The following is a 57,671-nucleotide window of genomic DNA, read 5'->3' as shown; positions in this document are numbered from 1 at the left end:
TTACCGATGTCGCCGCCGCAGGTGTTATTCAGCTCAATGTTCGTTATTGGGTCAAAACCGCATCAACGATTCAAAACTCAGAATGCCGTTCTAAAATTATTGCTGCTGTTTTGAAGAAGTTGAAAGAAAATGAGTTTGTGCTTAAATAAGGTACAAAGGCTCAAAGTTGCAAAGTGACAAAGGTTTTCTTTCTAAATCAATTGTCATCTTGAGCGATCTTATATCCATCGAAAAGGCTCATAAAAACATAAAAAACGATTATCATCCTGAGCGGAGTCGAAGGCTTATGGAAACAAAAACCTCTTCTTTTGGAATTTGGACTCGAGCGATAGCGAACAGGCGAAGCAATTTAAAAATTGGAATTTAGGTAAGAAGCTATTTCCTGCTGTCCGCTCTATCTTTTGTGGTGAACCCCACCACAAAAGGATGCCGCTTCCATCAGGGCTAGGGCACTTGGTTTCATTAGAAGATTTATTGAATAAAAAAAGACTCTTCTACAACTCTATAACATTTAAAGACACATCCAAAAGCTTTTCCTTCAATTCTTTCGAGAGTTAGCCATTCTAAAATTCCTTTAATTATAAATTGATAAAGTTCAAATTCGATATAATCTTCACTATAATTTAATTTTTGATATTCGGGATGAGTTCTAATAAGTTCTGTGAGATCCCATTGCGTGAAAGTAATTTCGTTTATTGAAATATCATAAGTATAAATAACACCATCTTTTTTAGCAGTACAGCCACTTCCATGAAAATAATATTCAATTCCGTCAATCGATCCTATTCTTTCAAAAAAGGTTCGAGAAAACGAACATGGATTTATGTCTTGTTTGTATTTATCTTTTAATAAAGCTTCGAAACTTCTGATAAATTTAATGTAGTCTGTTAAGATTTTTTCGATCATAATTAAAAACAAATATCCAAAACTTTTTATATTTAGCCTGACATTCTTTTAAAATAATTCCAAATATACAATGGCAACAGACGGCGTAAAAATAATCGATGGTGATTTAGCTCGAGATACTTACGAATCAATAATGGATTTATATGACAGCGACGCAACTATAGAAACCATTAAAAAAGAAGTTCCTTTTATTATAGAAGATTACGGCGACAATACCGATTTCTATCACGAAATATTTGTAACCTCTTATGCACTTGCTTTTTGGGAAATTGGTGAATTAACCGAAGAAATTCTTGAAGAAGTAAAGCGAGTAATTGAACTAAAAATTGGCGTAAAAATCTGGACCGAGGAATGCGATGCCAATGAAGGTAAAAAAAGACAAAAAGAACTTGATAAACTTTTAAAGAAGATAAGTCTGCCAAATTTAAAAATTAGGAAAAGAAAAAAATACAGGATTATTAAAAATCTATATTTTCAGCCAAATGATTTGTTAACTTTCCAACTTTCAGACAATAATTATTATGCTGTAATTTGTGCAAAAGTTACACAACAAAGGGGACAGTGTACATATGATTTAGCTACGACAACATACAAGGGCAAAAACAAACCAACCGTTGAAGATTTAAAATCTTGTTTCATTTCTGGCAGAAAAATTCCCTCATCTTATGATTGGAAAACTATTTTAGAACAACAGCCGAATGTAGATGAAATTTGGGAATATGCTAATCAAGATAATTTCTTATTTGGACTTTCCTATCGTTTAGTAACACACAGAGATATTATTTCTTTTAAAGATAAATTTGAAGTTGTTGGTAAACTTAAAATTAAAGAAAGTTTCAAAAAAGATGGAAGCTATGGTTATGAATCTTCTTTTGACAGATTTGAAAACATATTTTCTGATCTTGATAATCATATGAAAATATTTCGCGAAGAAAAATATCCTGTAACTTTACTTTGTGAATTCTAAAAACGTAATCTTTTTCTTATTTTACAGTATTTTTTGATATCTTTACAGTCCTAAACACAAAGAATAAACTAATATAAACTTGTCCAAAGAAGTGAAATAAGTAAATAATTGCACTTCCTAGGGTTATTATTCTAAAATTTAGGAATATGATTAACAACACTCTTTCCAAAGAAACCGAAATCAAACTTTTGAATTTCTTCAACGACAGAATCGATCCTGTTGAAATGGCTAAAACATTAAGGCAAGTAAATTTTACACTCGCTTTATGTGTTTTGAGCGAACATGAAACATTTCAAAGTGAAATCATCAAATTAAGAGACAGCTTTTACTGGCTCAATGAATTAGCTGAAACTTTAAATCCTTATTTGGAGTTGGAGTAGAATTTAAAATGAAGAACCTCGAGGTTTTAACTCGAGGTTTTTGTTTTTTATTTAGTAATAAACTTTCAAATCACCATTATTTCGCATAAAAATAAAAAACACCACAATTAAAAGAACACAAAAAACAAGAGATCCTGCTTTTAAAAATTTATTCATCTTGTTTAGAATCTCAAAAGTAAGTGCAAACAAATACAGAACAAGTCCGATAAAAAACAAAACAAAAGTTGAGACACCCATAAAAACAATTCCTTCACCTACTGGAGACTGAGCAAGTTTAAAAATCTCTCCTATAATGTAAAAGAAAAAATACACAAACCAAACCCAATACAAAAATTGAAAGAGATAAGTTAAAGTTGCTTTCATAAATATCTTTGCTTTATTCAAATACATTCCAAAGGAATTATAAAATAAAAGGAAAAACAATACAAATTTTAAATTTTCCTTTCAAAAACAAAAATCTCACAATTTTCTAAATTTATATCTGAAATAATCCCATTTTAGCGTTATCAATAAATGACTTCTAAAAAATCTCATTTTAAATGAATAAAAATATAAAAGCTCTCTACGAAATTGCTCAAAAAGAGACTCGAAAAATATTAGGTTTAATGTCAGGAACTTCTCTTGATGGACTCGATTTGGCGCTTTGCGAAGTTTCGGGAGAAGGCGGAAATACAATTGTTAAAATCCAAGAATTTGAAACCGTTGATTACAACGACGATATTAAAACCGAAATAAGAAAGGTATTTGCTCAGAAAACAATCGATTTTCAGCATTTGGTTTTATTAAACGAATGGATTGCAAACCTGCACTCAGGAATGATAAACGATTGTCTTTCTAAATGGAATATTCCTGCAAGCGAAGTTGATTTGATTGCTTCGCACGGACAAACGGTTTTACACGCGCCAAAGTTTTTACATCAGCAGGAAAAATTTCCAAATGCCACTTTGCAAATTGGCGATGGCGATCATATTGCGGTAAAAACAGGAATTATCACATTGTCTGATTTCAGACAAAAACACGTTGCAGCTGGTGGCGAAGGCGCGCCTTTGGCGGTTTACGGAGATTATTTGTTATTCAGCAAAAAAGGCGAAAACCGAATTATGCTCAACATGGGCGGAATCGCCAATTTTACTTATTTACCCGCTTCTCAAAATGCTGAAGAAGTTTTTGTAACCGATACGGGAACAGCCAATACTTTAATCGATATTTTCACCAAACAATTTTTCCCTGAAAAAAGTTTCGATAAAGATGCTGAAATTGCTAAAAAGGGAACGGTAAATAATTCACTTTTAAGCGAACTAAAAAGCAATGCTTTTTTCAAACAAAGTTTTCCTAAAACCATTGGTCAGGAATTGTTTAATCATGAATTTGTGAATTCGGCTTTGGTAAAATTAGGATTACAGAATATTTCGGCACCAGATTTGCTGGCCACTTTAACACGCTTGAGCGCAGAAACAATTGCCGAAGCGGTTTTGTTTGTTGTAGAAAATACTAAAACGCCAATCGGAGAGTTTACAGTTTATATGTCTGGCGGTGGCGCGAGAAATCCGTTAATGGTGAAGTGGTTGCAGGAATTATTGTCTTGTAAATTTGAAAAAAGCGACGTTCTAGGAATTTCAGGCGATGCAAAAGAAGCAGTTTTGTTTGCCGTTTTGGCCAATGAAACTATTTCTGGAGGCAATTACAATTTCGGAAACAGCAAAGGAATTCCATCGGTAACAATGGGAAAGATTTCGTTTCCTGATTAAAAAAGATAGCCACGAATTCACGAATTTATTTATAATCAATGCGAAATAAGTACGGTTAATTACACGGATTATACTGATTGGATTATTTTCAATCATTTAAAAAAAATAATTTGTGACTCGAGCGACAGCGAACAGGCGAAGCAATGCTTAGCGGAAAAATACACAATTCTAAAAAAACAATTCGTGGCAGAAAAACACGCAATCATTAAAAAAAATAATTCGTGAATTCGTGGCGGAAAAAAACTATTTTTGGTTCTTGTTAAAATAAACATTTGAAATGCATAAAAATCAGCACTTACTATACTCTATCCTACTTTTATTTTTCTTTGGATTGAAATCATTTTCACAGGAAAAAATAACGCATCCTAAAAATGAATTTAGAGGAGTCTGGATTGCTACTGTAGTAAACATTGACTGGCCAAAAACAAGCACAGACAATGTAGAGAAAGAAAAAGCTGATTATCTTGAAATTTTAGAAGCTTACAAAAAACTAAATTATAATGCTGTAATCGTCCAAATTAGAAGCGTTGGAGATGCTATTTATCCTTCAGAATTTGCGCCTTGGTCAAGATTTCTGACAGGAAAAGAAGGTTTGGCTCCAAATCCGTATTACGATACTTTAGCTTGGATGATTGAGCAGGCTCACAACCGCGGATTCGAATTTCACGCTTGGCTAAATCCTTATCGCGCGACTTTCGATTTAAACAAAAATCTTTTAAGTCAAAATCATGATCTTTTTAAACATCCAGAATGGATGATTGAATATGGCGGAAAATATTATTATGATCCTGCTTTGCCAGAAGTTCAGGCGCATTTAACAAAAGTGGTAAAAGAAGTTGTTGACAAATATGATATCGACGCGATTCATTTTGATGACTATTTTTATCCGTATGCTGTTCCAGGAAAAGTTTTTAATGATGCGGCTTCATACAAAAAATATGGTGCAGGTTTAAGCCTTGCAGATTGGCGCCGTGCAAATGTGAGCAACTTTGTGCATTCAATTTCGGTAACTATAAAAGAAAGTAAACCGTGGGTTCAATTCGGAATTAGTCCGTTTGGAGTTTGGCGAAACAAATCTCAAGACCCAAAGGGTTCTGAAACACAATCTACTTCTAATTACGATGATTTATATGCAGATCCAATGTTGTGGATGGACCAAAACTGGATCGATTATATCTTGCCTCAATTATATTGGAGCATGAACAATACAAGAGCTTCTTATTCTAAGTTGGTAAAATGGTGGTCTGAAAACGCTAATCCAAATACTGCCATTTACATCGGCCATGCTTCATACAAAATTAGAGGCGACGGTGATAAAAGCTGGAATTATATGACCGAAATTCCAACTCAAATTGATTTCCTAAGAACCTTTAAAAATGTTTCTGGAAGTGCTTACTTCAGTTCAAAATGGTTTATGGGCAAAAACTTTGATGTGGTTCGCCATTTAGAAGAAAATCAATATAAATATCCTGCACTCCCTGCAGCGGTTCCAAATTTAAAACATGTTATTATCGATACTCCAAAAGTTTTGGAATATAGTAAAGACAGCATTAAATATAATTTCACATTCCAAAGTCCGCTAAATACAAAAGTTCGTTATATGGTGGTTTATGGAGGCGAACATATTTCGAAAATCGACATTAACGATGCGACAAAAATCATTGAAAAAGTTACCATAAAAGAAGTTGACGGCAAAATCAATTTTGCTATTGCCGCCGGCAAACTAAATCTTTACAAAGCCTGTGCGGTAACTTTTATTGATTATTATGCCAACGAAAGCACACCAACAGCTATAGACCTCAAAAAACCATTTAAAAACTATACACCAAATCAACCTAATGAAAACAGATAATAAACCTTGGTTCTGGATTCCGCTTCTTAATTTTGCATCTGGATTACCGTATGCCATAATTATTTCGGTTTCGGTAATTATGTACAAAAATCTAGGAATTTCAAATGAAGACATCGGAGTTTATACCAGTTTATTATATCTTCCCTGGGTTGTAAAACCGCTTTGGAGTCCGCTTATTGAATTGATCGGAACCAAAAGAAAATGGTTTTTATTGATGCAGTTAATAATTTCGATTTCCTTTTTGCTGGTCGGATTTGTAATTCCAACAAATGGATTTTTCATCATGTCTTTAGCCATATTTTGGGTTGCCGCTTTCGCTTCGGCATCTAACGATATTGCTACTGATGGCTTTTATTTATTGGTTTTGCCAGAAGACAAACAGTCTTTCTTTATCGGAATCAGAAGCACTTTCTACAGACTTTCAATGCTCGCAGGAAACGGATTGGTGGTTCTTTTTGCTGGATATTTAGAACATAAATTTGGAGACAATACAAAAGCTTGGTCGTATACCATGATTTGCGTTGGTTTATTGATGACATTTATTACCGCTTACAATTTTATTTTTACACCAAAAAATGAAATCAATGTTGTAGAGAGCAGTAAAGAAACATCACATCAAAACTTTGGAACCATATTTATCAATTTCTTCAAGAAAAAACAAATCGGATTAATTCTTGCCTTTGTTTTAGTTTTCAGATTAGGAGAATCGCAATTGCTAAAAATGTTAAGCCCTTTTTTATTAGATTCTAAAGAACTTGGAGGAATGGGATTAGACACCGAAGCCGTTGGAATTATTTACGGAACATTTGGAGTTGCCGCATTGACTCTGGGCGGAATTCTAGGAGGAATTGCCATTTCTAGACATGGCCTTACCAAATGGATGTTTCCAATGTTTTTAGCGATGCATTTGCCAATTATTGGTTTTATTCTATTAGCATTTTTTCACCCAACATCAATTTATTACATTTATATCGTCGTTATTTTAGAACAATTTGGTTATGGTTTTGGTTTTACGGCATTTATGATGTATTTAATCCATGTTGCCGAAGGAGAATCAAAAACGGCACATTATGCATTGGCAACAGGATTTATGGCAATGGGAATGATGCTGCCAGGAATGTTAAGTGGCTACATTCAAAAATATTTAGGCTACGGAAACTTCTTTATTTGGGTTTTAATAGCTACAATTCCAGGTCTTATTTTATCACGTTTTTTAATATTCCCAAAAGATTTTGGGAAGAAATCAGAAGAAGTTTAATCCCAAATCAAACTTTAACCTATGGAAATCAATGAGAATTTGCAGAACGAACGAAATCTAAAAGGATCAGAGTTCGAAAAAAACGGAAATCTTGAAAAAGCGATTGAGTTGTATGAAGAAAATGTTGCAGAAGGCTTTAAAGGAAATCATCCTTACGATCGATTAGCAACGATCTACAAAAACGAAAACGATCTGGACAATGAAATCCGGGTTTTAGAAAAAGCTATTGTGGTTTACGAAATCATCACAATTGAAGACCGATTGGAAGGATTGCCAAAACTTTTCCGTTTTAAAAACCGATTAGAAAAAGCTCTTGAAACTAAAAAACAATTGGCTAAACAAAAGAAAGCAAAGTTAAAATAATTTTTACCATTAAGACATTAAGTAATTTAAGCCAAGCTTTATGAACTTTCTTGTTGAAAAGAAGAAAATAAATTAAAACTAAAGTGCTAAGCTTAATTTTCTTTTATCTCGAATAGATTAAGCAATTAAGCCATAGCTTTTGAACTTAATGCCTTAATGGTAAAAACAAGATACCTAAATTTATTTGACATGGCTACTTTAAAACCTACGAATTCAGACGATATCGATTTTGTAAATCTGGTTGTTTTATTAGATCAAGATTTAGCAATTCGAGATGGCGAAGATCATGCGTTTTACAATCAGTTTAATAAAACCGATAAAATAAAACACACAATCGTGTATTATGAAAACGGAATTCCAGTTGGTTGTGGCGCTTTTCGCGAAAAAGAACCAGATACGACAGAAATTAAACGAATGTACGTTCATCCCGATCATAGAAAAAAAGGAATCGCTTCTGCCATTTTAGCAGCACTTGAAATCTGGGCAAAAGAAGTAGGTTATACTTATACTATTTTAGAAACGGGAAAAAATCAGCCAGAAGCGATTAACTTATATCAAAAATTAAATTATACCATAATTCCCAATTATCCGCCTTACGAAAAAATGGATAATAGTGTTTGCATGAAAAAGACTTTATAATAATGAAAATCACAGCCGAAGCATTACGACAAAAAATAGGACAATTTTTCTTTCCAGCAGTATTCATAAACGATACCGAAGAAAATATTCAAGAAACCGAACGCCTTATAAAAGAACATAATATTGGCGGACTGACCTTTTTTCACAGCCGTGCGAGCGCCGCAACGAATTACGAAAGCAAGAAAAAAGTAGTTTTTAACGATGACAGCTATGATAAAATCAAAGCTTTGATCGTGCGTTATCAAAAAGCTGCTTCTACTCCACTTTTAATCAGTATTGATGCAGAATGGGGATTGGCAATGCGCATTGAAAAAACACCGCAATATCCGTATGCTATTACCCTTGGCGCTTTGCCAGAAAACAAAGCCAATTTGGTTTACGAAACTGGAAAACAAATTGGATTGGATTTAAAAGCGGCAGGAATTCAGTACAATTTATCGCCTTTGGCAGACATCAACAATAATCCAAATAATCCTGTTATTGGATACCGTTCTTTTGGTGAAAACAAACAAAAAGTAGCCGATTTTGCTATCGAATATTTAAAAGGAATGTCAGAAGTTGGTGTTTTAGGCTGTTTGAAACATTTTCCAGGACACGGAAATACAAATGTTGATTCACATTTAGGATTGCCTGTTTTAAAAGAAACTTTGGAAGAATTATTGGATAACGAATTATATCCTTTCATAAAAGGAATTGAGAACAATGTTGATTCGATTATGATCGGACATTTAGCCGTTCCGAGTTTAAATGACGAAAAAGATACTTCTGCAACATTATCAAAAGCAGTTATTCAAGATCTTTTACGTGATAAATTAGGTTATGATGGTTTGGTAATTTCTGATGCTCTAAATATGCACAGCGTTTCTAAATTATACGAAACAAAAGGTCAATTAGAATGGGAAGCTTTTAACGCTGGAAACGATGTTTTATGTTTTGCCGAAAATGTTCCCGAAGGAATTGAAGCGATTTATAAAAACGCTTCGCCAGACCGCATCGAAGAAAGCTACAATCGAATTATGAAAGCCAAAGAAAAAGCTGGGATTCTTTCTGGAAACACAGCTGTTTCGGGCGAATTAGATTTTGGAAAAACATCTCAATTAAATCTTGAAATTGCTCAAAATGCCATTACTAATATTATAGACAACTCAAGTTCAGAACTGGCTTTTGAAGCTCAGAAAAACAACAAATTAGCCAAACTGAGTTTATATAAAAATACCGAAAATACATTCTTCAAAACTCTAAATTCAAAATTGCCTTCACCGGAATTTGCTTTTGAAAATTTAGAAGTTTCCGATATTTCATCTATTAAAAAAGAATTGGAAAATTTTGAAACGATCATCATTTCACTATTTGTTCCAAAAGCAAAACCGCTGAATAATTTCGAAATTGACAATGAAGTTTTAGACTTGCTTTCTGACTTGCTACAAACTAAAAAATGCATTGTTTACGTTTTCGGAAATCCGTATTCTTTACCATTAATTCCGAATCTTAAAAAGGCTTCAGGATTAATTGAGGCGTACCAAGATTTTGAAGAGTTTCAAAAAACAGCAGGAGTTCAATTTTTAGAAAAAAATATTTTCAATGGCGTTCTGCCAGTAAATATTGACATTCAATAAGTTAAAACATAAAATAACCAAAATTTATCAACTTATAAATTTTTATAATCACATCTTATTGTAAGAACCTGTACTTATGCCCTACTTTTGCAGCAAATAAATATTTAACGTAAAACGAAAATTATGTCTTTAGTAGGAAAAAAATTCCCAAGTATTGCAGTAGATGCTATCTCAGAAATGGGTGACAATTTAAAAATCAACATTTTTGAAGAAGCAGTAAACAACAATAAAAAAGTACTTTTATTTTGGTACCCAAAAGATTTTACTTTTGTATGTCCAACTGAATTACACGCCTTTCAAGCTGCATTACCAGAATTCGAAAAAAGAAATACTATCGTAATTGGTGCTTCTTGCGACACAAACGAAGTTCACTTTGCTTGGTTAAATACTCCAAAAAACAATGGTGGAATCGAAGGTGTTACTTACCCAATCTTGGCTGACACTAACCGTAACTTAGCTAACATTTTAGGTATTCTTGATATCGAATCTACAAGCTACAGTGAAGATACTGATTCAGTTATCATTGAAGGTTCAAACGTAACTTACAGAGCTACTTACCTAATTGACGAAACTGGAAAAATCTTCCACGAAAGTGTAAACGATATGCCATTAGGACGTAACGTAGGTGAATACTTAAGAATGGTTGACGCTTACACTCACATCCAAACTAAAGGTGAAGTTTGTCCTGCAAACTGGGAAGCTGGTAAAGAAGCTATGACTGCAGATAGATTAAGTACTGCTGAATACTTAAGCGCTAATTAAGCTGCTAAGATACTAAGGTTCTAAGTTGCTAAGTTTTTAAACTTAACTTTTGAATCTTAAATACAATTCTACAATAAAAGTCAAGAGATTCTAAGATCAAACTTAGATCTTAGAATCTCAATGACTTAAAAAAATCAAAATAAATCCACACAAAGTTATTCGGTTCTAGAGCAAACTTAGCATCTTAGAACCTTAGCAACTTAGTGTCTAAAAAATAAAATTATGTTAATCGACTTAAACGAAGATACGTTAGCAGATTTAGTTGCTAAAAACGAAAAAGTAGTGGTGCAATATTCAGCTTCATGGTGTGGAAATTGCCGTATTATGAAACCAAAATTCAAAAAATTAGCAACAGAAAATGAAGCTATCACTTTTGTTTTGGTTGATGCAGAAAATTCTCCTGAGTCTAGAAAATTAGCTAATGTGAGTAACCTGCCAACATTTGCAACTTTCGTAAACGGACAATTAGTTGGCGAAACGCAAACCAACAAACAAGAAGTTTTAATCGATCTTGTAAACGCAATTGCATAAATTTAGATATTAGACTGGCTTAGATTTTTAGACCTCTTAGAAATTGTCTACAAACTAAAAAGGTCTAAGAAGTCTAAGAATGTCTAAAAATCTAAGAAGTCTAAATTATGAAATTACCAGTAATAAAGCATTTAACGCAATTCATCGAAGAAAACGATCAGGATTATATCATTGAAACGATAGAAGTTCTAGAAGCAATGACCGAAATTCCTTCTCTAAAAGACGAAGAATTAGATGTAATCGGCGAATTGATTTCAAATATGTACGGTGCCCTTGAAGTACAAAAATTGGTTGCTCAAGGAACAGATAAAAAAGAAGCTTTAAACACATTCATGAAACGTGTTTTAGGTTCAATCGATAAGTAAATCGGCTTCCTCCCAAGAATAAATAAAAAAACAAAGCTGAGAAAGCGTTTCTAATTTAGGGACGCTTTTTTTTTAGTTTATAGTCTCAGTGGCCGTTTTCAATCTCTCTGTTAACGCCATCTTTGTCAGGCTGAGCGAAGTCGAAGCCCACGCAAAGTAATTCTACAAAGACTAACTATTTATATTGCGCAACTCCGTACTCGGGCTTCGACTCCGCTCAGCCTGACAAGCGTACTAAATCTAAAATTATTAGATAAATTGATGAATTCGTGGCCCCCAAAAACCAATCTTAATCTCTCCTTAAACCCTTAACAAATACTTTTAGATTCAAATATTAATCCTTACTTTTGAGCCTCATTAATTTTAAACAAAAATCATGGCATCTATCACATTAGGAGGAAATCCAGTTCATACATCAGGCGAGTTACCAGCTGTTGGAACACAATTAGCTGACTTCAAATTAGTTCAAAACGATTTATCAGTTGCTTCTTTAAGCAATTTTGCTGGTAAAAAATTAGTTTTAAACATTTTTCCTAGTGTTGATACAGGAACTTGTGCGGCATCTGTTAGAAAATTCAATGCAAGTGCTAGCGGATTAGAAAACACTACTGTTTTATGTATTTCTAGAGATTTACCTTTTGCTCAAAAACGTTTCTGCGGTGCTGAAGGTTTAGAAAATGTTGTAAACTTATCGGATTTTCAAACTGGTGCTTTTGGTAAAGCAAACGGATTAGAGATTGTTGACGGGCCATTAGCAGGTTTACATTCAAGAGCAATCATTGTTGTTGATGCAGATGGAAAAATCGTTCACACAGAACAAGTTGCAGAAATTGCAAACGAACCAAATTACGAAGCAGCTTTAGCAGCACTATAATATTTTCCAATAAATGGAGTTTCAAAAAGATAATACATTTGTTACAGGCCGTTTAAAAAGCATGACATATGCTTTTAACGGCGCTGTAAAATTAATTAAGACAGAACACAGCATTATGGTTCAATTTTCATTGGGAATCATAATGACTATTTTAGGTTTTTATTTTCATATTTCACAAACCGAATGGCTTTGTCAAACCATGGCAATCGGTTTAGTTTTAGCAATCGAAGGACTAAATACAGCAGTTGAAAAAATTGCCGATTTTATCCATCCTGATTACAGCAAACGAATCGGATTTATTAAAGATATTGCTGCTGGAGCGGTATTTTTTGCCGCAATGACTGCAATCGCAATAGGCTTGATTATTTATATTCCAAAATTTACTTAGGCAAAGGAAAAAGCAAGAATGGCAAAAAATAAAAAAGAAACTGTAGATAAAAAAAACGATAAACAAGAAGGAAATAAAAGATCATTTAAGATATCCAAACAACAAAAATTTGTTTTAGGATGTCTTTTGGTTCTTTTTTCTATTGCATTATTAGTCGCATTTATTTCTTTTTATGTTAACGGACAATGGCAAAACGACCAAAGTATTGTAAACCAGCTTGGTGATCGTTCTGAATTGGCAGAGAATTGGCTCGGAAAATTCGGTGCTTATCTTGCCGATCTGATTATCTATAGAGGCTTTGGACTTGCCTCTTTCATTTTCGTACGTTTATTTTTCCTTACCGGGATGTTTTTAGCGCTGGAACTTTCGACTCAAAAGCTTAAAAACACTTGGTTCTGGGATATTTTTGCCATTATAATTGTTTCTGTACTATTTGGTTTCTTTGCTACTTCTGCACCAGAATTAGGAGGGACAATTGGTTACGAATTAAATTTATTCCTTCAAGACTACATCGGAAAAACAGGTACTCTGCTTACATTGCTTTTTGGTTTGATTGTCTATTTGATTTTCAAAATCAAATTATCTCCAGAAAAAATCCAATCGTATTTTGATTCTACTAAAAAAGAATTCAAATCAGAATTTGACACTTTAAAGCCAGCAGCAAACCAGCCTGAAAGCGCTTACAATTTAGAAGAATTTGCCGTCGTAGAAGAAAAACAGGAAGAAGAAGATCCTGAATTGGACAATATCCATATCAAGACTGTTGACACTCAGTTTGAACTTAATAAAGAAGCTTTAAAACCAACCATTTCTCACGCTTCAGAAATTGAATTAAATCCGGTTTTAAAGCCAATTGCTCCAAAACAAGAATTGCCATTAGTTTCTCCTGATGAAGCTTTCGTAATAGAAAAAGCGGAAGAAGAAGATATTCTCGAAGAAAACTTAGCTTCACGCCTAGTTGCCGATTTCGGATTATTTGATCCGACTTTGGATTTATCCAATTATAAATTCCCAACCATCGATTTATTAAAAGAATATTCGACTGGCGGAATTACAATTAATCAGGAAGAATTAGAAGAAAATAAAAACAGAATTGTAGACACACTTCGAAACTACAAAATTGAAATTGCACAGATTAAAGCAACCGTTGGACCATCGGTTACTTTATATGAAATTGTGCCAGAAGCAGGAATCAGAATTTCTAAAATTAAGAGTTTAGAAGACGATATTGCTCTGTCATTATCAGCACTAGGAATTCGTATTATTGCGCCAATTCCAGGAAAAGGTACTATCGGTATTGAGGTTCCAAACAAAAACCCAACTATGGTTTCTATGAAAAGTGTTATTGGAGCGGCAAAGTTCCAAGAAGCTGAAATGGAATTGCCAATTGCATTAGGAAAAACTATTTCTAACGAAACTTTTGTTGTCGATCTTGCCAAAATGCCTCACTTATTGATGGCTGGAGCAACAGGACAAGGAAAATCTGTTGGACTAAATGCCGTTTTAACTTCTCTTTTATACAAAAAACATCCAGCTGAAGTCAAATTTGTTTTGGTCGATCCGAAAAAAGTAGAGCTTACGCTTTTCAATAAAATTGAAAGACATTATCTAGCTAAACTTCCTGACACAGAAGATGCTATTATTACCGATAATGCTAAAGTTGTCAATACTCTGAACTCACTTTGTGTGGAGATGGATAATCGTTATTCTTTACTAAAAGATGCGATGGTTCGTAATATTAAAGAATACAACGAAAAATTTAAGTCTAGAAAATTAAATCCAGAAGCTGGGCACCGATTTTTACCTTACATCGTTTTAGTTGTCGATGAGTTCGCCGATTTGATTATGACTGCAGGAAAAGAAGTTGAAGTTCCGATTGCCCGTTTGGCTCAATTAGCCCGTGCTATTGGTATCCACTTAATTATTGCAACACAAAGACCGTCTGTAAACGTTATAACAGGTTTAATCAAAGCCAATTTCCCTGCCAGAATTGCGTTTAGAGTAACTTCAAAAATTGACTCTAGAACCATTTTGGACACTCAGGGAGCCGATCAGCTGATTGGACGCGGAGATTTATTATACACGAATGGAAACGATGTAATTCGTGTGCAATGTGCTTTCATTGACACTCCTGAGGTAGAAAAAATTACGGATTTTATTGGAGGACAAAAAGCATATGCCACAGCTTATTTGCTTCCAGAGTTTGTTGGAGAAGAAAGTGGCATCAATCTTGATATAGATATTTCCGAAAGAGATACTTTATTTAGAGAAGCGGCAGAGATAATTGTCAATGCACAGCAAGGTTCTGCTTCTTTATTGCAACGAAAATTAAAATTAGGATACAACAGAGCGGGTCGTTTGATCGACCAACTTGAGGCAGCAGGTATTGTTGGTCCGTTTGAAGGCAGTAAAGCACGCAGTGTAAACATCTTAGATTTAAATGCTCTTGATCAATTTTTTAATAATGAACAAAATTAATCCAATCATGAAAGCAAAAATTCAAGAAATCAACAACAATTCTATCACAAACATGACTAAAAAGTGTTTTCAAATGGCAATTATATTGCTTTTGAGCTTCACTTCTATTCAGGCTCAAGATAAAAAAGCGAAAGATTTATTGAACGAAGTAACTTCTAAAATAAAAAGCTACGACAATATTGTTATCGATTTTAAATATTCTTTGAATAATGCCAAAGAAAACATCAATCAAGACAGTAAAGGAAACGTAACTATGAAAGGAAATCAATATGTTTTGAATTTTATGGGCGTTACTAAAATCTTTGACGGCCAGAAAACATACACTATTGTTCCTGAAGACGAAGAAGTTACTATTTCTAAAGTAAACGAGAAAGATGATAATGCAATCACTCCTTCAAAAATGCTTACCTTCTTCAATTCTGGCTACAAATACAACATGGACATTGTTCAGAATGTAAAAGGAAGAAAAATTCAATATATCAAATTAGTTCCAACTAGTGGAAAAGACCAAAGAAAAGAAATTTTGTTAGGTGTTGACGTTCAGACAAAACACATTTACAATTTGATTGAAACAGGAAAAAACGGAACAAAAACAACTTTAACCGTTAATTCTTTTAAAACCAATCAGCCATTATCAAAAAATCAATTTACCTTTGTAGCGAGTAAATACCCGAAATACTACATCAATAAATTAGATTAATCAGAAGGTTGAAAATTCTAGACAAATACTTATTAAAAACATTCTTACTTACATTTACCACGGTATTTGTAATCTTATTTTTCATATTCATACTGCAAACAGTATGGCTATTTATTTCAGAACTAGCAGGTAAAGATCTCGACTTAATATTGGTCGTGAAATTCCTGCTTTTTTCTATGCCACGTATTATTCCGCTTGTACTTCCATTATCGGTTTTACTGGCATCCATTATGACTTTCGGAAATTTGGCAGAAAATTATGAGTTCGCAGCGATGAAATCTTCAGGAATCTCCCTGCAAAGAGCAATGAGAGTACTGATTATTTTTATTTTCGTTTTAAGTATTGTTGCTTTTTGGTTTGCCAACAATGTGATTCCTTATGCCGAATATAAGTTTGTCAACTTTAGAAAAAACATTGCTCAAGCTAAGCCAGCTATGGCTATTGCAGAAGGACAGTTTAACGATGTTGGCACTTACAACATTAAGGTAAACAAAAAAACTGGAGAAAACGGCAATCATTTAACCGGCGTGACAATTCATGAGAAAGCGAATAATATGGGTGAAAACAAAACCGTAATTAAAGCTAAAACTGGTGAACTTGTCAGCAATGAGAAATCTAGCATTTTAAAACTGGTCTTAAATGACGGTTATTACTATCAAGACGTTACTCCAAAAAAATATGAGGATCGCGCCAAAATGCCTTTTATAAAAGGAAAATTTAAAACCCAGATTATCAATATCGATTTATCTGAACTAAACAAAGTTGATGATAGCAAAGAAAGTATTGCAGGAACAAATGGAATGCTGAATGTTAATGAGCTACGCTATACTTTAGATTCATTGAACAAAAATTTAGATAACGAAATTGTTTCTTTTTCTGAGAACATTAATCAGCGAGTTGGAATTAAAAGATTCCCTGGAAATACTCAAAAAAACATCAAGAAGAAACCTATACCAAACGATGTTTTGTCTATTTATTCTAACAAAGATAAAGTTGATATTTTAAAAATGGCTGGAAGCAATATCACCAGCAATATTTATTCTATAGAAACTACGCAGAAAGATTTAAAAGATAAGGAACGAGAAATCAACAAACACTATAATGCCTTATACGAGAAATTCGTTATTGCTTTTGCTTGTTTCTTAATGTTCTTTATTGGAGCTCCACTTGGCGCTATTATTAGAAAAGGAGGACTTGGGCTTCCAATTGTATTTGCCGTTTTAATCTTTATTACTTTCCATTTCATCAATACATTCGGGAAAAGGCTATCTCAAGAAGGCGGTATGACTCCATTTATGGGATCATGGATGTCGTCTTTTGTCCTCTCTCCGCTAGCAGTTTTATTAACCTATCGCGCTACAAACGATAATGGATTAATTAATTTTGATGCGATTACAACTCCTATTTCACAACTAATTCAGAAAATCTCTGAGCGGTTTTTACCTGCTCAAAAGCAAAAATAATTATGTCAACAACAAAAATACAATTGAATACCATTGAGGAAGCTATTGAAGATATTCGTCAAGGTAAAATAATCATTGTAGTCGATGATGAAGATCGTGAAAATGAAGGCGATTTTCTGGCTGCTGCCGAAAAAGTAACACCAGAGATGATTAATTTCATGGCTACTCACGGACGTGGCTTAATTTGTACGCCACTGACAGAAAGCCGATGTAAAGAATTAGATCTTCGCGCAATGGTGACCAACAATACGGATCACATGGAAACTGCTTTTACTGTTTCTGTTGATTTAAAAGGACAAGGCGTTACAACTGGAATTTCTGCTTCTGACAGAGCAAAAACAGTCCAATCATTAGTTGATCCAAATACAAAACCTCACGATTTAGCACGTCCTGGCCATATTTTTCCTTTAATTGCCAAACAAGGTGGTGTTTTAAGAAGAACAGGACATACTGAAGCTGCGATTGATTTTGCACGTCTAGCCGGATTTAAACCTGCTGGTGTAATCTGCGAAATCTTAAACGAAGATGGAACAATGTCTCGTTTGCCAGAATTGGTTAAAGTGGCTAAAAAATTTGATTTAAAATTAGTTTCTATCGAAGATTTGGTTGCGTATAGAATGCAGCACGATAGCTTAATCGTAAAAAAAGAAGATTTCGACATCGAAACTCGTTTTGGAACTTTCCGTTTAAGAGCCTACGAACAAACTACCAACAAACAAATTCATATCGCTTTAACGAAAGGAACTTGGAATCTCGGCGAACCAATTTTGACCAGAATCCACTCTTCGCAAGTAAATAATGACTTATTAGGCACATTGACTAATAATGCCGAACAGCAATTAGACGATATGTTTAAAGTGATTAATGAAAATGGAAAAGGTGCTGTTATCTTTATCAATCAAGACATGACTGCTGTTAATCTTTTAAACAGAATTTCTGAGCTTAAATCATTACAAGCTAACGGAACTCTAAAAGCGCCGAAAGTTATTATTGACAGTAAAGATTACGGAATTGGAGCTCAAATTCTTCATGATTTGGACATTTCCAAAATCAGATTGGTTTCGAATACAGAGCAAACAAAACGAGTGGGTATGATTGGATATGGACTTGAAATTACAGAATACGTTAATTATTAATATGGGAACAGTAGAAGAAAGAATTCAAAAATCAGAAACTCGTATTTTTAAAGCCGTTTTTCCTAGCACAACCAATCATTACGATACTTTATTTGGAGGAACCGCGCTTCACTTAATGGATGAAGTTGCTTTTATCTGTGCTACGCGTTTTAGCCGTAAAAAAGTAGTTACGATTTCGACAGGACAAATTGATTTCAAAAAAGCAATTCCTGCAGGAACTTTAATCGAGTTAGTAGCAAAAGTAGACAGCGTTGGAAGAACTAGCTGTAAAATCCACGTCGATATTTTTATGGAACAAATGTATTCTGAACTTCGCGAAACGGTAGTTTCAGGAACTTTTTCGTTTGTTGCTGTCGACGAACATAAAAAACCAACGCCAATTTTAGACGATTTAGATTAATTTTTTCAAAAACATCTCTTTCGGAAATACTGATAATTAGACACTTGAAAATTATCTCAAAAAACTTCAAAAAAAAGTCCGAAAAAAGTTTTTATAACCGAAAAACCGTCTTATATTTGCACCCGCAATCAGGTAATGAGAGCAACATATTGGAGAAATGGCAGAGCGGTCGAATGCGGCAGTCTTGAAAACTGTTGACTGTAACAGGTCCGGGGGTTCGAATCCCTCTTTCTCCGCTGAGAGCTTAAAAAGAGACTTTTCAAAGTTTACAAAAAAGGCTAAAATTCACGGAAAACCCTGCAGATCTTGAGATCAGCAGGGTTTTGCCTTTTAAGTGCATTTTCAATATTTTCAAAACCACGCAGAAGTTTAGCCCCACAATCTTAGCACAGCTTTTTTAAATTGCCTGCAAAAAAAATTGAAGACTGAAATAATATTTCTAATTTTTCAAATTCACTTACTTTTAGGTAACCAGTTTAATTTAGTTTTTAAAAACCTACGGTTATAAAAAAGAAGAAACCCGTCTTGCTAAATAAAAAATCAAAAAAGAAATCCTTCTTCCTAATACCTTTTAAAACGCTAAAAACAAAACACTTACAAAATACCTACAGTCTTACTTGCTTAATTTAAAAACAAACGAAATTAAAAAAAGAAGCAACTAGAATTAATTCAGGGAGATTACTTCTTGTTTAAAAAAGGCACACAAATTAAAAAATTATTTGTATTTAGTCTAAATAAGATTAGATTTGCAGCATAAAAATAAATAACCGCCATGAAATTAACTTTCTCTTTATTATTACTGCTTGCCTTTCTACATATTGGTTCGGCGCAAAATGCCAAAATTACCGGAAAAATTATTTCCGAAAATAACGAAGCCGTCTCTTACGCTTCCATATCAATTAAAAGTCCTAAAAAGAATGCCGTTTCTGATGACAAGGGAAATTTTGAAATTGCAAATCTTGCTGCTGGAAACTATACAGTCTATTTCTCTGCGATGGGATTCACAGCAGAACAAAAAAACGTTGAACTGCAAGAAAATGAAAATCTTGAGATTACTGCTATTTTAAAAGAAAACGTAAATACTCTGCAGACTGTGGAAATTACCGGACGCAAAGAAAAATCGTATCGCAACACAAAATCTTTTATCGGCGCTAAAACAGAAATCGCGCTGAAAGATTTACCTCAGGCAGTTTCGTATGCTACCAAAGAATTAATAGCCGATCAGGGAGCAATTCGCGTAGGCGACGTAGTAAAAAATTTCAGTGGTGTAAGCCAGTTTACTTTTTATGATGATATTTCGATTCGAGGTTTTAGAATAAACGGGGGAAGCAATACGCAATTGTTAAATGGTATGCGAACATCTACAGGATTCTGGAAACAGCCTCTGGCAAATTATCTGGAACGTGTCGAAGTTTTAAAAGGACCATCATCGGCTTTGTTTGGAAATGCTTCTCCTGGAGGAGTTCTAAATCGTGTAACCAAAAAGCCATTAGATCAGGCTGCCAACAGTGTGAGTTTTTCTACTGGAAGCTTTAATACCTTAAGAGCTTTAGCCGATTTTACGGGACCTTTAACCGAAGATAAATCACTTTTATACCGTCTAAATTTAGGTTATGAGAATGCTAATTCGTTTCGAGATTTACAATATGATAAAAATATTGTTGTAGCTCCTTCCCTATCTTTTCTTCCAAATGATAAAACAAGCGTGAATTTTGATTTAATTTACAGCAGTTCGAATGGAAATCTGGACCGTGGACAATCAACTTATGAAAACAACTTATACTCTACAAAGATTTCAAATTCGTTAAACTCAACAAACGATTATTTAAAAGAGGAAACCTATATCGTTACAACTTCCTTAAATCACCAGTTTTCAGATCGCTTATCCTTTTCAGGATCTTATATCAGAACGGGATATAATGAGGATCTTTTAGAGCATCGCGGTGCCAATAAATATGCTTCTGCCGGAGACGGGTCTACAATTCCAACTGCAATTGAAATGCAGGTTTTTCAACGTAAACGCAAGCGTTATATTGATAATCTTTCTACTTTTTTTAAATATAAAGCTAAAACAGGCGCCTTAGACCATAATCTGATAGCTGGTTTTGATTATGCTCAGGAAGAGGTTCCTTCTGGCGGCTCGCAATTAACTGCAAGCGGTTATCGAAATGCTGCCAACAATGGCTTTATTGCCACTTATAACCCAGCAAATAAATCCAATTATTTGTTGGATTCTAAAGGAAATCCAGTGCCAAACGTAGCTCATTTTGATTTGAGCAATCCGTTTGCATCGCAGCAGTTAAAAGATATGAGCAAATATTTTTATGTGGCCCGTCAGGTTGACCCAACCTATTATTCATTATACGGAATTTATATTCAAGACCACATTAAATTTGGCGCTTTTCAGGCTTTAATTGGTATTCGCTACGATGAATATTCAGATAAAGTAAATTACAAAAAAGCCACAGAAACAAAAGTAAAGCAGCATTCGTTTTTACCACGTTTTGGTCTTACTTATACCCTTAATCCAAATATTAACTTATACGGAACTTATGTTCAGGGTTATAATCCTCAAACAGCATCTACTCTCGCAAATCCAAATGCAGGAGGGCCATTTAATCCGTTAGAAAGTAATATGGTTGAATTTGGAGGAAAATCATCTTGGTTCAACGAAAAACTTTTTGTGACAGTTGCTTTATTCAAAATACAGCAGAAAAACACATTGTATCCTGCAAACGATCCGTCAAATCCAGATTTAATGAGATCTATTGGTGAGGAAGAATCCAAAGGGATTGAAATTGATCTGAATGGAAATATCACCCGTAATTGGAGCATTTCTGCCGCTTACAGTTATAATGAAGCTTTTATCACAGAAAGCCCTATTGAAGTTGAAATTGGAAGACAAAAACCAAATACTCCGCGACAACAGGGTAATATCTGGACTCGCTACAATTTTACAAATGGCGCTTTAAAAGATTTTGGAATCGCAATGGGGTCTAATTTTGCAACAACACGCACCATGAGCCAAACCACTACGGAAACTCTTCCCGGATATACCTTATTCAATGCTGCTTTTTACTATAATATCAATAAGTTTAAAATTCAGCTGAATGCTAATAATATTCTAAACAAAACCTATTGGGTTGGAGGATACGATTATATCCGTTTATTCCCTGGAGCACCTTCAAACTGGCTTTTGACTCTTGGTTATTCTTTCTAAATAGCTTTACTGCATTTAAAAAATATTTTTATCGCCTATTTACATGAATAAAACATTTAAAAAAAATATTGGCTTTTTACATTTATGGCTCGGACTAGCGTCCGGGCTTATTGTATTTATTGTAGCTCTTACTGGAAGCATTTTGGTTTTTGACGAAGAAATTGATTCTTTTATAAATCCTGAATTTTATAAAGTTTCGACTATAGGAACTAAAAAAATGCCTGTCGATTTTTACCTCGCTTCTATTGAGAAACAATACAGAATTACCGCATTAGACCGAATTCAAACTTATGCAGATCCGGCAAGAACAGTAATTATAACTGGAACAGATATCGATAAAAAAGATCAGATTTTCTCAGTAGACCCCTATAGCGGAAAAGTATTGGCAGCAATTCCTGAAAAAAGCAGGTTTTTCTCTATCATTTTAGATTTGCATCGCCATTTAATTCTGGGAGAAGCCGGAAAATTTATTACAGGCTGCAGCTGTCTTACTTTCATTTTCATGCTGCTTTCGGGACTAATTTTATGGTGGCCAAAAAAAATAAAAAATATAAAACAGAGATTGACAGTAAAATGGAATGCTTCTTTTAAAAGGGTTAATTGGGACTTTCACTCAAATTTTGGCTTCTACAGTTTTCTATTTCTTCTGATAATCTCTCTGACTGGATTAACGTGGTCTTTTAAATGGTTTGAAAGCGGCATTTATTTATTAGCAGATGGAACAGCAAAAAAACCTTCGGCTAAAGTTGAAAATCCTACAAAAACAGATCCTAAACTGGATAAAGCTTTTTTTTATCAAAACATACTTTCTAAAACAGAAAACATCTATAAATACAAAGGCGATACACAGATTAGAATCCCATCTGACACCATAAACAGTATTATGGCTATTAAATTGAATCTTGAAAAATCCATTCCCAATATTTCAAGTATGGCTTATTTTGATAAATACACAGGTAAGCTTTTAAAAATACGTCCTTACGAATCCTTCAGCAATGGCGATAAAATACGAAGGCTTATTTATCCTATTCATACTGGAAGCATTTATGGTTATCCAACAAAAATCGTAGCTTTTTTGGTTTGTTTGTTTGCGGCAACATTACCCATAACAGGATTTCTTATTTGGTTGGGAAGAAAGAAAAAAAGATCCGTTAATTTTTTTTCTGAAAATAAAGATAATTAGTCGTTGCGCCTGCGTCTCGTAATCGTATCTGAGAATTATTAAATTCAAACAGCTTCCAGTTAAAATTTAATTTAGAAAGCACGCCAGTACTAAAACTTATATTTACTGCTGTAATGCCATTTTGGACTGAACTTTCCCACTGTCCAGTTTCTGAAATTCCTGCTTTGCTGGCAACTACAGATTTATCCGCTTTAAATACAAATGAATAATCGCTGTAATTTGAAGTCTTAACAGTGCCTTCATAAAAATAGGGTATTTCCCAAGAACCTTTTGTGATGGCTGTTGCAAAATCTAATGGCACAAGGTTATTTTCAGGACAATAGTCTATAGCATATTTTATGGCATTTTCAAACTCCAGATTATTTGAAATCGATTTTATCTGATTATTATAATCCGTAATTGCGATAGGATATTTTAAAGAAATATATTGGCTTTCATTCAAATTTTTAATGAAATTAAAAAAAGCCTGGTCACTTATTATCGATTGAGCACTTGCTGTCTGGCTGATGCTGTTATAGATATTAATTGTTATGGGATAGCTGATGTTTAATCCGTTGATTTTGGATAAAAGATCTGGATAGAGATTCCAATAATCAATTAAAGAATCGAAATCTGCCTGATTTGGAATTAATTTTTCGATGTAATTATAATACACCATCGTTACAGGAAAATCTATTTTTACAATATCATTATCATAATTGCTGGCGTTGATATTATCCAAAACTTTTTGATAATCGGCAGTAGTATTTACTGCAATCTGCTCATTGTTTACCGTAACCGTATATGGGAGTTTTATAGTGCAATAACTCGATCCGTCAATCATATTATCTTGTACGGTTTTAACCATCGCAACCCTTTGCAGATAAGTCGTAAGCGGAGAAACACTTGTAATTGTTCCCTGCGAATTATTGTTTTCCTCCTCTGTTTCACTTTGACAGGAAAACAGCAAGAATAAGAAAACTGCAATTGATAAATATTTTTTCAAAAGGAACATATTTATGTTTTTACAAAGGTAATAAATTTTAAAACAAACTGTTTTTTAATAAACTAAGACAAAGTTTGATAATCTTATTCTATACTAAATTATCAAAAACCAATAGCATTTTATTCTTCTATAAAACAATCATCTTTACTTTTACCCTACTTAAATTAAAAACAAATACTTTTACGCTGAAAAAATTGAAACTCTAAATGCCAGATCAAAACCAATCTAATACTTGTGATGAAATCATTTTTTCGTCTTTCTTCAAGAGTCATGTAAAAGCTCTTCGAAATTTTCTATTTTACAAATTTGGAAATGCAGAACAAGCAGAAGATATAACTCAGGAAGCATTTGTTAAGCTTTGGCAAAATTGCGCTTCTGTCCCTTTAGAAAAAGCAAAATCATACATTTACACCATTGCTAACAACAGCAGTCTCAACCAGATTGCACACCAAAAAGTGGTTTTGAACTTTGAAAAAAACTTTATTGGTTTGGACAAGACAAATGAAAGTCCGGAATATCTCTTGGAAGAAAAGCAATTTCAGGCAAAACTATTAAAAGCAATCGAAAACTTAAACGAAAAACAGCGCACTGCTTTTTTGATGCATAGAGTTGACGGAAAAAAATACAGCGAAATTGCCGTTGAGCTAGAAATAAGCGTAAAAGCGGTTGAAAAACGCATTCATTTGGCATTGTTAAGCTTGCGCAAAGAAATTGATTTATAAAAAGTAGGGTAAATTTAGTTCTAATTGTTTTAATTAAATAATACGATAAAATGAAAAAAAATCGCTTATTAGCAAAATGGCTCAACGACGATTTATCTCCAGATGAATTAGCTGCTTTTGAGGCAAGTCCCGATTTTGAAAAATATCAAAAAATTAAAAAATATACCGCTCACCTGGATGCTGGTGATTTCGATGAAAATAGTATGCTATCTAACATTTTAAGCCAGAAAAAAGCAGCGCCAAAAGTAGTTCCGCTTTACAAAAAATGGATGCCTAGAGCTGTAGCTATATTTGTTCTTGCTCTTGGAATTACGTTTGCCATGAAAGTTTTTATCCCTCAAACAGAAACTGCTGATTTTGGAAAAAAGACCGTTTTCTCATTACCCGATAATTCTAAAGTGGTTTTAAACTCAGGTTCTGAAATAAACTATAAAAAATGGAATTGGGACAGCAACAGGCATTTGGAACTTAAAGGAGAAGCTTATTTTAAAGTTGCAAAAGGAAGAAAATTTGAAGTGCAGACACGTCTTGGAAAAGTAACGGTTTTAGGAACGCAATTTAACGTTAAAGCCAGAAAAAACAGGTTTGACGTGGTGTGTTACGAAGGCCGTGTAAAAGTAAATTATGGTAACACTGAAATTCTATTAACCCACGGACAAAGCGTTCGTTTTGAAAATGGAAAACAGATAAAAATGACTGTAAGTTCATTACAGCCAGAATGGATGAATGACCAGATATGTTTTTATAAAGAAAACATAAGAACCCTTTTAGATGAAGTTGAAAGGCAATATAATATTAAGATCGATCTAAATACCAAAGACACTATTTCGCTGTTTACAGGAAAATTACCCGCCAAAGATCTAAATACAGCTTTGCAGATTATCAGTACAACGTATCATTTAGAAGCGAGAAAAGTTTCGAACAACAAAATAATTTTTGACGAAAAATAAATGTTCCGCCCCAAACAATTTCATTTTTTGTTTTTTCTCTTCTTTATTGTCCTGAATCTTTTTGCTCAGGATAAAGGAAAAGTTATGCCTTTTAAAAAAATAATAATTGATATTGAAGCACAGCATGCCGTTAGTTTTAATTATACCGAAGATAATATTGAAGGACTAGAATTCAATCCTCCTAAGAAATCGCTTTCATTAGAACAAAAACTGGAATATCTAAGAAAAAAAACCAATTTATCTTTTGAAAATATAGGAAATAAATTCATCAATATCTATAAAATAGATACTTTCTCAAAAATGGTTTGCGGTTATGTTTTATCTTCGATAGATAAAAAACCTATTGAGAATGCCAATATCATTTTAAATAACAAAAGTCACTTTACTACTGATTCAGAAGGCTATTTTGAGTTTAATGAAGAAAACAGAAATACTTTTGTAATCAGCCATGTCGGTTTTGCATCAAAGAGAATTACGGCAGGAAACACAAATGCCAAAGATTGCATTCAAATCCTACTGGAACCTGAAATTACAGAATTGCATGAAATTAAAACTAATGCTATTCTGGCTTCTGGCATTTCAAAGAAAACTGACGGATCTCTTGAAATTAAACCTAAAAAATTTGGTATTCTTCCCGGCCTTATTGAAGCTGACGCCTTGCAGACCATGCAGCAGATACCTGGTGTAAACAGTCTCGATGAAAGTGTATCAAGCATCAATGTTCGTGGCGGTACGCATGATCAGAATTTATTTTTGTGGAATGGAATACGAATGTTTCAAACGGGACATTTTTTTGGTTTAATATCGGTTTTCAATCCAAATCTTGCACATACAATTTCGATCTACAAAAACGGAAGTTCTGCTTTTTATGGAGAAAGCGTTTCAAGTGTAGTTGACATTTCTTCTACTCCCGAAAAAGCAGAAAAAAATTCATTCAGCGCCGGAATCAACATGATTAATGCTGATGTTTACGCCAAGTATAATCTTTCAAAAAAAAGTTATATCGAAATTTCGGCGCGTAAATCGATCACTGATTTTGTAGAAACTCCTACTTATAGAGAATATTTCAACAAAGTATTTCAAAATACTACAATAACAGATTTTTCGCAGAGCCAAAATCTTAATTATAAAAGCGATAAAAAATTTGGCTTTTATGACGCTACAATAAAATATGTGCAGAAAATAGGAATCAAAGATCAATTAGTACTTGATTTAATAACCATTAAAGACAATCTGGAAGTCAACAAAAGCGCCACTTCATATAATATAAACAAATCACAAAACAATATTTTACGCCAGCAGAATTATGGTGCAAATTTGTCATGGAAAAGAAACTGGAATAACTTCAACACTACAAAAATTAATGTTTACAACTCTTCGTACGAACTTTTAGCCAATCAATATACAACTTACGAAAACCAAAGAGCAGTTCAGGAAAATACAGTAAACAACAATGGAGCTAATTTGGAAAACAATCATATTTTAAACTCTAAATTTAGCTTCAGTGACGGTTATCAATTTAATGAAATTGGCATTACTAATTTAGAACAGGTAACCAATCCCGATTTCTATCGCAAAGTAAAGGACGTTTTAAGAACTCATGCTTTAATTTTTGAAGGAAAATATAACGATACCGTCTCCCGAGTTTATTTTAAAGGCGGAATGCGTCTTAATTATATTGAAAAATTTAAAAAATATATTGCAGAGCCAAGAATTCAATTTGGTTACGGAATTAGCAAAAGTGTGACTTTAGAATTACTTGGCGAGCTAAAAAGCCAAAACTCCCAACAGATTATTGATCTGCAGAAAGATTATTTCGGCATCGAAAAAAGACGCTGGATTGTTTCGAATAATGGCACAATTCCAATACAAAGAAGCAAACAGCTTTCATTAAACCTATTCTACCAAAAAAACAACTGGCTTCTGGATATCGAAAACTTTTACAAAAAAGTAACAGGAATAACGACCTCTAGTCAAGGTTTTCAAAATCAGCTGGAATTTGTCAGAACTACTGGCGATTATGAAATATGGGGAACAGAAATGCTGATCCAAAAAAAAATAAATCACTTTCTTACGTGGTTAAGTTATACATATAATGAAAACAATTATGATTTTCCTGATTATGAATATCAACGTTTTCCCAATAACTTTGAACTGACCCACACTTTATCATGGGCAGGAATTTATGAGAAAAACAATTTCAAAATTGCTTTAGGAACAAAATGGTCTTCTGGAAGACCCAAAACATCTCCAGACTTATCCCAAATTGATCTTTCTGATCCTGTACTGGTTTATAATAGGCCAAATAACAGTAATCTGCACATATTTTCGCAGGTTAATCTTTCCTCAACTTACAAATGGGAAACCGCACGCGGAATTCAATACAAAATAGGAATCTCTATCCTAAATATCCTAAACAGAAGAAATGAAACTAGCGAATATTACAGAATTAATTCTTTGACCAATTCTATTGAAGAAGTGGACACTTTTTCGTTGCAAAGAACACCAAATCTGAGCTTTAGGGTTTCATTTTAACATCTTTTCGGCAAGAGTTTTTAAAACTTGTATTCTTCATCTTTATTTTTTTTTTCAAAAAATCGCAATTCTTTGGTAGGGTAATCTGCACCAAAGCTGTTTCACTATAGAATCATCATTTGATTTGATACAGTTTTAAAGCATGAATACACCAGAAAACGCCACATCTTATATACAGCAGGTCAGATTTGCATCAAAATGCAAATCTGAAATAGCATCCATTATGGACGCCATTTACATGATCAGCGGAAAATGGAGAATTCCAATATTGCTGGCACTTATGGAAGGCAACAAACGATTTTCTGAAATTCAAAAAGAAGTGCACAAAATTGCTTCCAAAGTTTTGGCCCATGAGCTGAAAGAAATGGAACTAAACGGATTTGTTAAAAAGAAAACAGATTATCAAAGCCGTGCCAAAACCGAATATCAATTAACGGATTACAGTTCATCACTAAAACCTATCATTAAATCATTACGAGATTTTGGCATTCAGCATCGAAAAAAAATGCGGGAAGAAAGCTATGAAACAAAAAACTCGCTGGCCGATTATTAAGCATCAAAAAACAAAACAGAATATGAATAGAAGAAAAACAATAATTGCAACTTCAATAGTGCTGGTAATAATTTCAGCCGGCATCTACTTTTATTACGGAGTCATTTTTAAAGAAGCTCGCAATATAGCATCAGAAACACCAGATTTTAGGATAACGGCCAAAAAACTTATCGAAGATTATACCGCAGATCCTAAAAAAGCAGACTCGTTATACCTCAACAAAACTATAGAAATAACGGGCAAAGCAACCAAAGAAACCGACTCTGCAATTGTACTGGAAAATACGGTTTTCTGCCTCTTCAAAGAAAAATTAAACACAAAAATGATGGATAAAAAAACTACGATTAAAGGCAAATGCATTGGATATGACGAACTATTTCTTGAAGTCAAAATAGATCAGTGCAGTGTTAAATAAACCAAACAAATAATAATTAATTTATGAAGAAAATTCTAGTTCCGTTCTGCCTGTTTTTAGCAACACTGGCCTATTCTCAGGATGATTTACTAAAGAGTCTTGATTCTACTCAGGTAGAAGAAAGCTATTCTACAGCAACCTTTAAAGCTTTACAGCTGGTAACGTTGCAGACCACAAAAATGCCGGCCAAAAAAGAGTTTTATTTTGTGGTTTCACATCGTTTTGGCACTGTAAAAGATGGCTTTGACAGTTTTTTCGGCCTTGATAATGCTACCACAAAACTAGGAGGAATTTATGGCATTACAGATTGGTTGTCAGCGAGCCTTTCCAGACATACTTTAAACAAAATGTATGAAATCGGATTAAAGTATCGAATGGCAAGACAAAACGATAATTTTCCTCTTGACATTGTTGGATATAGTGTCGCAGACATCAATACTTTTTTAGAAAAAGACCAATATCCTGGCTTAGAATTTAAACATCGAATGACGTATGTGCAGCAGCTTCTAATATCCAGAAAAGTAAGTGAAAAATTCTCATTAGAATTAGTGCCATCTTTTTTACACAAAAACCTTTATAATCCTGATATAGAAAGAGATAATCAGTTCTCTTTCGGAGGTGGCGGACGCTATAAAATCACGAAGAGATTGTCTGTAAATTTAGAATACATGCACAATTTTGACAAACCGGACTTTTATAAAAATCCGTTGTCTGTGGGACTTGATATAGAAACTGGCGGACACGTATTTCAATTAATTTTTACCAATTCACAATCTATGAGTGAGAGCGGATACCTTACCAATGCTTCTGGCGATTGGGGTAAGGGAGATTTCTTCTTTGGTTTTAACTTATACAGAGTATTCTAACAATTAAAAACGATAAATCATGAAAAAAACAATCGTACTTACAATTTTGCTGGCTGTATTGGCAAGCTGCAGTGATTCTGACACCATTCAGGATATCGAGACACCGACAAGTCCAACGAACCCGACAAACCCTACAAATCCGACGGATCCCACAAATCCAACAACTGCTGTTACCTACAATAAAGATGTGAAATCTATTATTGATGCCAACTGCATAAGCTGCCACTCAAGCGGAAGATCTGCCGCTTTCAGACCTCTGACAACTTTTGCACAGGTAAAAGCTGCAGTAGAAAACGCTGGCCTATTAGGTCGAATCCAGCTTCAAAACGGTCAGCAAGGTCTTATGCCACAAGGCGGCAGAATGGCTCAAGCTAATATTGACCTAATTGTAAAATGGAATACTGATGGCCTAAAAGAAAACTAATTTTTATGAAAAAATCATATATTATTTTTTTAGCGCTACTGCTTATTATAGCAGCAAATACTCAGGGAACTGCGCAAAAACTAATTACAAAAACAGGCAATATAAAATTTCAGGCATCTATGCCATCTTACGAAGAAGTTGCCGCAGAAAACAAATCAGTATCTGCTGTTCTGGATCAGACAACGGGAGATTTTGCCAGCCTGGTACTTATAAAAGGTTTTCGTTTTAAAGTGGCGCTGATGGAGGAGCACTTTAATGAAAATTATATGGAATCTGAAAAATTTCCAAAAGCCACTTTCAAAGGTAAAATTGAAGATTTTGACAGTTCAAAAATTACAAGTTCGCCTAAAAATTTTACATTAAAAGGAGATCTTACTATTCACGGAAAAACTAGGCCAGTCTCGGTTATTGTAAAAATTTCTAAGGTATCAAATGGTCTTAATGCGGCTGGCGCTTTTGAGGCAAAACCTGAAGATTTTGATATTGAAATACCTAGTCTTGTAAGAAAAAAAATTGCTGACAAAATAAAGATCAATTACAATTTTTTATTAATTAAATAATCCTCTTTAAGAATCAGATCCATTCAGGTTCAAAGAGTATTAAAGATGACTAATATTCTGGAGACCGGTAACGCATTACGCCGGTCTCTTTTTTAACCTTAAATCACAATAAAATGATCTGTAAAAATTATGTTGTTACTGGAGAAGAAGTAAATGATTATATGGTTATGGAAGATATCGCATACATTTCGTATACTGTTCGATTGTTATACCATTTTTTGTTTCATAACGGTTTTTCAAAAGAAAAACTCAATTATATGCATTTAGATTTACAGGAAGGAAATCACGAATTGATCATCCATAAAGACCTGATGTTTACAGAACATTTTTTACTTGAAATGAAGCATTGCTATATTGAAGACAAAATCAATATTAAAAGCTGCTTTTTTAACTCAAAGAACGAATGCTGCGCAGAAGTTACAAAAGAAGTAAAATGGTTTAACTCAATCAGCAGAGAAATTGTTAAAACACCGAAACAAATTCTTGAACATTTTTATCCGAAAATGTAAATCAAATTTTATGATAATACTAATTGTAGATCGGAATTTTCAAGATGCAAAAAATGTATAATGCTTCTGTGGTGGGTTTAATACAAAAAATATTAGAAATGCAATATACAAGCGGGATAAGGACTATAATCTTGATTCCTCTTCATCTTAAATTTAAAACCTTTGACTTTTGTTAAGGTTTTTCTTTTTTATAGTATATTTTTTTAAGAAATAGTTCAAAAAAAATTTTCACAATTCAAAAAACAGCTTATCTTTGCACTCGCAATCAGAAAATGATAGCAAGATACTGGAGAAATGGCAGAGCGGTCGAATGCGGCAGTCTTGAAAACTGTTGACTGTAACAGGTCCGGGGGTTCGAATCCCTCTTTCTCCGCCAGTAGAAGTTTCCCATGAGAAACTTTAAAAATTAAAAGCCTTTAAATGTAAAATTTAAAGGCTTTTTTTATTGTTCTTAATTAAAAATTCTAAATATTATTTAGCATAGAGAAAAAAGGATGAGTTTAAATCTCATCCTTTTTGTTTTTAATCACAAAGAAAACTAACCGCTCCTAGTAAGGCCGCGATTTCATTGTCATTTGAAATAGAAACCTCTACTTTTAAATCAGATTCTTGAATTGTGTTATTAAATGAAGACAAAAACAAATCGCTTGCATTGGCAATTTTTCCTCCAATAATAATATGATCTGCCGTAAAATTTTTAATCCATGGAATTACAACTTGAGCTAAGTCCTCTCCCATTTCTTCAAATACTTTAATTGCTAACCTATCTCCCTTTTTTGCTAGATTATACAATTCTACTCCATTATTAAGCTCGATACCGTTTAAAGATTTATAATGCGATAAAAGACCTCTTGCAGAAACATAATCTTCTGCAATGCTATCTTTATAAGTAAGATTATATATTTCTCCATCAGCTGGAACAGAATTTCCTGAACTGATTGATGTTCCTTTATCAATAAAACAAGCTCCTAATCCTGTGCCTAATGTTACAGCCATTACTTTTTTAGATAGGTTTTCTTGTTGCTTAAAAACTTCTCCTTTTCCAAAGCAAACGGCATCATTTTCAAAAAGAACTGGAAAATCTGCAGGAAAACCAAGAGTTTCCAAAAGCAATTCCCTTACATTTAGTCCATAAAAATACTCGTATTTAGATTGATCTTTAATCCAGCAAATTCCCGTTTTATAATCAAATGGTCCAGGCATGCAAATCGCAATTCCCGTGATATCTTTAATTTTAGAGTTTTTAATTGAGGTGATGATTACTTTTTTCCAGATATTCATAACTTGATCTACTGGCAGATTTGAATCGAAAGATTCTTTGCAGAGTGAAAAATCAAGCACTTTCATTTCTGTTTTATCAATAACCGCAGCTGTAATATGCGTTCCTCCTATATCTAGCCCAATGGCATGTGATGTATTCATTTCTATTTTTTAAGCTTTAAGTACTAGATATTTTTATCTTTTAAAATTTGAGGATAATGAATACTGGTGTGCACAATCATTTCGCCAAATAATGTATTCGCCCAAGCAAACCATTTACGGGTAAATTTATTCACGTCGTCTTTATGGAAAGATTCGTGCATAAATCCTGTGTCGGCATTGGTTTTAATTAAATTACTGATACAAGCTTTTATTTCTTTTTCGTCTACACTTGTAATCGCTCTCAAAACAATACTCATTGGCCAAATAGTATCAACTCCTGTGTGCGGGCCTCCAATTCCTTCTCCTGCTTTTCCTTTATAGAAAAATGGATTATTTTCTGACAATACTACCTTTCTTGTATTAAGATATAAAGGATCATTTGGAGCAATCGCACCTAAATAAGGTAATGACAATAAAGACGGTACATTGGCATCGTCCATCATGTGGAAACTTCCGTATCCGTTTACTTCAAAAGCTATAATTTTTCCAAATTTTGGGTGATTGATGATGCCGTGTTCATTAAGTCCATTTTGAACCTCATCTCTTAATTTTGTGGCTTTTGCAACTAAATCATTGTCTTTTAAAGCTGGTAGAGAGAAAATTTCAATCAGATAGCCTAATATTTCAATAGCGAACATATTGCTCGGAATCAGGTAACCGAATAAAGTAGAATCGTCGCTTGGTCGGAAAGTCGAAACGATTAATCCGCAAGGTTTTACTGGATAACCGTAACCGCCTAACGGAACTCCATCTGTCGCCCAAGCCGTCTGACGCTGAAAACTATAAGGACCGCCCTTGCCATCCATTCGCTGCTGTTCTTTAAAAGTTTGAAGCACTAAAAGCATGGCTTCTTTCCATTTGGCATCAAATAAACTGATATCTCCCGTTTCTTTCCAGTATCCGTGCGCTAATCGAACGGGATAACACAAACTGTCTATTTCCCATTTTCTTTCATGAATTCCGGGCTGCATCTTGGTAAGATCGTTTTTCCACTCACTTTCCTTAGTGAAATCTTTATAAAAAGCATTCGCATATGGATCCAGCAGAATACATTTCGCTTGACGATTAATAACACCTTTTACCAATTCTGCCAGTTTTGGATCTTCTTTTACAAACGGAATATAAGGCCAAATCTGCGCTGTACTGTCTCTAAGCCACATGGCATCAATATCGCCCGTAATTACATACGTATCTGGTTTTCCGTCAATAATTTCAAAATCTACTGTTGTATCTAGTGTATTTGGAAAACAATTTTCGAATATCCATGCCAATTCTGGATTGGCAATTTGTTTTTTAATGCGTACGATCGCAGCTTCAATTGCTTTACTTGTAAATTTTCTTTCGCCAACAGGAGGTCTTTTAGAAATAAAATCTTTTAGCGGAAAGGGAAAAGCATCTGAATTAAATCCGAAAGCTTCTGTTTGAAGTGCCAATAACCCTGCGGAAAAAATGCCTGCGTTTTTTATAAATTTTCTACGTGACTGCATATCTTTTTATTTTGAAGTTGAATAAGAATATGGGTATGCCTCTTTTGTTGTGCCTCTTTTTAAATTCGGAGAACTTGTCATATCGAAATTTAGTTCACCTCCTTTTAATACATCAAAATGGTTGATGTAATTTTTAGAATGAGAAGCATTATCCCATTTCAATTCGTTTACATATTTGTTTGTTTCTGAATTATTCGGTGCATTGATAATAAGCTGTTTTCCGTTTTCTAACTGTAAAGTTGTTTTCTTAAACAAAGGCGCTCCCAAAACATATTCGTCTGTCGCTGGACAAACTGGATAAAATCCCATTGCTGAAAAAATATACCATGCAGAAGTTTGTCCGTTATCTTCGTCTCCGCAATAACCATCTGGAGTTGGTTTGTACAAACGGTTCATCACTTCTCTTGACCAATATTGCGTTTTCCAAGGCTCACCTGCATAATTATACAAATAAATCATGTGCTGAATCGGCTGATTCCCGTGAGCATATTGTCCCATGTTCATAATCTGCATTTCACGGATTTCATGAATAACAGCTCCATAATAACTGTCATCAAAAACTGGAGGCATTGTAAATACATCGTCCAATTTTGCAGTGAAATTCTTTTCTCCTCCCATTAAATCAATTAAACCTTGAATGTCGTGAAAAACGCTCCAACTGTAATGCCAGCTGTTACCTTCTGTAAAAGCGTCTCCCCATTTGAACGGATTAAAATTTGCTGGAAAACTGCCGTCTTTATTTCGTCCGCTCATTAATCCAACAGAAGGATTATAGAGATTTTTATAATTCATCATTCGCTTTTCAAGCAAATTGATTTCTTTTTTAGGACGATCTAAAGCTTTTGCCAATTTCCAGATTGCAAAATCATCATAAGCATATTCTAATGTTCTCGCTGCGTTTTCATTTATTCTGACGTCATAAGGAATGTATCCTAAAGTGTTGTAGTACTTAACTCCTTTCCTTCCTACAGCATCCATTGGTCCTTCATTATTGGCTCCGTGCTGTAAAGCTTCGTACAAAGTATTGATATCATAACCGCGTAATCCTTTCATGTAAGCATCTGAAACTACAGAAGCAGAATTATTTCCAACCATGACATTTCTAAAACCTGGACTTGACCATTCTGGCAGAAATCCGCCCTCTTTATAATCGTTTATTAATCCTTCTTGCATTTCTTTATTTATCGAAGGATAAACCAGATTTAATAAGGGATATAAAGCACGGAAAGTATCCCAAAATCCAGTTCCTGCATACATATAACCTGGTAGAACTTTTCCATTATATGGGCTGTAATGTAGTATATCGCCGTCTTTATTTATTTCATATTGTTTTTGAGGAAAACAAACCGTACGGTACAAACAAGAATAAAATGTTTTCAACTGCTCTTCATTTGTATCTTCTACAACAATTTTTCCTAGAACTTTGTTCCATTCATTTTTAGACTGTTCTAAAGTTTCTTCGAATGAAGCATTTCCTAGTTCATTTTTTAAGTTTAATTCAGCTTGTTCAAAACTTATAAAAGATGATGCTATTTTTACATTTACTTTTTCGCCTTTTTTAGTTTTAAAACCGACTACTGCTCCAGCATGACCAGCCGTTAATTCTAATTTTCCTTTTTCTAAAGTTTTATCGTTAAAGGTGGAATTTGCCGTAAATGGCTTATCAAAATAGAGTACAAAATAATTTTTGAAATTATCTGGAACACCACCGCTATTACGGGTTGTGTATCCTATAATTTTATTTTCTGATGGGATAATTTTAATGTATGATCCTTTATTAAAAGCGTCTACGACAATATAAGAGTGTTCGTTTTCTGGAAATGTGATCTGAAAATGAGCCGCTCTTTCTGTTGTAGTAATTTCGGTCGTAACATCATGATCTGCCAGATAAACGCTGTAATAATAGGGTTTTGAAACTTCTGCTTTATGACTGAACCAGCTTGCGCGTTCATCTTCGGCGAAAGCCAACTTCCCCGTAACTGGCATAATCGAAAACTGTCCGTAATCGTTCATCCATGGCGAAGGCTGATGCGTCTGTTTAAATCCTCTGATTTTTTCTGCCGTATAGGTATAAGCCCATCCATCGCCCATTTTTCCAGTTTGCGGTGTCCAGAAATTCATTCCCCACGGTCTGCAAATTGCGGGATAGGTATTTCCGTTTGAAAGATTATGCAAAGACTGCGTTCCCATTAACGGGTTTACATATTCAACAGGATCTAAAGCTTTTACCTGTGCATTTAGAAAAAGACAGGACTGTACTATTCCTAAAAAAATTAAACTTTTTATTTTCATATTCTGTGTTGCTATCCTAACAGGTTTAAAAACTTGTTAGGTATTTATTTTTTTATAAAATGCCAATTTCTATTATCCAAGCTTTGTCAAAGTTTTAAACTTTGACAAAGCGACCATAAATCTTAAACTTAAATCATACCTAACAGATTTCAAAAACCTGTTAGGAAATCTAAAATCAGAACTCTTAAATCTTAAATTATTGAGGTCTATCTTCTTTCTTAATTCCAAATGTTGCTGACGGCTTATTTCCCATATATAATTTCAGTTCTCCGCCTTTTACAATCATTTCATGTGTGATATATGATTTTGTATAGGGTTTTCCATTATATTCTGCTTTTTGAATATAAATATTTGAAGCACTATTATTAATGGCATTTATAGTAAATAAAATTCCTTTTTTATAATGAATGACAGCATTGTTTACTAACGGACTTCCTAAAACATAAATTCCGTTTGCAGGATTAACCGAATAGAATCCCATAGAAGATAAAACGTACCAAGCCGACATTTGTCCTAAATCTTCATTACCGCATAATCCATCAGGTTTTGTTGAATAGAATTTTTCGTCAATTTCTCGAATTAATTTTGCTGTTTTCCAAGGTTGTCCCACATAAGCATATAAATACGGAATATGATGATTTGGCTCGTTTCCATGAGCGTATTGGCCAATTAAACCGCTAATATCTGGCGAAACATCCTCGCCTTCTACTTTGTCAGTCAGCAAGAATAGTGAATCCAATTTTGCAATAAATTTATCTTCGCTTCCAAATAAATCAATTAATCCGTAAGGATCTTGCGGAACCAGCCAAGTATACTGCCACGCATTTCCTTCTACATAATCGTCTTTACGGTGAGCAGATGAAAGCGGATTAAATGGCGTTCTCCAATTTCCATTGGCCAATCTACCACGCATAAAAGTGGTTTCTTTGTCAAAATACTGTTTGTATAAATTGGCTCTTTTCGTAAAATAATTATAATCGTCAGTTTTGTTTAAAGCTTTTGCCATTAAAGCGATGCAGTAATCATCAATAGCATATTCTAAAGCATTTCCAACAGATTCTAATAATTTATCGGCAGGAATATATTCTAGTTTCTGAACGTAATCCATTCCGTCACGGGTTTGCATTGCCGTTTTTTTGATCGCTTCATATGCTAAATTGGTATCATAATCACGGTATCCTTTTAAATACGCATCAACAATGACCGCTATAGAATGATTTCCGTTCATTGTATTGGTTTCGTTACCCATCAAATGCCAAACCGGTAATCTTCCTTGCTGCTGATAAATCGCTAAAAACGATTTTACAATATCATTGATTTTTTCAGGCTGTGTAATAGTGTATAATGGATGCAGTCCGCGGTACGTATCCCAAAGCGAAAAAGTAGTATAATTGGTAAAATTGGCTTTTTCGTAAACCTTTTTATCGGTTCCTAAGTAATCTCCATTCGCATCATTAAAAATGGAAGGTGCAAACATGGTATGATACAATGAAGTATAGAAAACTTTCATTGTTTTTTCATTTGCATTTATTTGAACTTTGTTCAGCTCTTTGTTCCATTTTGAATCTGCTAATTTTACAATTGCTTCAAGATCCCAATTCGGAATTTCCGCTTTTATATTGGCAGATGCATTTTCTGTACTAACTGGAGAAATTCCGACTTTTACCAGAATCTGTTTGTTTTTTAAGGTTTTAAAATCTAAAACCGCTTTTATTTTTAAGCCTTCACCTTCTGTTCCTTTTACTGTAGCTGTACTATCATAAACCATCATATTTGTAATCGGCTCAGAAAATTCCATTGCAAAATAAATACGCTGATCTGCTGCCCATCCTGCAGAATATCGATAGCCTTCAATTTTGGTTTTGCTTACTTTTTTAATGAAAGTTTTTACCGGTCTGTCCCAGCCGATTCCGTCGGCAAGATCAATTAAAATGTGCGAATCATTAGTGTTTTCAAAAGTATATTTATGAAAACCAACTCTTTCACTTGCCGTTAATTCAGCTTTGATTTTATATTTATCCAATAAAACACTGTAATATCCTGGTTTTACCACTTCGTTTTTATGAGAGAAATACGAACCGTAACCGTTTACCATATCTTCTTTTGTTCCTTTAGTCAAACCCACTTTTCCGCTGACTGGAAGCACCAAAATATCGTTTAAATCACCAATTCCTGTCCCGCTTAAATGTGTGTGCGTGAAACCTAAAATCGTATTGCTCGAATAATTATAGCCGCTGCACCAGTCCCAGCCTTCGAAAATATTTACAGGCCCCAACTGTACAGCTCCAAAAGGAACATTTGCACCCACAAATACGTGGCCATGCCCCGCTGAACCAATTAGCGGATCTACATATTGCGTATAATTTACATCTGTTTGTTTTGTCTTTTTTTGCTGTGAAATTATCGGATTGGCAAAAAGTAAACTTAAAGCCAAAAAGCCGCTAAATACTATTCTCATATATTTTAATTTTTAAATTCTGTGGGAGAGACGCACTGAAGTGCGTCTCTACGAAAAACCTTTGTCCCTTTGCAACTTAGAACCTCAGCACCTTAGAACCTTAGTATCTCTTTAAAACCTCATACAAAGAATAAATCTTAATCTCAGGTTTTGCTATTTTCCCTTCAAACGAAATTGTTTTTTCTTCTCCTGCTTTTAGATCAAAATAATTATCTCTCCATTTTCCGTTATAGCCTTTCATCGAAATACAAACATATTTTGCCCTTTTCTGAGCTTTTACAACTACGTTATTTCCTTTTATTTCCCAACTGATTTTGGGATCTTCTAATGCCAAATCTTTCGGATGTGTAAAATCGGTTTCTGATTTTATGTCGTCTCTGTATGCTTCTTTTATAGCGTACCAAGCAGCTTTTGGCTGTCGATTATTGTAATCTGTAATGCTCCAACTTGCAACAGGCCAACAGTCATTTAACTGCCAAACTAAAGTTCCCATATTATAAGGCGCTTTAGCACGATGGATGCCGACAATATTTTTTATCGAATAATAATGCAGACACTGACTTAAGTATGCATAATCTTCCAGATTCATCTTTTTTATTTTAGAAGCATCAATAAAATATCTGGCGAGATAAGAATCTAATTTTTCAAAACCTTTCCCTGCTTTTAAATGTACTTTTAGTATATCTGAATATAATTGTCGATCTTCTGCTGAAGTAAAACTTTCAATTGAATTATAATTTGGTAAAGACAGCATTCCATATTCGCTCACAAAACGTCCTGTCTTTTTCTGAACGGCTTCAATATCTTCTAATCCCCACCAAATTCCCCAATAATGACTATCTCCTTCGGTTATGCTTTTTGCTTTTGACCAATGATATAATGGTGAAGAGCTTAAATACGGACGTTTGCCATCGACTTCTTTTACCCATTTTGGAATACTGTCGCGGAATAAACGCGTATAGTCTTTCCACAAATGGATTGAATCTTGTTTTGAAATTTTAAAACTTTTCATCCAGCCCCAATTTTTAAAAGCTTCGTCTGATTCATTATTTCCACACCATAAAACAATGCTTGGATGATGACGAAGTCTCTTTACCTGATACTGAACTTCTTTTTTAACATTATCAAAAAAAGCATCGTCTCCAGGAACCATTGTGCCTGCGAACATAAAATCCTGCCAGATATTTATGCCGTATTTATCACATAAATCGTAGAAATAATCATCTTCATAAATACCGCCGCCCCAAACGCGAAGCATATTCATATTGGCTTCTTTGGCAGATAAAACTATTTTTTCATATTCTTTTTTAGTCACTCTCGAAAGAAAAGCATCTGATGGAATGTAATTGGCTCCTTTCATATAAACCGGCTTTCCGTCAATTTTAAAATAAAAAGAGCGACCAAGACTGTCTTTGTCTTGTATTAATTCAATTTTTCGATTTAAAACATACGGTTTTTCAGGTTCTTTTTCATCATAAGCTTCAAATCTTGGCGTTTTCCAGATTCCGCAAGTGGTGAATTTTGGTCCCCAATCCCAGCCAAAATGGTATTGCGCTTTACGAACATAGGCGCGCGGATTGTCTGGAATTACAAATGGATAATCTTTTTTAGCTAGTGAATCGACTACATTTTGTGCCGATTGAAATACGATTCGCAAATCATTATTTCCTGATTTCAAGACTTTTTTAACGTCAACACGCCATTGACGAAACATATTATCAGCTTTTAAAACCAGCTTATCGTTTACATAAACTGATGCATAAGTATCTAATCCGTCAAAAACTAATTCTGTATTTTTCTTTTTCAGCATATTTGCTGAAACCTGAAAAGCAGTTTTATATTCCCAGTTTTTGCGTTCAATCCATTGCAGTTTTTTCTCGTTATCTCTGTAAAATGGATCTAGTATGAATTTGCTGTTTAGCAAATCGGTATGAATTTCTCCTGGTACAGTAGCCGAATACCATTTTTGTGTTTTTTCTTCACGATACTTCCAATTGTTTTTTAAATCAATTTTCTGCGAAAAGGAAATTGACGTAAAACCAGCCAGAAATAAGGACATTATCCAATGAAGTTGTTTTTGATAATTCATTTACAGAGTACTATTTTAATACCTTCTAAAATTACTAAAAAAGGCAAGTAATTTGGCAGTTTTAGAGAAGGAAAGAACTGACCGCACCTATTCCTTCTCTTGAGAATTTATTCTTTGTTAGTAACTCTAAAATACAACTAGAAATATTTTCTTTACCACTGCCTTATATATATTGTGAATTGGATTTGTTTTTAAATTCAAATAATTGAAATAAACTTTAAGTATAGTATTTTGAAATTTTTAAAATACAGAAATTAAATCCATCTTTTTCAGCAGAACTGTATTCATTTTCTGCGAAAAAAAAGCATTTGAATCTGTAAAATAATTTTTCAAGATTTTACTTTTCAGATCAATCAATTTTATGTTTTTAAAAATAAGCCGGGTATGCTCAGTACCCGACTTATCTTAACTAACCAACCAATTTAAAAATTATTTATCCCACCAGATTCTTGTGGTCATTAAATCTAAACCTTGGCGTTGAATTGCTTCTTTATAATTCGCCTCATTTGTAATAAGTTCTGACTGATCGTAGATTAATCTTCTCGGAATTGTTCCTTGAGTTTCTCCAGTTGGATCATTTACAGGAACTAAAACTGGATAACCTGTTCTTCTATATTCTGAGAATGCTTCAAAACCGTTGAATAACAATACAATCCATTTTTGAGTGATAATCTGTTCGATTTTTTGTGCTTCTGTTCCTGCAGATTTAAATGGATAGGTTGTAATGTAAGTGTTGTATTCTGCTGGAGTAACCGCAGGCACTTTATCTCCAAAAATGGTTAAGATATTCATCGCCGCTCTTACTCCGTTTTCGTAATAAGTCTGAGCCGATCCGCCAACGTTCCATCCTTTTACTGCTGCTTCTGCCAATAAAAACTGTACCTCAGCATAAGACATAATTAATGTTGGAGCATCTAAACGCAATACTGTAGAAGTATTTGGGTCTGAGAACAGTTTTTTGTCTCCTCCTGGAAATTCTTTTGCATCATTTGCCAAACCTTGCTGACTTGCTGGATTATTATCTCCTGTAGCTTCTAGTTTTGCATAAATTCTTAAACGTGGATCGTTTGTGTTTTTCAACATATCGATAAACGTTTTACTAAATTTAATGTTAGATTCTCCTCCATTCAAATCGTTTCTAACCCAAGAAGATGTAATTGGATTGGTTTTAACACCTGCAGGACCTGCATCGTGTTTTAAAACCAAACTGTCATCATTTGAAGTAAAAACTCCTTTTGCATAAGCTTTTTCTACAAATTCTTTTGCTTTTGCCGGATTTACTTTAGATAAACGCATTGCAACTCTCAGCATTAAAGAGTTTGCTAGTTTTTTCCATCTTGCAACATCACTTTGGTAGTACAAATCAGCACTTCCGACAAATGGTTTACCTGCATCAAGTGCTGTTCCTGCTTCGTCTAATTCTTTTAAAAGATCATTGTAGATGGCTTCTTGCGTATCATATTTTGGAGAAAACACGTTTCCGTTATATCCTTTTCCAGCTTCAAAATAAGGAACTTCACCGTAAGTATCTGTCAATTTTTGGAACAAGAAAACTTTCATGATTCTTAATGCCTGAATCATATTGGTATTTTCTGGCGTATTTTCTACTACAGATAATAATTGGAAAATCTGATTTAATCCTTTTCCGTAAGTTTCACCAAAAAGAGCGGCAGAATACTCAGAAGAATACGTGTATTTTGAACCTGGTCCACCAAGTGAAGAAAACTGCTGTACGATTTGTGCAGCGTATAAATTGTTTCCTCTTGTGTTAGAAAAATCTTGTCCGTCTACATAAATTTCAGCAAGCGTAAACATTGATTTTACAGCTGGATCTGTTAAGGCATTTGGATTCTTATTCATTTCTTCGAATCCTTTATCGCATGAAGCTAATGTCAAAGCACCAACAATTGCGACACAAAATATTTTGATATATCTATTTTTCATCTTTTTTAGAATTAGAATTTGACATTAAGTGCAAAACCATAGTTTCTTGTCAATGGCATAGAAGCTCTCTCCATACCTTGAGCATTACTATTTGAGTAATTTGACTCAGGATCGATGTTTGGAACTTTGTCATAAATAGTCCATAAATTATGAGCTGAAAATGCTAAACTAACAGACTGGAATGGTGTTTTTTGTAAATACGCTTTTGGGAAATTGTAAGCAAATGATATTGCTCTAAGCTTAACAAAATCAGCATCGTAAACAAAGTTTGATGTTACATCACTGTAACTTCTCCAGTAATTATAAGCAGAAACGTTTGTATTAACTGGGTTTCCGTTTACATCTGTTCCGTTTACTTGAACACCATTTTCACGGCCTGGAAGCGTAATTTCAGATAATCCGTAACGTGTTCCTAACTGGTTTGTAGCTGAATAGATCTCTCCTCCAAATTTAGCATCAACAAAAACAGAAAGTGTGAAATTTTTATAAGAGAAATCATTTGAAAGTCCCATTGAAGTTGGTGCAACACCTTGCCCTGCAATGATTAAGTTTCCTCTTAAGAATTTACCATCCGTGCCAAGCACTATATTTCCATTAGCATCTCTTAAATAGTCATACGCTTTAATCACTCCAAATGGCTGTCCTTTTTCTAAAACTACATTAGCTCTTCCATCTCTGTTTCCTTCTAATGTTTTCGTCGTAATTTTATCAGAAAGATTTAAAACTTCACTATGGTTATAAGCAAAATTATAAGCTACGTTCCAAGAAAAACTTGGCGTCTTGATAGCTTTCACATTAACAGCAAACTCCACCCCTTTGTTTAGGATTTCACCAACATTAATTTTTGTTGTTCTGTAACCAGAAGCTTGAGAAACGTCAGCATCTGTAATATCATTTGTAGTTTTTTTGCTGTAGAAAGTCAAATCTGTACTTACTCTGTTATTGAAGAATGTATTTTCGAAACCAAACTCAATTGTACTTACATTATAAGGTTTTAGAGTTCTGTTTGGAATTGTTTCTCCGTTTACACCCAAAATTGGCTGTCCTAATGAATCTGTCTGTCCGTCTGGTGTAGTGTAAGTTAATGCTAAAGCATAAGCATCTGGCAATGCACCTCCAACGTTACCCCATCCTACTCTAACCTTACCATAAGACATCCATTCAGGAAGACCGATAACTTCAGAGTAAATAAAACTTGAACTTACAGAAGGATAGAAAGTACTATTGTTTGCAGGATCTAATGTGGAAAACCAATCTTCACGACCCGTTAAACTTAAGAATAAGAAATCTTTATACCCGATATCTGCAGAATAGAAAAGAGAGTTTACTTCGCTTTCTGAGAATAATTTCTCTGTTTTGTCAGGCTGAGTATTTCCATAGAAATATTTGAACGGAACAATAAAGTTGTTTCCTTTCATTTTGATTCCGCTATATCTGTTATGCTGACGGTTTGCGCCAATAAAAGCATCCAATGAAATATCTTTAGCAATATCTCCTTTGTATCCTAAGAAACCAGAAGCATTTACTTCAGAACGAGTTTCGATTCTGTTTTCGATAGATCCTCCTGGATTATAGTTTATTCCAGTAGGTTCAATTTCAGTATATTCATAATTAATATCATCAATACCAATAACAGCCTTAGCATAAATTTTATCTGTAATGTTGTAATTTACTTTTGCAGAACCAATAAAACGCTTTCTAAGATCATCATTTAATGGAGATTTCGTAGCAAAATAAGGATTGGTATGATATACGTTTGCTCCTAAAAAGTCTTCTTCGCCTCCATTAGCATCATAAGGATTGCTTAACCATCTAATATCTGAACCTGGAGTCATGAAAGTAGTTGGAAAAGATGGGTTTCTTGGCGAATCATTTAAATACGGACGGTTATGGCTTTTCTCTGAAATATATTGAGCATTACTTTCAATGCTAATTCTTTTATTTGGAGCCGAATTTAAACTCAAAGCCACGTTATTTCTTCCAAAAGTAGTTTCTGGCATGATCGATTCGTCTTTAGTATTTCCGAAAGACAATCTGAAATTTGTTGATTCATTTCCGCCAGAAATTGCTAAAGTATTACTGAAAGAATATCCAGTTCTGTAGAAATTCTCCACATTATCTTTTCCATAAGCTTGATAAGGTCTTGTTTTACCGTCAAGTGATAAAGATGGCGTTCCGTCATATTTATCCCCCCATGCAAAATAGTATGAGTCTCTAAGTTCTTGCAAATTGTTAAATCTAGTTGGCACACCACTCGCATTTGGAGCTCCAGCACCATATTGATCTTGCCATTTCAAAAGGCTTGCAGGTGTATTAAAAGAAGAATTTGTGCTGAAATCTACTCCTATTCCCGTTCCGTTTTTACCTTTTTTAGTTGTAATTAAGATAACGCCATTTGAACCTCTGTACCCATAAAGAGCAGAAGCGGCACTACCTTTAAGAACTGACATCGAAGCGATATCGTCTGGGTTAAAAGATGACATACCGTCTCCTTTATCCGCGCCTCCCCACATACCCGCATTTCCCTGCTGTGTATTGTCAATTGGAATTCCATCTACAACATACAATGGCTGATTAAGTCCTGATGCAGAAGTTGCTCCACGAATTACTACACGGCTTGAACCTGAAGGTCCAGTAACTGGTGCCGAAACGTTTACTCCGGCAATTTTACCTTGAAGCGCGTTTCCTAGGTTAATTTCTTTATTTTTTGTCAGGTCCTCGCCTTTTAGTTCTCCAACTGCGTAACCTAAACTTTTCTTTTGTTTTTTAACTCCAAATGAAGTTACAACAACATCTTTTAATTCTTGCGTTGTTTCAACTAACGTAACGGCAACTCTTGTATCTTTTTCTTGAACTGCCACTGATTGTGACTGAAACCCTATAGAAGATACATTAAGGGTAACTTTACCTTCGGGAACATTCATTCTAAATCGGCCTTCGGCATCTGAAATAGCACTAAATGGTTTTCCCTGAACTTCGATTGATGCACCGACAATTCCCTTGTTCTCTGCATCTGTAACTATACCGGTTATTAATCGATTTTGCGCGGCAGCACTCAAACTGCTAAGCAATATCACTCCTAACACTGCTAATATTCGTCTCATAAGCGTTTTTTTGGTTATTGGTTTTGATTTGTTTTGTGTTTTGTTGTTAAGTTGTTTGTTTTTAAATAATTAATAAAAAATTGTACTCTATTTCAATATTACAGCTCGAATAACAAGTAATCTCAATAGCTGTTTTAGTTTTTTAAAGTCTAAGAAAATCCAGAAAAAATCTTACTAAATCGTTTTAGTGAAATGATTAAAAAAAAAGTCCCACTTTTTAATTTCTAATTTTCGTTTTTAATTTTCGATTGGTTAAACAGATTCTCTTATTATCAAAGTTCCTTTCTTGAGAACCTTTTCTATTTTGAAATCTTCCAAATTTGTCATCTGACTCATTAGCAACTGTATCGATTTGACGGCAATTTCTTCAATGGGCTGTGCAATAACTGAGATTGTGGGTGTATGCAATTTGAAACTGTCATGATCATCAAAACTTATGACGGAAACATCTTCGGGAATTTTACATTTCAAAATCCTAAAAGCCTGAAGTCCTGCAAGCCCGAGATAGTTGGCTGAAAAAAGAACTGCATCTATCTCTTTATTTTTCTTGAAGAAATTTACAATGGCTTCAATTCTGCTTTGCTCACTTGAATGATAATCCAAATGAAGTGTATACTTTTCATTATAAATTCCTTCTTCTTTTAAGGCTTCTACATATCCTTTTTCTCTTAGCTTCATCTGAATCATTCCAGACTCATTATTCACAACGGCGATATTCTTTTTTCCTTTCCCGATTAAAAATTTAGTGGCCGAATAAGATGCTTCGTAATTGTCCATTAGAACGTGACTTACTTTTTGGTTGGCAAAATATCGGTCAATCAAAACAACAGGTTTTTGCAATTTTAAAAGCTGTCCGATTGTTTTCTCTAAATTTCGAGTCGGAGTAATAATAAAACCTTCAACATTGGCTTGCAAAAGACTTTGCACTAATTCTTCTGAACGGTTATTATCATCGCCTGTACTACAATAAAAAACTCTGTAATTTATATTTTTTGCTTCGTCTTCAATCACTCTAGCCAAATCTGCAAAAAACTGATTGGATATATCTTCTACAATAAGTCCGATTGATCTTGTTTTTCCTGTTCTCAAACTACTCGCAATCATACTTGGTTTGTATTGCAGTTTTTGCGCTACATCCTGGACCTTTTTGATTACCGTTGGACTAATTGCCATTTTTTCGCCCTTTCCATTAATCACAAAAGACACAGTAGAAATAGAAACTTCTGCCTGTTTCGCAATATCTCTAATTGTAATCTTTTTCATCGGACAAAAAATTTATTGTTGAATATTTTAGTACATCGCAAATATATGCAAGTGAAACTTACAAAAACGTTTTAGTAAAATTTTTTTTCAATAAATCGTTTTTTTAAAGCCAAAATAAAACGAAAAATTCAGCAAATGCTAGATTTCAATAAGTTATTGTCATTTTGACTTTTAATATCTATTTTATGTTTTCTATGTTGTTTTAGCTGAATTTTGATGATGTTTTTAAAGATTTTTAGTGTTTATATTTTGAGAAAAGATTCAAAAAAATGATTTTTCTTTAGACTTTATAGAAAATAAGCTTTTTCTAATTAGCTATCTAAATTTGATGCTTTTGTTCTCCTGATGAAGTTCAAAATTGAAATAAAAAAAGCCTTTAAACTTTGGTATTTAAAGGCTTTATTCTAAAATCGAAATAATTTACATCATCGTATTTATTCTAATACTGGCTTTTATAAGTGCCAATGCTGATATTTTTGAAATATGGATATCTTTTGGCTGATGATGCGAATTCTGGCTCACCAATTTTACATATTCTTGTCCTTGATCAGATTTCTGTACATATTTTACCGTAATATATTCCTCCCAATCATTTAGCTTTACACTCAAAAGATACATTTCTCCAAAAAAGATATTTTCAAATTCAGTTTCTTTATACAAAACAATGTCTCCCGATTTCAACAACGGATACATACTGTCTCCCGTAACCGAAATTGCACCATCGCATTTAGGCAAGTTTGGAATCTTTATGGTATCCAAAACTCTTTGAGGTTCGCCACTATTAAATAACTCTCTTAATCCAGCAACAGCTTCTAAATCATATAATGGAATTTCTTGATTTACATGAATGGCATCAGCGGTTTTCCTGTCGTTTTTCATGATCATTACACTCGTGTTATCCTCTTTAATCATAGGTCCATTTCCTGTTAAAAGCCATTCGGAATTTATTTCTGGATAGTAGTGTAAAATTTTACACGCTTTATCTGTTCCCATATTACTGCTATTATCTAAAAATTTATTAGAAAAGCCTAAATCATTGCAGAACTTATATTTACTTATCCCTTTATAATCAAGGTATTCGCGCATTCTTTCAGTTGACCCCATAAAAAGACGTATTTTTTTACGTTAAAAATTTGTTTTAATGTATTATTTTACATTATATTTGCAAAGTAAAGAAAAATAAATTTTAAAAACAACAGAAATTTTAACAATTTTATGAATCAAGCTTTTGAACAACAAATCACAAAATAAAACAAAAACATTGATTAACAAAAAATTACAACCTTTTTAAGTAGTAAAAAAATAGCCACTACGAGTAATAGGAACAAAACTACGATTAAAATGTAATATTAATCATCAAAACAAAAAAACTATAAAATATGGAAACAAATCAAATCAAGGAAAAAATTCGGGAATTGGAAAATTGGCTAATCGAAAATCCTAACAGTTCCGAAAGGAATTTAATAGAATCTGACATTAAAAAATTAAAAAATCAATTAGAAAAAAATTATGAATAAAACACAAATCGAAGATCGTATCGCATTATTATATCTGGCACTTCAATATTGTTCAGAAAGAAGCAAAACTTTTACAGCTGGAGAAAGAATCTGTATCAATCAGGAACGTTTTCAATGGATGCATATTCTGGATGATGAAACTGCTTCTCCACGCCCTGTTCCGTCAAATATTGAAAGTAAAATAAAAGAGGTTTTGAAACTTGCTTTACATCATAATTTCAAACCTTATTATGCAGATCCATTTAAAGAAGAAATATTAATTTACTAAAAGCCAATTATTATGAACACTACAACTGCAAACCATTTGAAACCTGTTATGGATTTAACTCAATTTTCTGCTCAACAATTAAAAGAAGCGCTTCAGAGAGTTGAAAACAAGAAAAATGAAGAAAGAGATGCCTATAAAAAACTAGTTGCTGAAACGATCCCAAAAGCACTTTCCAGATTACACGAAACGTCTGAAATGATGCGAAATGCAAAAACAGAAACATTCAGACTGTTTGAAACTATTCTGGATTTAAAAAATCAGGTTTATGGTTTTAAGGAAAAACAAATGTCACACACTTTTTCTAATGACAAAGAAGAAATCACGATTGGCTATCGCATTAATGAAGGTTGGGATGATACTGTAACAATTGGAATTGAAAAAGTCCAAAACTATATTTCGTCACTTTCTACCAGTAAAGAAACTGCTTCATTGGTTAAAATTGTTTTCAATCTTCTAAAAAAAGATGCCAAAGGAAATTTGAAAGGTTCTAGAGTTTTAGAGCTTCAAAAACTGACAAAGGAGTTTAATAATGAAGAATTTACCGATGGTGTAGAAATTATTGCATCTGCTTTTAAACCTGTACGTTCAAGCTGGTTTATTGAAGCTTGCCGAATTGATGAAAATGGTGTAAGAAGCAATATTCCGCTATCGATGTCTTCTGTTGATTTTTTACAGGGGTATGCTTTTGATTTTTTTAACCAGCAAAATGACCAAAACCATGCAGCTTAATCACGACATCTATCTTTCGTTGTTATTAACTATTTTGTTAATTCTGACCAATTTAAAGCCTATCCTTTTATTTAGAGAATGGTTTTATTTCAAATTAAAAACAACTTTTAAACAATACCTGAATGAGCGTAAAAATAAAGCCAATTACAGATCATGAAAGCTACAAAGTAAACGAACATACCATCTTTAAAGACGGTCTCGGAAACTGGAACTGTAACAATGACTTATCTCACAAAGAGCGTCTGGCTTTTAATCAGTACGAAAGTATCGTGATCAAAAATCCGAGATTCAAAAAACACACAAAAGCCACTTACAAAGGCTAAAACGACCTCCAAACTGCAACCGTAAAAAGCAGCTAAATAAAAATGGTTCCTGTTTCTTCTTCTATATGAAGAGAATCAGGAACCGATAAACGGGCGATTTCTGCCCTTATAATAAACAGCCAAAACTCATTCTTTCTATTGGAATCCAGACCTAAAAGGTTTTGGAAACAGGATTGTCATGCGGAGTTTGCTGACCAAGATTGTTAAATAAAATCTTTAACAAATACAACCTCAGAACGAGGTTCAATATAAAAATGGCATCGGGAAGTAAAACCATTTATTGAATATGATCAAATGGTTTGGCTGTCTTAAATATGATGTTGTTTATAATTTAAACTATTAACTCTTTTTCAAACTTCGTTCTTCTTAAAACTTTTCTTTTTTCTATCATTCAAAATATTATCTCTCATGCCTATATCTTCAAACAGAAGTCTCGGAATTCAAAAAAATAAATTAATGCGTTACAAACTCATTAAAGAACTGTATCAAAAACACAAAACGGAAGATATCCCAACCACTGTTGTGTGGCGTAAATACGTCTATCCGGTTTATCCGATTTCGAGAACTACTTTGTACGAAATTCTCTGTACACCTATCACTTCTGAACTAAAAAAAATAGAAGAACTTATGAGCAATCAGGAAAGATCTTCTTAATACATATAAAAGAAAAATCATTCTTTTTTAATCTTCTAAAGCATCCTAATTGTGATGCAAAGATGAGCCTTTTACTTCATCTAAAACGACTTCTGTTCGCTTTCCTTACAACCCTGTAAAGCCCTAGAATACAAATGTTCGCAGACCTTGCATTCATTTTTTTTAGGGCTTTTTTAACCCAATCTTTGCAATCGAAAAAGGAAACAAATGAGCCAAGAAACTGGAAAAAATCCAGATAGACTTCCTTTCTAAAAACAACTCTCAAGTTGTCTTTCAAAAAACAATTTTTAAACCCAACATTTCAACTTTAAACACATTCAATGGAACAGTTTTTATACCCCACTTTAACCGCATTTTTTGCAGCTTTTATTACTTGGTTCTTTTCGATGCGAAAATCACTTGCAGAAGACCGCGCAGCAGAACTCGACAATGCCGTAAGCGCCGTAAAATATTACCGAGATCTTCTAGACGATATTACGGCAAGACTTACCGCCGCTACAGAAACCATAAAAAAAATGGAAATACAGCACAAAGAACTCATGCTGATCAACCAGCAATTGGTTGACGAACTACAAAAATTTAAACAATTAAACGGAAAAAGCTCATGACACTAGCTCAAAAAACGATCGCAATCGCAACGGCACAAATTGGTGTCGAAGAAATACCAAGAAACAGCAATTCAGGCCCTGAAGTCGAAATTTATCTACGAAGCGTCGGACTTGGTAAAGGATACGCCTGGTGCATGGCTTTTATTTATTGGTGCACACAAAACGCCGCTGCCCAAATGAACGCTAAAAATCCTTTAAAGAAAACGGGAGGTGTTTTGGATCAATACAACTCAAGACCGCTTTTGGTAAAAAAGACACCTCAGCCTGGAGATGTTTTCATTCTAGACTTTAATAACGGTACAGGCCACGCTGGATTTGTCGAGAAGATTGCCGGAAATACGATTTATACCATCGAAGGAAACACCAATGATTCTGGCGGACGCGAAGGCTATAAAGTGGCCAGAAGAAAACGTGACATAAAAACCGTTAAAGGCTTTTTACGTCTCTAAAACCAAAACTTAAAAACCAACTTTAATTATGACAAAAAAACTAAAATGTCTTGTTATTTCACTTTTCATTATCCTGATCATGATTTCGTGTCGAAGTCGCAAACCAGTGCAAAATGAAAACAAAACTCAGACTATTACCATTACCGAAACTCTACACGATACCATCTTTAAAATCGCAAAAGACAGCAGTTCGTACAATGCATTATTAGAATGCCTTAACGGAAAAGTAATCCTTAAAAATGTTATTCAGGCCGAACCAGGGCGTACATTAAAAAGCCCAAGGGTTCGACTTGATAACAATAAACTTCAAGTAGACTGCAATCTCAAAGAACAAGAACTCTATGCCCATTGGAAATCGAAACAGGTTAAAGATGTCCAAGAGAAAACAATCACAATTACCCAATTTACCAACTATCTCACTTTTTGGCAAAAAGCACAAATCTGGTTAGGCAGAGTACTGCTTCTTATCCTCATCTTTTTACTTGGACGATTCATCTACAAAACCGTAAAGCCTAAGTGGTTTAAATAAAAAATTCCATTACTAATTTGGCATTAGAAATAACTTTTTTTAACACATAGAAACAGCGTTTCTCTTGAATAAATTAAAGAATACTAAAGAGAAATATATTTCTTCCATACAGCTAATGATTACTTAAAAACAAGTGAAACGCCTTTTTAGACCACTCTGAATCTATGTTTCTATGTGTTAAACATAATTATCCCAACGAACAAATAATACTTAAAATATGTCCGCAAAATCCCATTTTTTTATAGAGTCGGGAGGTCTTCCCGCGCAGTTGTCAGATCAGGGCTTTGGACCTCAATCTGAAACTGTTTTTAACCTGACTTCTAGATTTACTATAGGTAATGAGCCTAAAAAAGCCTTTTCGATCTGCAAAGGAGTTGTTTTGGTTCAGCCACAAACTGGCAATCCTGATAAAGTGAATCTAATTCTTCGTCCTTACAACCAGCCTTTTCCTGGACTGAACATCAAATATTTTGTTTACAGAGGTTTACAGAAAAGTGATTTTTTTACCAATGATGCAGAGCCTTTAGTTAAAAAGAATGAAGGATCGTATTCTGACTTTATCGACAAGATAAACATCGATTTCAACGCTTTTCACGAAGGTCGAAAAGCAGCTGATGGAAAAACTCCTATTGACGTTCCTCCTTTCACAGCTAAATTTATTGGCTATGAGAAAGAAAAAGACGATGATGTCACTAATGGAATTTTATCAATCCCGCTTTCTGACTTCTTTTTTAAAGAGTCAAAATTTGTCGCAGCTGGCGATACTTTTGATGAAAAAGACGATTTCGAACTACCGTTAATCGATATTGGAAAATCATTAGGAAACTTTGCAAAAGGAGAATGCGGAATTGATGTTGTTCTAAATTACGGCGATTACAAACATGATTTTGACAATACTGAATTTGCTTTCAATTTAGAATATGCTCGTAAACCTTTCGCAGAAATTACAGTAGATGGTTCAACAGATTTCATTAAAAAATTACAACGTGAGCAAAGTACTCAATTTATTGATATTGCTGCTTTTTATGGATCCCATGCTGAAAATGGAGTAGTTACAGCAACTGCTTCTGGAGAAAAAACGGAGAAAAAAGGAGCTGCTATTTACAATGATCTGCTTAATAAGTTTTCGACTAAAAACAATTGGTACGTTTATATTCAAAGTGACCGTACACGCAGTTACGATTTTTACAAAAACTATAAAATTGGCGAAGGTTCTGAAAACCTAAAAACAGGATTACTGAAAGATACGGCAACCAATGAAGTCCCTATGACAGCCGTAACTTATGGCACTTCTGGATGGCCAGTTTTAATTAACAATCAAGAACAGGCCAATACGGTCACGACAAATAATCTGTACTTACAATTTCCAACCGACAACAATAACAACACTGCTTTTTACGGACAAATTGGTAAAGTTGCCAATGCACAAAAAGACAATTTCATTAATGCTGACGGACTACGATTACCACCTGATGAAGAAGGAAATTATAGTGAGTTAACCTCAACAATACAATTAACAACTCCTGCTGTTGAAGGTAAAAACATTGCTGCATTAAGTCTTTTAATTTATCAGGGAAAAGTGAATATGTATACTGCCGGAACAACACAAGATGAAAACGGAGATTTGGTGATTTTATACCGAAAAGCCAACTTTTTTGATAATGTTTTTAATTTAATTAAGGCACAACCTTTATTAAAATTAGGCACAGATCAAAGTTATTCTAGAATGACTTCTGAAAAACTGAATCTTATCAATGAGTTTTATGATAAAAAACAGCAGGGAATTTCTATTGCACAAACGGTAACAGTAAATGACGTTATTGAAACCGGAATTGAAGAAACACCAACCGTTGCCCGTGTTACTTATGTAACAGAAGCGGCAGATGTTATGAATAATGCTGTTTCTGCAACTGGAAGTACTACCCCTGATACAAAAACTACGGCTTCTGCCAGTAGTGCAGTAACTAAAAGCAAAACATACGAGTTACCTGATCCTTACTATTACAATTTAAAACTGTTTACAGACAGCACACAAACCATTACTGGCTTAGAATTAAAAACACTTGATGGTTCTACACCCAACAAAATTATCCTAGGATTAACTAAAGAGGAAAATGAAATTATAAAAGATTTGATTTCTAGTGATATGAAAAATCCTCGACTGTTTTTGATTGATCTTTTTGAAGATGAAAACGAATTGATTTCGCCTGAAGACATTAAATATCAAAAATATAGAGTTGGGGTTGTGGCTGAAAATGCTGAAGGCAATAATAAACTAGAAGAACCTACCAATGCTGTTTTTGTTTACTCGCTTGATAGGAGATATCATTTTAGTAAGGGGTATAGTGAGTATATGCCAGATTTAGACATTAGCATTCCATTTTTTAATATTAATACCGTTTTATAAATGACTACTACCGCAATTCTAAAAGATGGAACTCCGGTAAGGATACATCTATTTGAAAAACCAGCTTTTGATGTCGAAGGCTTTTTAGTTGGTTTTACTTTATCCTCATTAAATTCAGAAGAATATAGATATTATCAACAATCAGAATTTAAACGAGAGGATCGAAAAAAACCAAACCTATCGGGCTATTACGACAAAACAATGTTTTTAAAATACATTCAAAACGTTGAACCTGTTCCCACACTAGATAATTTGGTTAAATATAATTTTGAAAAGATTCTAGCTACTGAGGGTGAAGAGATAACGGTTACTTCAATTGATTTTGAAGAACCTTATGATTATTTTTATAATGAAAAAAAATACACTTTTAATTTACAAAACACAATTGATAATAGAGGCGTTCGCAAGTACTTAAAACCAATAGTTGAAGATTTTAGAACCGTTGACTATAAAATTAATACTGATGGCTCCAATGCTGTCATTGTTCTCAATAATCAATCAGTGCTTCCTGGCGGTCATTTTTATAAAAAAAATTTGGGAGATTTTATAAATTCATGGTCAGTAAGTAATACCAAAAAAACTTTGATTAAGAAAGCAATGGGCTTGATTATTTTTAAAATTAGAGAAATTAATCGAGATATTATTCCCCTTATTGCTTCAAATAGTCACTTCTTCGAGAAAGAGCAAGATGTTGCAAATGGAATTATTGATTATAATGATTTTACAGATCTCGAAAAACTATTATTTAATTTTAAAAGAACTTGGGGATATTACTATGACATACCTCTAGACGGGTTTCCTCGACCATACAAAGATAGTTTTGAGGCTTTATTTTCTAATTCATCTACTTTAGAAGACTATCAAGCCTATCTTTCAAGCCTACAAAATTTTTATCAAATATGTAATAAGACTAAAAATTTGGCATATTACCCTGCTGATGACAAAGTAGAATATTTATTAAAGATATTATCACCATCTGCTTTAAACGTAATTCCTTATGAGCTGATTATTAAATGTATTAAACAATATTTAAAATTCAATTTATCGCAAGAGGATCAAAGAGTACTTGTAAAACTTGTTATATCTATACATCCATCACATGCAAATCACTTTTTAGATTTTTTACTTGAAAAAGAAAATGGTGCTGAGACTAATTTTCAAGTTATCTACGATACGCTAACAGATGCAAGACTAGAAAGATACCCTTTTGTAAATTGGTTTATTAATGAACAAACTAATAGAAAATATTTCGCATTTGCTATTTACGAATTATGGAAAATTTCTAAGTATAATTTAGATTACATACGTCCAGGTATTGTTATCCCTCATCCTTGGCCACATTTTAAAGGAGTTGATCCCGATAATTATTTTAATATAAATCCTCAAGAATTTAATAAAAAGAACTTTCTAACATTTATAACTTCTTCCGACCAACAAATAGTTTCGTCGCGACAGCGTTTTGAATCATCAATTAATGATAAAAAAATTGATATAACAAGACTGTACGCACAAGATACTCATGCAGGAGCTTTTAGTCGACATCAGATAGGTCATGAATATTTTGGGTCTTTCCATTTATATCAGCAAATTTCTTTTTGCGGATATGAATCAAATTTAGATTTAAGAATTCCGAAATCGGCTACATTGCCTGCCTTTCTGTTTCATTTTATTGAAGAATATGATCGTCTAGCTGATTTTGATGCTGGAGTTGCATTAGCTGCAAATTTAACCGTTGACGCTTTATTAATTTATTTTACTGGAGGAACAAGTATTCTTAAAGACTTACAATATTTAAAATATACTACCAAAATAGGAAGAGCATTGGCTGGTGGAATTGAATCAACTGAAGCGATTGAAATATGGCAAGGATTTAGAGGGGCTGCCGACATTTTCACACTTACAGCTGGCTCTTTAACACAAATTAACGAATATCTAATAACTACAGAAAATAATGAGGCTAAAAGAAAAATTTTAGAAGGATGTCAAAAAATATTTATATCCTTAACTTTTTTAGGAGTTGGTTTATCTTTAACGGCACAGGCCCATGCAGTAAGTGAGGCAGGAAAAGTTTTAGATTTAATTGAAGCCTTACCCTCGGGTGTTGCTCATGGTCTTGCTCCAGAAATGATCAATTTATTAACAACACTAAAAGGTAATAAAAATGTAGTTTTAACCTTATTTGGAAACAAATTAAACACCTTAGATCTCGGAGATGCTACTAATTACATTCTTTTAAAATACAATTCTGTTTTTACTGATGCTCAAAGGTTAAAGTTCATGACAGATTTTCAACATATTGATGATCTTGCATTTTGGAGATTATTGAACAATGGGAGAAATGCAAGCGGTATTCGTGATGGAAGTTATCTTGACAATTGGA

Annotated in this window: 52 protein-coding genes and 2 tRNA genes (2 of these 54 running past the window's edge); 42 read left to right on the top strand and 12 right to left on the bottom strand. The window is 33.7% G+C overall.

The genetic code is table 11. From position 1 onward, the window contains the following. Nucleotides 1-149, top strand: the 3' end of a protein-coding gene (locus tag ACNRYB_RS10515) for a mechanosensitive ion channel family protein (protein ID WP_473730015.1). The gene continues 664 nt to the left of window position 1, outside the view; only the last 149 of its 813 coding nucleotides appear in the window; its start codon lies off the left edge, out of view; it ends in the stop codon at nt 147-149. Nucleotides 150-471: 322 nt separating this feature from the next. On the opposite strand, the gene ACNRYB_RS10510 is transcribed toward ACNRYB_RS10515, so the two are convergent. Next, nucleotides 472-906 carry a DUF6896 domain-containing protein gene (locus ACNRYB_RS10510; protein ID WP_473730014.1) on the bottom strand — a complete coding sequence of 145 codons (435 nt, stop codon included), beginning with the start codon at nt 904-906 and terminating at the stop codon, nt 472-474. Nucleotides 907-976: 70 nt separating this feature from the next. Here ACNRYB_RS10510 and ACNRYB_RS10505 point away from each other — a divergent pair, with 70 nt between their 5' ends. Together ACNRYB_RS10505 and ACNRYB_RS10500 are read left to right on the top strand one after the other, a co-directional pair. Next, the gene (locus ACNRYB_RS10505; RefSeq protein WP_473730013.1) at nt 977-1,873 is read left to right on the top strand and encodes a hypothetical protein; all 897 of its coding nucleotides are present in this window, start codon (nt 977-979) and stop codon (nt 1,871-1,873) included. A gap of 146 nt (nt 1,874-2,019) precedes the next feature. Beyond that, entirely contained in the window at nt 2,020-2,253 is a 234-nt protein-coding gene (locus ACNRYB_RS10500; RefSeq protein WP_129748836.1) for a hypothetical protein, read from the top strand. 51 nt (nt 2,254-2,304) lie between these two features. Here ACNRYB_RS10500 and ACNRYB_RS10495 read toward each other — a convergent pair whose 3' ends face one another. Then, nucleotides 2,305-2,616 (bottom strand): hypothetical protein, encoded by a 312-nt coding sequence (locus ACNRYB_RS10495; protein WP_129748837.1) that lies wholly within the window; start codon nt 2,614-2,616, stop codon nt 2,305-2,307. A gap of 176 nt (nt 2,617-2,792) precedes the next feature. Here ACNRYB_RS10495 and ACNRYB_RS10490 point away from each other — a divergent pair, with 176 nt between their 5' ends. The 19 genes from ACNRYB_RS10490 (at nt 2,793) to ACNRYB_RS10400 (ending at nt 23,229) form a co-directional block, all read left to right on the top strand. Continuing rightward, complete coding sequence (locus ACNRYB_RS10490; RefSeq protein ID WP_473730012.1) at nt 2,793-4,001, top strand: anhydro-N-acetylmuramic acid kinase; 1,209 nt, start codon at nt 2,793-2,795, stop codon at nt 3,999-4,001. Nucleotides 4,002-4,278: 277 nt separating this feature from the next. After that, nucleotides 4,279-5,853 (top strand): glycoside hydrolase family 10-like protein, encoded by a 1,575-nt coding sequence (locus ACNRYB_RS10485; RefSeq protein ID WP_473730011.1) that lies wholly within the window; start codon nt 4,279-4,281, stop codon nt 5,851-5,853. Next, the gene (locus ACNRYB_RS10480) at nt 5,840-7,111 is read left to right on the top strand and encodes an MFS transporter (RefSeq protein ID WP_129748840.1); all 1,272 of its coding nucleotides are present in this window, start codon (nt 5,840-5,842) and stop codon (nt 7,109-7,111) included. Before ACNRYB_RS10485 ends, ACNRYB_RS10480 begins: the two co-directional genes overlap by 14 nt. Nucleotides 7,112-7,132: 21 nt before the next feature. Further along, nucleotides 7,133-7,474, top strand: a complete 342-nt coding sequence (locus ACNRYB_RS10475; protein ID WP_008462036.1) for a tetratricopeptide repeat protein — start codon at nt 7,133-7,135, stop codon at nt 7,472-7,474. Between the two features lie 189 nt (nt 7,475-7,663). Beyond that, complete coding sequence (locus ACNRYB_RS10470; protein ID WP_473730010.1) at nt 7,664-8,113, top strand: GNAT family N-acetyltransferase; 450 nt, start codon at nt 7,664-7,666, stop codon at nt 8,111-8,113. A 2-nt stretch (nt 8,114-8,115) separates the two neighbouring features. Then, entirely contained in the window at nt 8,116-9,729 is a 1,614-nt protein-coding gene (locus tag ACNRYB_RS10465; RefSeq protein ID WP_473730009.1) for a glycoside hydrolase family 3 protein, read from the top strand. Between the two features lie 123 nt (nt 9,730-9,852). Then, entirely contained in the window at nt 9,853-10,491 is a 639-nt protein-coding gene (locus ACNRYB_RS10460) for a peroxiredoxin (RefSeq protein WP_473730008.1), read from the top strand. Between the two features lie 222 nt (nt 10,492-10,713). Beyond that, nucleotides 10,714-11,022 (top strand): thioredoxin family protein, encoded by a 309-nt coding sequence (locus tag ACNRYB_RS10455; RefSeq protein ID WP_007805605.1) that lies wholly within the window; start codon nt 10,714-10,716, stop codon nt 11,020-11,022. 107 nt (nt 11,023-11,129) lie between these two features. Further along, entirely contained in the window at nt 11,130-11,387 is a 258-nt protein-coding gene (locus ACNRYB_RS10450) for a DUF6952 family protein (protein ID WP_008462029.1), read from the top strand. A gap of 376 nt (nt 11,388-11,763) precedes the next feature. After that, on the top strand, nt 11,764-12,261 hold the full coding sequence (gene tpx, locus ACNRYB_RS10445; RefSeq protein ID WP_343707762.1) for a thiol peroxidase: 498 nt from the start codon (nt 11,764-11,766) through the stop codon (nt 12,259-12,261). A gap of 13 nt (nt 12,262-12,274) precedes the next feature. Next, nucleotides 12,275-12,649: a diacylglycerol kinase family protein gene (locus tag ACNRYB_RS10440; RefSeq protein WP_343707761.1), complete on the top strand. Its 375-nt coding sequence runs from the start codon at nt 12,275-12,277 to the stop codon at nt 12,647-12,649. An 18-nt stretch (nt 12,650-12,667) separates the two neighbouring features. Beyond that, a complete protein-coding gene (locus tag ACNRYB_RS10435; protein WP_473730007.1) occupies nt 12,668-15,127 on the top strand; it encodes an FtsK/SpoIIIE family DNA translocase in 2,460 nt (819 codons plus the stop codon). Nucleotides 15,128-15,200: 73 nt separating this feature from the next. Continuing rightward, nucleotides 15,201-15,827 carry an outer membrane lipoprotein periplasmic chaperone LolA1 gene (gene lolA1 / locus ACNRYB_RS10430; RefSeq protein WP_462676712.1) on the top strand — a complete coding sequence of 209 codons (627 nt, stop codon included), beginning with the start codon at nt 15,201-15,203 and terminating at the stop codon, nt 15,825-15,827. Nucleotides 15,828-15,835: 8 nt separating this feature from the next. After that, a complete protein-coding gene (locus ACNRYB_RS10425) occupies nt 15,836-17,290 on the top strand; it encodes an LptF/LptG family permease (RefSeq protein WP_129748846.1) in 1,455 nt (484 codons plus the stop codon). Between the two features lie 2 nt (nt 17,291-17,292). Further along, nucleotides 17,293-18,426 (top strand): 3,4-dihydroxy-2-butanone-4-phosphate synthase, encoded by a 1,134-nt coding sequence (gene ribB / locus ACNRYB_RS10420; protein ID WP_165352491.1) that lies wholly within the window; start codon nt 17,293-17,295, stop codon nt 18,424-18,426. 1 nt (nt 18,427) lies between these two features. Further along, nucleotides 18,428-18,826: an acyl-CoA thioesterase gene (locus ACNRYB_RS10415; RefSeq protein WP_095931760.1), complete on the top strand. Its 399-nt coding sequence runs from the start codon at nt 18,428-18,430 to the stop codon at nt 18,824-18,826. Between the two features lie 151 nt (nt 18,827-18,977). Further along, nucleotides 18,978-19,062 (top strand) — tRNA-Ser (locus tag ACNRYB_RS10410). Nucleotides 19,063-19,598: 536 nt separating this feature from the next. Continuing rightward, nucleotides 19,599-22,046: a TonB-dependent siderophore receptor gene (locus ACNRYB_RS10405; RefSeq protein WP_473730006.1), complete on the top strand. Its 2,448-nt coding sequence runs from the start codon at nt 19,599-19,601 to the stop codon at nt 22,044-22,046. Nucleotides 22,047-22,089: 43 nt separating this feature from the next. Further along, the gene (locus tag ACNRYB_RS10400) at nt 22,090-23,229 is read left to right on the top strand and encodes a PepSY-associated TM helix domain-containing protein (RefSeq protein ID WP_473730005.1); all 1,140 of its coding nucleotides are present in this window, start codon (nt 22,090-22,092) and stop codon (nt 23,227-23,229) included. Here the strand turns inward: ACNRYB_RS10400 and ACNRYB_RS10395 are convergent. Next, nucleotides 23,198-24,223, bottom strand: a complete 1,026-nt coding sequence (locus ACNRYB_RS10395) for a hypothetical protein (RefSeq protein WP_473730004.1) — start codon at nt 24,221-24,223, stop codon at nt 23,198-23,200. The two genes, ACNRYB_RS10400 and ACNRYB_RS10395, sit on opposite strands and share 32 nt — an antisense overlap. Before the next feature lie 197 nt (nt 24,224-24,420). Here ACNRYB_RS10395 and ACNRYB_RS10390 point away from each other — a divergent pair, with 197 nt between their 5' ends. From ACNRYB_RS10390 to ACNRYB_RS10345, 10 genes are all read left to right on the top strand, one after another. Further along, entirely contained in the window at nt 24,421-24,936 is a 516-nt protein-coding gene (locus ACNRYB_RS10390; protein WP_129748851.1) for an RNA polymerase sigma factor, read from the top strand. A gap of 50 nt (nt 24,937-24,986) precedes the next feature. Then, entirely contained in the window at nt 24,987-25,886 is a 900-nt protein-coding gene (locus ACNRYB_RS10385; RefSeq protein ID WP_129748852.1) for a FecR family protein, read from the top strand. 84 nt (nt 25,887-25,970) lie between these two features. Beyond that, nucleotides 25,971-28,421: a carboxypeptidase-like regulatory domain-containing protein gene (locus tag ACNRYB_RS10380; protein ID WP_473730003.1), complete on the top strand. Its 2,451-nt coding sequence runs from the start codon at nt 25,971-25,973 to the stop codon at nt 28,419-28,421. A 142-nt stretch (nt 28,422-28,563) separates the two neighbouring features. Then, a complete protein-coding gene (locus ACNRYB_RS10375) occupies nt 28,564-28,974 on the top strand; it encodes a winged helix-turn-helix transcriptional regulator (protein WP_129748854.1) in 411 nt (136 codons plus the stop codon). 22 nt (nt 28,975-28,996) lie between these two features. Beyond that, nucleotides 28,997-29,389, top strand: coding sequence for an OB-fold protein (locus ACNRYB_RS10370; RefSeq protein WP_129748875.1), 393 nt, complete (start codon nt 28,997-28,999; stop codon nt 29,387-29,389). Nucleotides 29,390-29,412: 23 nt separating this feature from the next. Beyond that, entirely contained in the window at nt 29,413-30,255 is an 843-nt protein-coding gene (locus ACNRYB_RS10365; RefSeq protein ID WP_473730002.1) for a DUF5777 family beta-barrel protein, read from the top strand. A 19-nt stretch (nt 30,256-30,274) separates the two neighbouring features. After that, nucleotides 30,275-30,679 (top strand): cytochrome c, encoded by a 405-nt coding sequence (locus ACNRYB_RS10360; protein WP_129748856.1) that lies wholly within the window; start codon nt 30,275-30,277, stop codon nt 30,677-30,679. Nucleotides 30,680-30,684: 5 nt separating this feature from the next. Continuing rightward, nucleotides 30,685-31,239, top strand: coding sequence for a YceI family protein (locus ACNRYB_RS10355; protein WP_129748857.1), 555 nt, complete (start codon nt 30,685-30,687; stop codon nt 31,237-31,239). A gap of 113 nt (nt 31,240-31,352) precedes the next feature. Continuing rightward, nucleotides 31,353-31,748 carry a hypothetical protein gene (locus ACNRYB_RS10350; protein WP_129748858.1) on the top strand — a complete coding sequence of 132 codons (396 nt, stop codon included), beginning with the start codon at nt 31,353-31,355 and terminating at the stop codon, nt 31,746-31,748. Nucleotides 31,749-32,036: 288 nt separating this feature from the next. After that, nucleotides 32,037-32,124, top strand: a tRNA-Ser gene (locus ACNRYB_RS10345). 146 nt (nt 32,125-32,270) lie between these two features. Here ACNRYB_RS10345 and ACNRYB_RS10340 read toward each other — a convergent pair. From ACNRYB_RS10340 to ACNRYB_RS10300, 9 genes are all read right to left on the bottom strand, one after another. Continuing rightward, nucleotides 32,271-33,170, bottom strand: coding sequence for an ROK family protein (locus tag ACNRYB_RS10340; RefSeq protein WP_473730001.1), 900 nt, complete (start codon nt 33,168-33,170; stop codon nt 32,271-32,273). A gap of 23 nt (nt 33,171-33,193) precedes the next feature. Continuing rightward, nucleotides 33,194-34,657: a glycoside hydrolase family 125 protein gene (locus tag ACNRYB_RS10335; protein WP_129748860.1), complete on the bottom strand. Its 1,464-nt coding sequence runs from the start codon at nt 34,655-34,657 to the stop codon at nt 33,194-33,196. A 6-nt stretch (nt 34,658-34,663) separates the two neighbouring features. Next, entirely contained in the window at nt 34,664-36,949 is a 2,286-nt protein-coding gene (locus ACNRYB_RS10330; protein WP_473730000.1) for a GH92 family glycosyl hydrolase, read from the bottom strand. Between the two features lie 196 nt (nt 36,950-37,145). Beyond that, nucleotides 37,146-39,407, bottom strand: coding sequence for a GH92 family glycosyl hydrolase (locus tag ACNRYB_RS10325; RefSeq protein ID WP_473729999.1), 2,262 nt, complete (start codon nt 39,405-39,407; stop codon nt 37,146-37,148). 100 nt (nt 39,408-39,507) lie between these two features. Next, nucleotides 39,508-41,496 (bottom strand): beta-mannosidase, encoded by a 1,989-nt coding sequence (locus ACNRYB_RS10320; RefSeq protein ID WP_473729998.1) that lies wholly within the window; start codon nt 41,494-41,496, stop codon nt 39,508-39,510. 429 nt (nt 41,497-41,925) lie between these two features. Then, nucleotides 41,926-43,440, bottom strand: a complete 1,515-nt coding sequence (locus ACNRYB_RS10315; RefSeq protein ID WP_129748863.1) for a SusD/RagB family nutrient-binding outer membrane lipoprotein — start codon at nt 43,438-43,440, stop codon at nt 41,926-41,928. A gap of 11 nt (nt 43,441-43,451) precedes the next feature. Next, nucleotides 43,452-46,544: a SusC/RagA family TonB-linked outer membrane protein gene (locus tag ACNRYB_RS10310; RefSeq protein ID WP_473729997.1), complete on the bottom strand. Its 3,093-nt coding sequence runs from the start codon at nt 46,542-46,544 to the stop codon at nt 43,452-43,454. Between the two features lie 252 nt (nt 46,545-46,796). Further along, complete coding sequence (locus ACNRYB_RS10305; RefSeq protein ID WP_473729996.1) at nt 46,797-47,807, bottom strand: LacI family DNA-binding transcriptional regulator; 1,011 nt, start codon at nt 47,805-47,807, stop codon at nt 46,797-46,799. A 420-nt stretch (nt 47,808-48,227) separates the two neighbouring features. Beyond that, the gene (locus ACNRYB_RS10300) at nt 48,228-48,911 is read right to left on the bottom strand and encodes a S24 family peptidase (RefSeq protein ID WP_242502612.1); all 684 of its coding nucleotides are present in this window, start codon (nt 48,909-48,911) and stop codon (nt 48,228-48,230) included. 275 nt (nt 48,912-49,186) lie between these two features. Here ACNRYB_RS10300 and ACNRYB_RS10295 point away from each other — a divergent pair, with 275 nt between their 5' ends. The 10 genes from ACNRYB_RS10295 to ACNRYB_RS10250 form a co-directional block, all read left to right on the top strand. Further along, nucleotides 49,187-49,324: a hypothetical protein gene (locus tag ACNRYB_RS10295; RefSeq protein WP_165352492.1), complete on the top strand. Its 138-nt coding sequence runs from the start codon at nt 49,187-49,189 to the stop codon at nt 49,322-49,324. Then, nucleotides 49,317-49,592, top strand: coding sequence for a hypothetical protein (locus tag ACNRYB_RS10290; RefSeq protein ID WP_129748866.1), 276 nt, complete (start codon nt 49,317-49,319; stop codon nt 49,590-49,592). The genes ACNRYB_RS10295 and ACNRYB_RS10290 overlap by 8 nt, the downstream gene beginning before the upstream one ends. 12 nt (nt 49,593-49,604) lie before the next feature. Next, the gene (locus ACNRYB_RS10285; protein WP_473729995.1) at nt 49,605-50,321 is read left to right on the top strand and encodes a DUF3164 family protein; all 717 of its coding nucleotides are present in this window, start codon (nt 49,605-49,607) and stop codon (nt 50,319-50,321) included. Between the two features lie 122 nt (nt 50,322-50,443). Then, complete coding sequence (locus ACNRYB_RS10280) at nt 50,444-50,644, top strand: hypothetical protein (RefSeq protein ID WP_473729994.1); 201 nt, start codon at nt 50,444-50,446, stop codon at nt 50,642-50,644. Between the two features lie 408 nt (nt 50,645-51,052). Then, the gene (locus ACNRYB_RS10275) at nt 51,053-51,298 is read left to right on the top strand and encodes a hypothetical protein (RefSeq protein WP_057119678.1); all 246 of its coding nucleotides are present in this window, start codon (nt 51,053-51,055) and stop codon (nt 51,296-51,298) included. 320 nt (nt 51,299-51,618) lie between these two features. Next, nucleotides 51,619-51,906 carry a methyl-accepting chemotaxis protein gene (locus ACNRYB_RS10270; RefSeq protein ID WP_095931269.1) on the top strand — a complete coding sequence of 96 codons (288 nt, stop codon included), beginning with the start codon at nt 51,619-51,621 and terminating at the stop codon, nt 51,904-51,906. Then, nucleotides 51,903-52,355: a CHAP domain-containing protein gene (locus ACNRYB_RS10265; RefSeq protein WP_129748869.1), complete on the top strand. Its 453-nt coding sequence runs from the start codon at nt 51,903-51,905 to the stop codon at nt 52,353-52,355. The genes ACNRYB_RS10270 and ACNRYB_RS10265 overlap by 4 nt, the downstream gene beginning before the upstream one ends. A 28-nt stretch (nt 52,356-52,383) precedes the next feature. Continuing rightward, the gene (locus ACNRYB_RS10260; RefSeq protein WP_473729993.1) at nt 52,384-52,884 is read left to right on the top strand and encodes a hypothetical protein; all 501 of its coding nucleotides are present in this window, start codon (nt 52,384-52,386) and stop codon (nt 52,882-52,884) included. Nucleotides 52,885-53,101: 217 nt separating this feature from the next. Continuing rightward, entirely contained in the window at nt 53,102-55,291 is a 2,190-nt protein-coding gene (locus ACNRYB_RS10255) for a hypothetical protein (RefSeq protein ID WP_473729992.1), read from the top strand. Next, nucleotides 55,292-57,671, top strand: partial view of a hypothetical protein gene (locus ACNRYB_RS10250; protein WP_473729991.1) — the 5' portion only. Its footprint extends 866 nt past the window's final position; only the first 2,380 of its 3,246 coding nucleotides appear in the window; its start codon is at nt 55,292-55,294; its stop codon lies off the right edge, out of view.

It is taken from the genome of Flavobacterium sp. CR10, assembly GCF_055814415.1.
Note: the sequence above shows the minus strand (reverse complement) of the source record. Positions and strands in the feature narration are given on the sequence as shown.

Bases quoted from the DNA above. Each gene is read 5' to 3' on its own strand.
- ACNRYB_RS10490 (WP_473730012.1), top strand. From the start codon at position 2,793: ATGAATAAAAATATAAAAGCTCTCTACGAAATTGCTCAAAAAGAGACT.
- ACNRYB_RS10395 (WP_473730004.1), bottom strand. From the start codon at position 24,223: ATGTTCCTTTTGAAAAAATATTTATCAATTGCAGTTTTCTTATTCTTG.
- ACNRYB_RS10455 (WP_007805605.1), top strand. From the start codon at position 10,714: ATGTTAATCGACTTAAACGAAGATACGTTAGCAGATTTAGTTGCTAAA.
- ACNRYB_RS10510 (WP_473730014.1), bottom strand. From the start codon at position 906: ATGATCGAAAAAATCTTAACAGACTACATTAAATTTATCAGAAGTTTC.
- ACNRYB_RS10450 (WP_008462029.1), top strand. From the start codon at position 11,130: ATGAAATTACCAGTAATAAAGCATTTAACGCAATTCATCGAAGAAAAC.
- ACNRYB_RS10460 (WP_473730008.1), top strand. From the start codon at position 9,853: ATGTCTTTAGTAGGAAAAAAATTCCCAAGTATTGCAGTAGATGCTATC.
- ACNRYB_RS10270 (WP_095931269.1), top strand. From the start codon at position 51,619: ATGGAACAGTTTTTATACCCCACTTTAACCGCATTTTTTGCAGCTTTT.
- ACNRYB_RS10375 (WP_129748854.1), top strand. From the start codon at position 28,564: ATGAATACACCAGAAAACGCCACATCTTATATACAGCAGGTCAGATTT.
- ACNRYB_RS10330 (WP_473730000.1), bottom strand. From the start codon at position 36,949: ATGAAAATAAAAAGTTTAATTTTTTTAGGAATAGTACAGTCCTGTCTT.
- ACNRYB_RS10400 (WP_473730005.1), top strand. From the start codon at position 22,090: ATGAATAAAACATTTAAAAAAAATATTGGCTTTTTACATTTATGGCTC.
- ACNRYB_RS10470 (WP_473730010.1), top strand. From the start codon at position 7,664: ATGGCTACTTTAAAACCTACGAATTCAGACGATATCGATTTTGTAAAT.
- ACNRYB_RS10385 (WP_129748852.1), top strand. From the start codon at position 24,987: ATGAAAAAAAATCGCTTATTAGCAAAATGGCTCAACGACGATTTATCT.
- ACNRYB_RS10310 (WP_473729997.1), bottom strand. From the start codon at position 46,544: ATGAGACGAATATTAGCAGTGTTAGGAGTGATATTGCTTAGCAGTTTG.
- ACNRYB_RS10355 (WP_129748857.1), top strand. From the start codon at position 30,685: ATGAAAAAATCATATATTATTTTTTTAGCGCTACTGCTTATTATAGCA.
- ACNRYB_RS10315 (WP_129748863.1), bottom strand. From the start codon at position 43,440: ATGAAAAATAGATATATCAAAATATTTTGTGTCGCAATTGTTGGTGCT.
- ACNRYB_RS10275 (WP_057119678.1), top strand. From the start codon at position 51,053: ATGCCTATATCTTCAAACAGAAGTCTCGGAATTCAAAAAAATAAATTA.
- ACNRYB_RS10350 (WP_129748858.1), top strand. From the start codon at position 31,353: ATGATCTGTAAAAATTATGTTGTTACTGGAGAAGAAGTAAATGATTAT.
- ACNRYB_RS10280 (WP_473729994.1), top strand. From the start codon at position 50,444: ATGAGCGTAAAAATAAAGCCAATTACAGATCATGAAAGCTACAAAGTA.
- ACNRYB_RS10465 (WP_473730009.1), top strand. From the start codon at position 8,116: ATGAAAATCACAGCCGAAGCATTACGACAAAAAATAGGACAATTTTTC.
- ACNRYB_RS10295 (WP_165352492.1), top strand. From the start codon at position 49,187: ATGGAAACAAATCAAATCAAGGAAAAAATTCGGGAATTGGAAAATTGG.
- ACNRYB_RS10505 (WP_473730013.1), top strand. From the start codon at position 977: ATGGCAACAGACGGCGTAAAAATAATCGATGGTGATTTAGCTCGAGAT.
- ACNRYB_RS10415 (WP_095931760.1), top strand. From the start codon at position 18,428: ATGGGAACAGTAGAAGAAAGAATTCAAAAATCAGAAACTCGTATTTTT.
- ACNRYB_RS10370 (WP_129748875.1), top strand. From the start codon at position 28,997: ATGAATAGAAGAAAAACAATAATTGCAACTTCAATAGTGCTGGTAATA.
- ACNRYB_RS10255 (WP_473729992.1), top strand. From the start codon at position 53,102: ATGTCCGCAAAATCCCATTTTTTTATAGAGTCGGGAGGTCTTCCCGCG.
- ACNRYB_RS10300 (WP_242502612.1), bottom strand. From the start codon at position 48,911: ATGGGGTCAACTGAAAGAATGCGCGAATACCTTGATTATAAAGGGATA.
- ACNRYB_RS10305 (WP_473729996.1), bottom strand. From the start codon at position 47,807: ATGAAAAAGATTACAATTAGAGATATTGCGAAACAGGCAGAAGTTTCT.
- ACNRYB_RS10325 (WP_473729999.1), bottom strand. From the start codon at position 39,407: ATGAGAATAGTATTTAGCGGCTTTTTGGCTTTAAGTTTACTTTTTGCC.
- ACNRYB_RS10320 (WP_473729998.1), bottom strand. From the start codon at position 41,496: ATGAATTATCAAAAACAACTTCATTGGATAATGTCCTTATTTCTGGCT.
- ACNRYB_RS10340 (WP_473730001.1), bottom strand. From the start codon at position 33,170: ATGAATACATCACATGCCATTGGGCTAGATATAGGAGGAACGCATATT.
- ACNRYB_RS10335 (WP_129748860.1), bottom strand. From the start codon at position 34,657: ATGCAGTCACGTAGAAAATTTATAAAAAACGCAGGCATTTTTTCCGCA.
- ACNRYB_RS10405 (WP_473730006.1), top strand. From the start codon at position 19,599: ATGAAATTAACTTTCTCTTTATTATTACTGCTTGCCTTTCTACATATT.
- ACNRYB_RS10260 (WP_473729993.1), top strand. From the start codon at position 52,384: ATGACAAAAAAACTAAAATGTCTTGTTATTTCACTTTTCATTATCCTG.
- ACNRYB_RS10290 (WP_129748866.1), top strand. From the start codon at position 49,317: ATGAATAAAACACAAATCGAAGATCGTATCGCATTATTATATCTGGCA.
- ACNRYB_RS10380 (WP_473730003.1), top strand. From the start codon at position 25,971: ATGCCTTTTAAAAAAATAATAATTGATATTGAAGCACAGCATGCCGTT.
- ribB (WP_165352491.1), top strand. From the start codon at position 17,293: ATGTCAACAACAAAAATACAATTGAATACCATTGAGGAAGCTATTGAA.
- ACNRYB_RS10440 (WP_343707761.1), top strand. From the start codon at position 12,275: ATGGAGTTTCAAAAAGATAATACATTTGTTACAGGCCGTTTAAAAAGC.
- tpx (WP_343707762.1), top strand. From the start codon at position 11,764: ATGGCATCTATCACATTAGGAGGAAATCCAGTTCATACATCAGGCGAG.
- ACNRYB_RS10485 (WP_473730011.1), top strand. From the start codon at position 4,279: ATGCATAAAAATCAGCACTTACTATACTCTATCCTACTTTTATTTTTC.
- ACNRYB_RS10390 (WP_129748851.1), top strand. From the start codon at position 24,421: ATGCCAGATCAAAACCAATCTAATACTTGTGATGAAATCATTTTTTCG.
- ACNRYB_RS10265 (WP_129748869.1), top strand. From the start codon at position 51,903: ATGACACTAGCTCAAAAAACGATCGCAATCGCAACGGCACAAATTGGT.
- ACNRYB_RS10500 (WP_129748836.1), top strand. From the start codon at position 2,020: ATGATTAACAACACTCTTTCCAAAGAAACCGAAATCAAACTTTTGAAT.
- ACNRYB_RS10475 (WP_008462036.1), top strand. From the start codon at position 7,133: ATGGAAATCAATGAGAATTTGCAGAACGAACGAAATCTAAAAGGATCA.
- ACNRYB_RS10365 (WP_473730002.1), top strand. From the start codon at position 29,413: ATGAAGAAAATTCTAGTTCCGTTCTGCCTGTTTTTAGCAACACTGGCC.
- ACNRYB_RS10480 (WP_129748840.1), top strand. From the start codon at position 5,840: ATGAAAACAGATAATAAACCTTGGTTCTGGATTCCGCTTCTTAATTTT.
- ACNRYB_RS10495 (WP_129748837.1), bottom strand. From the start codon at position 2,616: ATGAAAGCAACTTTAACTTATCTCTTTCAATTTTTGTATTGGGTTTGG.
- ACNRYB_RS10435 (WP_473730007.1), top strand. From the start codon at position 12,668: ATGGCAAAAAATAAAAAAGAAACTGTAGATAAAAAAAACGATAAACAA.
- ACNRYB_RS10360 (WP_129748856.1), top strand. From the start codon at position 30,275: ATGAAAAAAACAATCGTACTTACAATTTTGCTGGCTGTATTGGCAAGC.
- ACNRYB_RS10285 (WP_473729995.1), top strand. From the start codon at position 49,605: ATGAACACTACAACTGCAAACCATTTGAAACCTGTTATGGATTTAACT.
- lolA1 (WP_462676712.1), top strand. From the start codon at position 15,201: ATGGCAATTATATTGCTTTTGAGCTTCACTTCTATTCAGGCTCAAGAT.